A 57,671-nucleotide genomic window follows, 5' to 3' on the forward strand; every position below is an offset into this window, starting at 1 on the left:
CATCGCCAGGAACATCGTCAGAATCTCGCCGACGTTGGACGCCAGCAGGTAACGGATGAATTTGCGGATATTCTCATAGATGCTCCGGCCTTCTTCGATGGCCGACACGATCGTCGCAAAGTTGTCGTCGCTTAATACAAGCGCGGAAGCTTCCTTCGAGACATCCGTGCCGGTAATGCCCATTGCGATGCCGATATCGGCCGCTTTAATTGCCGGTGCATCGTTAACGCCGTCGCCAGTCATGGCAACCACATGCCCTTTTCTCTGCAGGGATTTGACGATCCGGAGCTTATGCTCCGGCGATACGCGGGCGTAGACATAGATGTTGTCGACATGCTTGTCGAGCTGATCGTCCGTCATATTTTCCAGCTGGCTGCCGCTCAGCGCTACGCCGCCGCGCGGCATGATGCCAAGCTGGTGAGCGATCGCTTCCGCGGTCAACTGATGATCGCCCGTAATCATTACCGTCTTGATGCCCGCTCTGCGGCAGGTCGCGATCGCATCGCGCACCTCGCGGCGCGGCGGGTCGATCATGCCGGTCAGGCCGACAAATACAAGCTGGCATTCCACATCGCTTTCCGTCTCCGTCGCTTCGCCGCTGCGGATATCCCGGTAAGCGAGGCCAAGCACGCGCAGCGCGTTTTGCGCCATTTCTTCTGCGGCATCCGCGCATTTTTTCTTGAGCGTGGCGGTAAACGGCACTACCTTGCCGTCCCATAACACGTAGCTGCAATGGTCCATCAGCATATCGGAAGCGCCTTTCGTATACACAACCTTGCCACCCTGATGCGAGACGAGAACGCTCATCCGCTTCCGTTCGGAATCAAACGGAAATTCCTTTTCCCTCTTATATAAGCCTTCCAGCGATTTGGCAGACATCCCCAGCTTGGCAGCGAGAACGGTAAGGGCTCCTTCCGTCGGATCGCCCTTCAGCACCCATTCCTCTTGCGGCTCCTTGCTTTTCCTTTTCTTCGAATCCTGCTGCTCCGCCTGCGTAATGGTCGCGTTATTGCAAAGCGCCGAAATCTGCAGGAGACGCTTGAGGGCAATATCGTGCTTCGCGTCCACCATGGAGCCATCCTCGAAAGCAGCTCCAACCGGCTCATAACCTTCGCCCGTCACCTGAAGATGCCGTCCGCCCAGCCAAACGTTCGTAACGGTCATTTTATTTTGCGTAAGCGTGCCGGTCTTGTCGGAGCATATAACCGAAGCGCAGCCTAACGTTTCCACGGAAGGCAGCTTTCGGACAATCGCCTTCCGTTTGATCATCCGCTGTACGCCAAGGGCAAGCGCAATCGTAACGATGGCCGGGAGTCCTTCCGGAATAGCCGCTACCGCAAGGCTGACACCGGCCAGGAACATGCCGTAGGCAGGCTGTCCATGCAGAATGCCGGCAACAACGACCATAATCGTAAGCCCGATCGCAACGGCGATTAATATTTTGCCTAGCTGCTCCAGTCTGTGCTGAAGTGGGGTTTCCATTGATTCGGTCTGTTGAATGAGTCCCGCGATTTTACCCATTTCCGTTTCCATGCCCGTCCGGACAACAACCCCTTTGGCTGTTCCGCGCGTAAGCATGGTCCCCATAAAGCCCAAATTCCGTTGGTCGCCCAGCGGCAGGTCCTCTTCATGAATAGCGGCGGCATGCTTGCCGACCGGCACCGATTCGCCCGTCAGGGCAGATTCCTCGGCATAGCAGCTGTTCGCTTCAATCAGCCGGATATCGGCCGGAATGCGGTCGCCGCTTTCGAGCAGTATAACATCCCCGTTAACCAGCTCTTTGGCTGCAATCATCAACTGTTGTCCGCCCCGAATCACTTTTGCCGTAGGCGCGGACAATTCCTTGAGGGCACTCAGCGACTTTTCCGCACGGAATTCCTGAATGAAGCCGAGTACCGCGTTAATCGCGATAATGGCCACAATCGTCACGGCATCCAAATATTCGCCCAAGAGCCCCGATATGAGAGTAGCGCCCATTAGCACAAGCACCATGAAATCTTTGAATTGATTCAGGAAAAGCACGACCGGGGAAATACGCTCGCCCTCCGCCAGCTCGTTTCGCCCGTTCTTCGACAGCCTGTCTTCTGCTTCCGATGCAGACAGCCCTTGCGCAAGCGAGCTGCCCAGCTTATTCGCCAGTTCGCCCGCTTCCATTTGGTGCCATTTCAATTGTTCCATTGTACGACTCCCTCCCGTATATGCCGAGCGCTCTCGGACAGCCTCTCAAGCCTAAATGTATTCGGACAAACTGCAAAATATCCCACTTAAAGACTTAAGTTTTTGGTTTAACTATGGCATGATAGAGAAAGACATTGATAAAGGAGACTTAAACCCTCATGGCCTTAGACGGCATTGTTATTCACGCAGTAGTTGAAGAGCTTCAGCGCTGCATAGGCGCCCGCATTCATAAAATTCACCAGCCGACGGACAATGATCTCGTATTCAGCATCCGCGGCGCAGGCGCGCAGGGCAAGCTGCTCTTGTCCGCCAATCCAACGTATCCGCGCGTTCACTGGACGAATGCTTCGTACGTTAACCCGCTGGAAGCACCGATGTTCTGCATGCTGATGCGCAAATATTGCGAAGGCGCAACCATTGAAGCAGTCAAACAAATCGGACGCGAACGGATTATCCATATCGACGTCCGGCACCGCGATGAGCTTGGCGATGTTTCGCTCAAGACAATCGTTATAGAAATAATGGGACGGCACAGCAACATTATTTTGCTGGATCCCGCAACCGGGACGATTCATGACGGCATCCATCACGTGACGCCTGCCATCAGTACATTCCGGATTGTTATGCCCGGCAGCAAATATACCGCCCCGCCCGATCAAGGAAAGACCGATCCCCTTGCGATTGCAAGCGAACAGGATTTTCTGGCCGCATTCGGGCAGCATGCGGATGACGGCAATGAAAGCCTGCCGCCCCAGCGGCAGCTTGTTCAGGCGTTTAGCGGACTAAGTCCTCTGCTCGCCAAAGAGATCGTATTCCGCGCGGAGAACGGAAGCAGCAGCCTATGGAACAGCTTCCAGGCGCTTATGAGCGATGTCCGGGCACATGTCTACGCGCCAACCATAGCCGTGGATGCCAATGGCAAATCCTACTTCTCCATAACTCCGCTGACCCATGTGCAGGGCTCTTCCGAGCTTTTTGCTACAATCAGCGAATGCCTCGAAGCCTTCTATGGCGATAAAGCGGAACGGGATACGGTCAAGCAGCGGGCTTTGGACCTCATCCGGTTCGTCCAGAACGAGAAGGTCAAGAACGAGAAGAAGATAGAAAAGCTGAAGGAAACGGTCGAGGAAGCACAGGATGCCGATAAATACCGCGTGTTAGGCGAGCTGCTCACTGCCTACATGCATCAGATCAACCGCGGGGACACATCCGTCGAGCTCATCAACTTCTATGACGAAGAGCAGGCAACGGTCACGATTGAGCTGGATCCGCAGCTTACGCCGTCGGACAACGCGCAGCGGTATTTCCGCAAATATACGAAGCAGAAGAACAGCATAGCCGTCGTTGAAGAGCAAATGGCGATCGCCCAAGGCGAGATATCCTATATGGAAACGCTGCTGCAGCAATTGGATAATGCTTCGCTCGCCGATATCGAAGAGATCAGGGATGAGCTGGTCGAGCAAGGTTATCTTCGCAGCAGAGAGAAGCGCGGACCGAAACGGAAAAAGCCGGCGCGTCCGACCTTGATTTGCTACACTTCCTCCGAAGGCGTAAGCATCTATGTCGGCAAGAACAATACGCAGAACGAATACTTAACGAATCGGCTCGCTTCCCCTTCGGATGTATGGCTGCATACGAAGGATATTCCGGGGTCCCATGTGGTCATCCGCGGAGGCGACTTTGGGGATGCCACCCTGGAGGAAGCAGCTATGTTATCCGGGTATTACAGTCAAGCGAGGGAATCCAGCCTGATCCCCGTGGATTACACGTTTATCCGCCATGTCCGCAAGCCAAGCGGCTCGAAACCGGGTTTTGTCATCTATGACCATCAGAAGACCCTGTTTATTACTCCCGATGAGCAGCGGATCAAAGCCATGCCATCGCGCAGCGTGAATTAAGCAAAAAGCAGTCCGTCCTCCATCCGAGGCGGGCTGCTTTTTCGTTTTTTGCTCGATCTATCCTAAATTAGAAAACTTTAACGAGCCTTAAACCCTTCGCTAACCTTCTCTGGAATAATGGCCCAATCCTTTGAATCGGGAAACCTTAAATTACCTAATCATACTTAAATATATAAATACAGATGAAAGATGAATGTTTATTATTGTTTTTCTTTCTATTATTGCAATTATAATTATACATATTAGCAATTTTTGTTTTAAAGGTGAAATAAGGGTTTATAAAAGAATATTTATTTTAGTTCTTTTCAATGGAATTGGTAACTTTTATTAGCTGACTACCCCCTTAAAGAGTCATTAGTATTAAAAGTGCCAAACAAAACTTGTGCTGGCAGACTACACGCTTTCTTGCACAAAAAAACCATTAGGAGGATACATACATGACTAAAAAAACGATTTTCAAAAAAGGGATTATCACTTTGGCAGGCGTTATCGCTTTAACCGGTGCCGTACAAGCCCCCGCGCTTGGAGTAACCACTCCTAAAGCGGCAGCAGCAACCTCTACCCAAAGCACGCAGCTTAGCAAACTGATTACGAAAGGCAAAACCCAGCTTGGCGTGAAATGGCGCAGCGGCGTGCAGAAACCCGGTTACGGTTTTGACTGCTCCAACTTTACTTCCTGGGTATACAGCAGCACGCTCGGAATCAAGTTTTCCAGCTCTTCTCGCTCGCAGCGTTACAGCAGCAGCATCGGCAAGCAAGTTATCATTGATTCCAAAAATAAATACAAGAACCTGAAGGTCGGAGACCTGCTGTTCTTTAAAAACTCGGCTGACCGTGGCGACGGATCTTTAAACCGCTCAACAAGCGGCGGCGGCGGCCATGTCGGCATTTATGCGGGCGTGGTTAACGGCAAGCATTACATCCTCCAAGCCGGCGGCGGACGCGCCAAAGTCACTTACGAGCCAATGGAAGGCACATGGTTTGCGTCTTCGCTGGTCTATGCTAAGAGAATCGTTAACTAACGGCAAAAACATAAAAAATAGCGGTGAAGGGATCTCTCCCTTGCACCGCTATTTTTCTTGAAAAGCTATCTATTCTTGCGAAGCTGTTCCAGCACCGCGGCGTCAACGGTTCTGCTGCCGATCTCGCCATGGAACACCTCGCCTTGACGCTCCCCGTGGAAATCCGAGCCGCCGGTTATAATAAGCCCGTGTTTCCTCGCCAGCTCCGCGTAACGCCGTTCTTCCTCCGGCCCATGGTCGGAATGGTACACTTCGATTCCCTGAACGCCCTTCCCGATCAGCTGCTCGACCAGATCATCCCTGCCATACAAGCCAGGATGCGCGATTACGCTTGTCCCTCCCGCTTCGCGTATCCATTCGATTGCTTCAAACGGATGAATACGCGGAGGATTCACGTATGCGGTGCCGTCTTCCCCCAGATACCGGTCAAATGCCTCTGCCATCGTGGCAACCGCACCTTTTCGGATCAAAAGCTCCGCAATATGCGGACGGCCAATCGTTTTCCCTTTGCCTTTATCGCTTCCGGCCAACGCCTGCTCGGCAGCAATTTGCTCGACTTCTCTCATCGTAACCGGAATCCCGAGCTGGACTAACCTCTCTATAATCATCTCATTCCGCGTGCCGCGCGTTGCCCGAAGCCCGGCAAGCCGCTCCTGCCAGAGAGCATTATGCCAGTCCGGATAATAAGCGAGCATATGAATATCGCGACCGTCGGCAACCGTGCTCAGTTCAACGCCGGGCACGACGGCAATCTCGAGCTTCCGCCCTTCCTCGAGCGCTTCCTCAACTCCTGCCATCGTATCGTGATCGGTGATCGCAACAGCCGCCAGCCCCGCCGCCTTCGCGCGGGCAACAACGGCCGCAGGGGCCATCGTTCCGTCAGAGGCGGTCGTGTGATTGTGCAAGTCCGCTTTTCCTACAACCATTGCTGCAAATCCTTCTCTCTTAAAAAAGTGAGGAACGTAACTGCCGATATCGGCAGAAGAGTCGACTTCAAATAAATCGAGTAGAACTGCCGTTTGAACCGGGTATCTTCAATCGGAACCACATGCAAAAGCCCAAGCGCCACCTCGTGCTTTACCGAAGATTCGGAGACAAACGAGACGCCGAGACCGGCTTCTACCGCCGACTTCACTGCTCCCGTACTGCCCAGTTCCATCACAATCTTCAGATCCGCCGGATCGATTTTTTTCCGTTTAAGCTGGTCCTCCATGACTAACCGTGTACCGGAGCCTTGCTCACGCACCACAAACGGATAATCGGCCACTTCGTCAAGCAGAACCGTCTGCCGCTTAGACAGCGGATGATCTTTCGGAACAATCAGCTTGAGCTCGTCGCTCATGACGGCCTCCATCTGCATATCCGGGTGATTGACCGGGGCTTCGATCAATCCAAAGGTCAATTGATGATGGATAATCTCTTCAATGATTTGAGCGGTATTCATCACCTTCATGCTGATCGATATTTCCGGAAACGTCTGCCCGAACGGACCAAGCAGGCGCGGCAAAATGTATTCTCCAATCGTGAGGCTGGCGCCAAGCTGGAGTCGTCCCTTGAGCTGCTTGGTAAACGCCGACATCGCTTGATCCGTATCGCGGATCAGCTCGATGCTTCTCCGGGCGTAAGGCATCAGCGCTTTCCCCGCTTCCGTCAAGTCGATTCGCTTGGTAGACCGCTGCAGCAGCTTTGTCCCGAAATAGTCCTCCAGCGACTGCACCTGCATCGTCACGGCCGGCTGAGTCATATGCAGCGACTGGGCGGCAGCAGAGAAGCTGCCCCGTTCCGCTACCGTATAAAAAATGTGCAATTGATGAAAATTAAGCGCCATCTGTCCGACCATCCTCTCTTCTTAGCGGTTATTATACTACAAATGCGCGCAAAAAAGCGCAGCACCCTTCGATTGGATGCTGCGCCCGGCGTTTCTTCGATTATTTCCTTTTTCGGCTGTTTTTCACCAAGGTCATTCTTCTGGAGTGACGAAGCCATGAATAGTATGATTTCAAATCCCGCAATTCGATCGTCTCCGACATGCGTCCCAAAAAGGTGACTACAATCATCTTGTGAAGCGGGTTGCCAAGCAGATCAATGTCCGTTTCCGATGGGGCAAATTCAGCAACAAACACCAGATCGTCGTCAATCAGGTAAACATCCTCTTCATTCCGGTAATAAGGCTCAACTCGTCCTTGCTTCAGGCATTCCCATAAGAATTCGGCAATATCCTCGTAGCCCGTCTTCTCACTTTCAACCCGATCCACCCACCGGCTCCTGGCATGGTTAGTAATAACGATGTCCGCCACTTTCTTATCGCCCAATTCGATATAAAAAGTCTCATAAGTGCTCCATCTTCTAGTCGTTTTGTCCTTCATCGTTCACCACACCTCCGTCTTAGGAACCAGGTCTTTTTTACCACTTTTATGTATAAGGATATTTTAACCATGATTGTCCGAGATTTCAACAATAAAATAAACTCAGCCCATAAATGTAATTATTTGTAAAACTTAATAAAAGAAAGAAGATCGCCGTACATTGGTCTCTCTGTGTACCAGCGATCTTCCCGCAATTTTATTTAATTATTATTAACTTCCATACTTGAATTTCATAAATGTTTATGGCTTATGAAATTCAAGTTCTACATGCTGTAGAATCTGGTCTTATCCTCGGCATCTTTTGTATATTCTGTCTTTAATTCGTTGCGGTAAGATCGTTCAACCTTGCGCACGAACGGCAGACGGCTTATTGTCTTTGCCGCTTCCTCCGCGCGCTCTGCGTTCATATAGATCACGACATAATGCATCTTGCGCGACATATAATGAACGGTTCCGTACTTCTCCAGCGTTCTGGCCGCTTTCAGATCGCTCACCCATATGATATAACCTGTCCGTTCCGGTAACAACATCCATTCCCTCCGTCGAGTCGAATCAAGCAAAGGCTTATCCGCAGCCGCCGCTTCCGCAGCTGCAGGAGCCGCCGCCACCGCAGCCGCCCGTTTTCCCTTCATTGCTCGGCACCTTAATCGTATCGGATACCGATTCGGCGATCATGCGGGATACGTCATACAGCATCGTATCTACGAGCTGCTCAGCCGTCTTGAACCGTTTCACCGCTTCAATCTGGTCCAGCTCCCGCTCGATTTCCTTCACTTTATCCTTGGCTGCGTGATAATCCGGATGAAATCTGCCGAACCGCTCGCATTCCGAGAACAGCTCTTTCGCTTTGGCGAATTGCTTGGTCAGCACCTTCACCTGCTCATCCTTCTGTACAGCTTCTTTCCAATATAGATAATCGGCTACCTCGGCCGATTGGTTAATAAAGTCGCCCAGCTCGTAAGCGCACATCAACAGCGACGCCATATCCAGCGAAGAAACGCCGCTTGCACCATCGTAGGGCAGAACTGTGGTTGTTGGCATTTGTTCACCCTCTTTTCTTTTACACTTGCTTGAAATCTATCATATCATAATCATTCAATGAATAGATACAATTTTACACAAATCCACTCACTCCCGGCGCAACCAGCTTCATCCCTTCCCACATTTCCGGAGACAAGCATACTTCGCGGTGCGTCTCGGCTTCGCGCAGCAAGCCGGTGACGGTCCAGTTGCTTCCGCTTCTCTCCAGTCTGGCTGGCACAAAAGCCACAACGCTTTCGTTCATCCTTAATTGGACCGGAGCCTGCCAGCTCAAAGCCCTCTCCAGAATTTCCAGGCACGTGGAGTGATGATAAGATCTCAACTGCCGCATCCAGTTTATAGGTACCCGTTCAAGCTCGGGAAGAAACCGTTCTATTCTGAAATCCTCATGATTCATAAGCTCGCATCCCGCAAATGCACGACCGGAAGAACGGAGCGCGACCCCGCTTTCTTCCGATCGGGGTTCAAGCGGCAATTCGGGATACGCGTCTGACGGCTGCTTAACAACCGCTGCCGTTTGTTTTCCCCAATCCGCCAAGCTGGTTTCGAGCAATGGCGGGATAGGGATTCCTCCTGATGCCGATTGCAAAAAGTTTATAACCGAAGCTAAACTCCGTCCGTGAGTCATTGCCCGTTCTATTGAGCTTCGAGTTAATTGCCATACGGACAGCAGTTCGTCGCTCTTCCTATCCGCCACAAGCTCCAGCTCCCACCTGACCCTGTAAGAACAGCCTGGAGGAACAAGCAAATCGCCGTTAGGTTCTATCATAATGGGCTCATACCTTGCCTGCGGACGCTGCCCGTAATCGAGGGAGGACGGCATCATCTGCCACCGGAGCATCCTCTGGTCTCCGGCACGTGCGAATTCCATCCATCCGAAGCCGCGCAGCAGATTCAAACAGGCACTTCGGCTCTCTTCCCACTCCATGCCTTTTATATCAAGCAGCGGGAGCTGGGCTGCAATAGCCGCTTCCGAATACCAGGCCCCCGGTTCAAGCCGGATCAACAACGCCATGACATGCCACATCGCAGGCTTTTTCTTCAGAAGCTCATCCAGGCACCAGTGAAATAATAAAACCTCCCGCTTAAGCTCCTCCTCCGAGAACCAAGCAGCCAGCGTGTCTTCCTGCCACTTTAGCTGCTTTTCTTCAGCTGCCAACAGGCCTAATTGCCCGGTAAGCTTCAGCACAAAATTTACGGCAGGATTATAAGTATCCGTATCCTCCTGCTGCCAGCCGGCCTGAAGAAGATCCTCATCCGTAATGGAAACGGCCAGCGTAAGTCTCGCGATTGTTTTCTTCGGCAGAATTCCCTTTGACGTCAAACCTAAACCGCTTCGGGCCAGCTCCGCCCAAACCGCCAGCAGCTGTCTCCCAAGCGGTTTAAGGGCTGTTTCCTCCTGCCGCTGCTCCCAGATTTCGCTTGATCTATTCGCTGCGGGCAGTGGAGCAAGCGGAAACAAATAGGGATGCCACTGCATAAAACAATCGCTTGGCATCGCATACAGCCGCTCCCCCCAGCCTTGACGGAGCGCGAAAATAATTCCCGCATTTTGCAGCTGGATCATTCCGTAACGGAACTCGGCACCCGAGAACCGCTCCCGCAACGAAAAAAGCCGCTCCTCCGAAACGGGACCGGCTCCAAAGCAATTATAAAATGCCCGCAGGACGGCGGTGGTTGCTTCGTCCATCCGGTCCACCGCTTCTTCGATGGAAAGCCGGTCGATGACGGCTTCCTCCCAATGCAAACCGCGCTCCGATGCACCAGTCCATAAGGGAGACATCATATATTGCTGCTTCACGGGGCTTGTCAGTTTCTCCGACCACTGTTGTACAAACATGAAGAATAACCTCCCTACTGATGTTTTTCAAGCTCGTATTGGTAGCCTTGCTCAAGCAGGAACATCTGGCGCCTTGCGGCGTATTCCGTTTCGCTGGTGTCATCGGTCACAATGGTATAGAACCAGGCTTCATTCCGGCCTTCCTTCGGACGCAAAATGCGGCCGATCCGCTGCGCTTCCTCCTGCCTTGAGCCGTAGCTCCCGGAAATTTGAATGGCGACGGCCGCATCGGGAAGGTCAACCGCAAAATTCGCCACCTTGGATACCGCAAGAACGGGCACAACTCCCGACTTAAACTGTTCGTACAGGCTTTGGCGTTCATTTTGCGGCAATTCTCCCGTAATGACCGGCACCTCTAATGATTCCGCAATAGAATGAAGCTGATCGAGATACTGCCCGATGATGAGAGTTGGCGTCCCCTCGTGACGCTCCAGGAGCTGGCGGACAACCGGTACCTTGCCGGGATTCTCCGCTGCGAGACGCAGCCGCGAGCGCTTCTCGGCCGAATGGTACAGCTCGGATATGCCTTGATCCATCGGCACGCGGATTTCCGTGCATTTAACCGAGGCGATATGACCCTCCGCTTCGACCGTTTTCCATTGCAGCTCGAACTGCTTTGGCCCAATCAGAGAAAATACATCCTCTTCGCAGCCGTCTTCCCGGACCAACGTTGCCGTCAATCCAAGCCTTCTTGTCGCCTGGATATCGGCCGTCATGCGGAATACCGGTGCAGGCAATAAATGCACCTCGTCGTATATAATGAGCCCCCAGTCGCGTTCGGAGAACAGCTTCATGTGACGGAACGGATCTTTTTTCGACTTCCGGTGAGTCAGAATTTGATACGTTGCAATCGTTACGGGGCGGACCTCCTTAGAGGAGCCCGTATATTCTCCGACCTCCGCCGGCTGAAGGGTTGTCTTGTCCAGCAGTTCTTCCTTCCATTGCTGTACGCTGGTTGCGTTGGAGGTCAGAATAAGCGTAGCGCTGTTCAGCCTTGCCAATGCCGCGATTCCAACAATGGTTTTACCCGCTCCGCACGGCAGAACGATAACGCCGCTTCCCCCTTGAATCGTCCCTTCTTTATAAAAAAGATCAACTGCCTGCCGCTGATAGTCCCTAAGCTCGAAGGATCTGCCGCTCAGCGTTAACGGTCTAAGCGATACGGATAAAGCTTCACCCGTATGGTAGCCGGCCAAATCGATTACGGGGAACCCAAGCCGGATTAATTCCTGTTTAAGCTGGCCCCTGTACTCCGGATTTACTTCCCAGGAACCGCCGGTCCCGCGTTCCATCAAGCATTCCAGAATGATCGGATGCCCCGCGATCTCATCCAGCAAAGAATCGTCCCCGTATAACACGAGACAGTGCCCGCTTAATTCCAGCCGAAGCTTGCCGTACCGCTCCATTAGTGTGCGGATATTCGTCTCCAATACTCCGGGCAGGCCGTATCTGGCATATTTTCTTAGCGATTCGATAACCGTTGCCGCGTCCATGCCGGCAGAAGCCGCATTCCACAAGGATAAAGAGGACATTTTATATGTATGCCAATTTCCCGGACGCTTCACGAGCTCCGCGAACAAGATCAGCATCCTGCGCGCTTCCTCCGATAAAGGATGCTCGTAATCGAGCAGCACCGTCATATCCGACTGAATAATTAACGGTCCGTCCTGACGTTCCAACATAAGATCTCCCCCATTGTTCATAGCGGTAAGCATTCACCTCACAGTATGCAAAATTATCCACAATTTTATACGAAAAACGGGATTCCTCAAAGGCGTTCCGCCCCGGAAGAATCCCGTTATTTCATCTAATGCACATGCTCCGATATTTCGTTAAGGGCCGCGCCTGCCTCATGAATGAAGGCATCCCGGACAGCCAGATCGCCAATTGCGACAACGCCAACCAATTCACCGTTTTCTACGACAGGAAGACGGCGTATTTTATGCTTGGCCATCAGATCTGCCGCTTCATCCATGGTTGTGTCCGGCGCAATGGTCAGCAAATCGGTTGTCATGACTTTCTCGACGGCTGTGGAGCCGGAATGCTTATCCGCGTAACCGCGTACGACAAGATCCCGGTCCGTTACGGCGCCAATCAGCTTTGAGCCTTCTACTATAGGTATAAATCCGATATCATGCTTCTTCATTAAGACGGCAAGCTCATATACGTTATCCTGTAATGTTGCTGTAATACACGGCGACGACATAACCTCTTTGATCGTTTTATGCAAGGCGGACAAACCTCCTAATTGGATTATCATCCATTAGGATATCCAGCCAAAAGCGATGTCATCCTGCCGCAAAATCTTCCGCCATTTGAATAAGCAGCTGGGCGGAATGTACCATGGCACGCTCATCGATATCAAAGCGAGGATGATGATGGGCGTATACGACTCCCGTCTCCTCGTTCCCCGCCCCAACAAACATAAAGCATCCCGGTACCTTCTCCAGATAATACGAGAAATCCTCCGCGACCATCATCGCTTCCGAACGAAGGGTATTCTCGGCGCCAAACAGTTCGCCTGACACCCGGAAGAAACGTCCCGCTTCCTCCTCGTCGTTGACGACGGGCGGATACCCGATACGCATATGGTAGTCGTATTTCGCTCCATACATGCTGCAGGTATGGTTAATCAATTGCTCAAGCCTTTCATGCGTAAGCTTTCGGGATTCCTCGTCGAATGTGCGGACCGTCCCTTTCATCGCGCAGCGCTCCGCAATGACATTATTGGTTGTTCCGGCCTGAAAGGAGCCGATTGTAACGACCGCAGGCTTCAAAGGATCAACGTTGCGGCCAACTATGGATTGAACCGCCTGCACGAGAGCCGAACCGATTACGATGGTATCGATCGTCTTGTGAGGCATGCCGCCATGTCCGCCAAGGCCTACAATCTCTAAAGTGAACTCGTCTGCCGCTGCCATAAAAGGACCCGGTTTGGTTGCAGTCTGTCCATACGGAATCGGCGACCACAAGTGCACCCCGTATATGGCGTCTACGCCGTCCAAGGCCCCGTCTTCAATCATGCGGATCGCGCCGCCTGGTGTCTGCTCCTCAGCAGGCTGGAAAATCAACCGGCGCTCGCCTGCCAGCTCCGCCTTATGCTGTTGGTAGTAATTCGCTACGGCAAGCAATGCCGACGTATGCCCGTCATGCCCGCAGGCATGCATCACGCCGGGAACCTTGGACCGGTATTCGCATTCCTTCTCATCCTGAATCGGAAGCGCGTCAATATCGGCGCGCAGCGCGATAACCGGACCGGGCAGCTCCCCTTTTATCGTAACCAGCAGGCCATGCCCGCCAACGCCTTCGCGCACCTCGCAGCCAAAGGCCTTTAATTGCTCTGCAATCCACCGGGATGTATGTACCTCTTGAAAAGACAGCTCCGGATTCTGATGGAGATGTCTGCGCCACCGGACCATTTCCGGATAAAGACGCTGCAGCTGCTCTTTTATATAGCTACTAGTCTTCATTGGACACACCTCCTAAACGTTTGTTGAATGTAAACGCATAGCCGTTCACACTCGTTATGAAGCAAAACTTATTTCCATCTATTCTAACAGAACGGCGCGATGCGGCAAAGAGAAAGCATGACTATAGCGGAGAGTAAGTCTTGCGCTGACTGGGGAAACATACTATCATGGGAAAAGATGTACAAATAAAGTTTTGCACATTGTGCAAAACGGGCTTTACCAGCATAAACCTTACATTCCACAAGCAACTATAGGAGGAAATAACGATGATTATTGAAAACTCGGGTCTTAACGGCCTTCAAAGCGATCTGGCTCATCTGGACGAGTCTGCCGAGCAGCTTGGCTTTGTACGTTGGCAGTGGGAATACTATCGCGCTACATACGATCTGAAGCTTGAAGATCAAGCGACAAATTCGGAATACTTCCTGCGCGTCAACACTCGCGCCGTAGAAGGCAAGCTCGAAAATCCTAATGCCGTGCTTGCAATTGAACATGTATATATCGGAAAAGCTACATTCCCTCATGGTCTTGAATACGAATCTCCGGTTCCGCAGCCGATCATGACGATTGCGAATCAACGCCTCGAAAAGCTGAAACAGCTGCTTGCCTAATCTATGAAGAAGACACAGCAGAATGGCAGTCGTGGCAGACCGGACTTTCTGCTCCTTATTTTAACGCTGCTGCTGGTTGGATTCGGCCTTGTCATGGTGTTCAGCGCAAGCTCGAACATTACGCTGACTTCGTCGAAATTCCACAATGATGCGTTATATTTTACTAAGCGGCAGCTCATTTGGGCGGTTCTAGGCATCTTTGCCATGCTTTTCCTGATGAATCTCCGTTACCAGATTTTTAAAAAGGGATTTATCTTCCTATTCATTCCGGTCATAGTCATGCTGATGATTGTACCAACCATTGGCTCGCTGAACGGTGCAAGCAGCTGGTTCCGAATCGGAACCATGGGAATCCAGCCGACGGAGATGGCCAAGCTTGCCATGATCCTCTATATAGGGGCTCTTATTACCAAGAAGGGCGAAAAGTTCCGGGACTTTAAAAAAGGCCTGCTTCCGGTACTAATCATTGTAGGATTTATTTGCTTCCTTATTATGATGCAGCCGGATTTGGGTTCCTGTCTCGTTCTTGCTTCTTGTGCGGGGATAATGATCATTGCAGGCGGCGCCAATCTCAAGCAGGTTGCTGTTTCAGGCGGCGTAATCGGTATCTTCGCTATCCTTTTCGCAGCAATCGGCATGGCTACCAATCCAGATGGTTGGGCTTACCGGGTTGCCCGGTTTACGGCCTATTCCGATCCGCTGGCGGATCAGCAGGGCTCGGGGTTTCAACTGGTATCCTCCTTGCAGGCGCTTGGACACGGAGGTTTGACGGGAGCTGGCTTCGGGGAAAGCGTGCAAAAGCTGCATTACCTGGACTACCCTTATAATGACTTTATCTTTTCCGTCATTGCCGAGGAGCTGGGGTTTATCGGCGCAAGCCTGTTCCTCTTGTTTTACTTGCTTTTTCTCTGGCGGGCGCTTATCGTTGCTCTTCGCTGCCCCGATCACTACGGAACCATTGTAGGAGTAGGAATCGTTGGTTTGTTCGGCATTCAGGCCTTCGTTAATGTCGGCGGCGTAACCGGCGCGATCCCGCTGACCGGGGTGACGCTCCCCTTCGTCAGCTACGGGGGTTCCTCCCTGTTAGTCTGTCTGATGTGTATCGGAGTGCTTCTCAGCATCTCGCGGGAGGCCAACAAGCAGGACAAGCCGGAGCGAGCGAAACGTCATCATCACTAACCTAAAAAAAGGCTGAACCCGTTAAAGTAACGGTTCAGCCTTTTTTATGTAAGTTCCGCATACTATTTCAAGCGTTGCTGCGGTTCTTCCGGCGTTTCGTCTTCTTTGAAGGCAACTCCTTCAACTTTCACATTAACTTCAACCACATTAAGACCGGTCATATTCTCAACCGATTCTCTTACATTCAGCTGCAGCTGTCTGCAGACTTCCTGAATCGGAATGCCGTAATGAACGATAACGCGAAGATCGATTGCCGCTTCCAGCTGACCTACTTCGACGGATACACCTTTTTGCACGTTTTTACCGCTAAGGCGCTTCGCCAGTCCTTCGGAGATCCCGCCTGACATTCCGGCAATGCCTGGAGTCTCAAGCGCAGCGAGTCCTGCAATCGTTGCCACTACATCGTCTGAAATACGGATAATGCCTGTTTGAAGGTCCTCGTTCATGTTATTCCACTCCTCAATTTGCCATATACCATCATTGTAATGGATGGCTCAATTTGAAGCAAGGAAGGAAGTAGATCTATATTAGGCCCTATAGCATATTTTTTTGGAAAAGTTTACATGGTTGCCTTTTTTCGTTATGATTAATAATGTTTTTTAGACTTACATAATTGAAGAGGTGGATTTGGTGAGACAGAAACTGTTTTTCGGCGGATTAATTGTCATGTTCCTCCTGAGCGCAATCGGGCATTTCGCCCATTGGGACATGACGCTTCAATTTATCATTTCCGCTATCGCCGTCGTGTTTGTGGCGGGCTTTCTCGGCAAAGCGACGGAAAGTGTTGCGCATTACGCCGGACAAAGGCTTGGCGGGTTTCTAAATGCCACGTTTGGTAACGCGGCAGAGCTGATCATTGCGATCTTCCTCGTTAAAGAAGGCTTGTTCGATACCGTTAAAGCGAGTATTACCGGTTCCATCATCGGCAACCTGCTGCTCGTTCTTGGACTTAGTCTCCTTGCCGGCGGCATTAAATTCAAACAGCAATTTTTCAATAATCAATTGGCCGAGCATAACGCAACGCTGATGATTATGGCTGTTATCGGTTTGTTTGTACCGGCTGTCTTTGTTGGCGCGGAGCATTTCACGCTTAACAAGGACCATTTCCTCAGCATCACGGTTGCCTGCATTCTGATCGTTTCTTACCTGCTGTGGCTTGTGTTCTCGATGATTACCCATAAAGACGTTCTCGCGGATAACGTGATGAATGCCGATCATGGCGAGGAGCCGATGTGGTCGAAAGGCGTATCCGTTATTATGCTGGTTGTAGCGACGGTTATGGTCGCTTTCGTCAGCGAATGGCTCGTGCACACACTCGACAGCTTTACCGAGAAATTTGGCCTGTCCCAGCTGTTTGTCGGTGCGTTCGTTATCGCAATCATCGGTAATGCAGCCGAACATAGCGCAGCGGTTATGCTGGCACTTAAGAACAAAATCGGCGCAGCAGTCGAAATCGCCATCGGCAGCAGCTTGCAGATTGCGTTGTTTGTAGCTCCGGTGCTGATTCTGGTTAGTGCCTTTATGGGCAATACAATGGATATTATCTTCACACCAATCGAATTAACCGCCATCGGTGTTTCCGTCTTTATAGCGAAGTCTGTTTCCCGAGACGGTACGACCAACTGGTATGAAGGGTTCCTGCTGCTTATGGTTTATGTCATATTGGGCGTTGCCTTCTATCTAGTTTAAGAAAACAAAAAAAGAGTAGGCTCCAAATGGAGTCTACTCTTTATTATTTAACGCTTCATACAACTGGGCCAAGTTGCGCTCCAATCGGCTTAACATTTCTTTTCCGCTCTGCTCGGCTATCAATCCCGCGCGCACAGCAAAGTCAATCTCCCGCGAGAATCCATACATTTGCGTGTCCAAAACTTCCTCGTACAGCGGACATTGACGGGTCGTCAAGTTCTCCATCTGAACTTCGATAAGTTTTTCTATTTTACTCGCATCTTCCGTTAGGAGACGAAGCGCTTTCTCATGCAATTGAACCGTGACTTCCGGTGAAGACATCGTTTTCCCCCCTGTGCGTGTACCCGCCGTCGTCTATATCTTTTATATTAGACGAAAAAGAGCCAATACACAAGGACAAAACAAAAAAGCGCTTCTTCTTTTCAGAAGAAGAAACGCTTTGTTTGCGACCTTTCCGGTCCTATTCGCTAATTACCGTTACATTCAAGTTATGTTTTGCAAAAATTTCTGCCATTTTTGCTTTCGCTTCTTCCGCATCAGGACCATGAACATGAAGTTCGTAAGCGTGGCCGCCTACCAACGTCGTAAACAGTCCAAGAATGCTCTTAACATCGATATATTTGTTGTCGGCTTGCAGAACGATTGAAGAGCGGAATTGGCTAGCCGCTTGAGAAATTTCTACGATAGCTGCATTGTTGGACATGGGGAATCCCTCCAGTTAATTAGTAAAGCTTTCCTTGACATCATGATAACCCGAAATATAACATCCATCAAGAGAAAAGTTCAAAAACGCTTCATTTTCATTTATTTCAAATTTTCGGAATTTAGTCCTTCCAGCTCCGGCAGTACGAAAACGCCGTCTTTTCGGATTAATACATCATCGAAATAAATTTCTCCACCGCCGTATTCCGGACGTTGAATCAATACTAAATCCCAATGAATGGAAGAACGGTTGCCATTATCGGTCTCCTCATACGCTTGACCCGGCGTAAAGTGAAGGCTTCCCGCAATCTTTTCGTCGAACAAAATATCGTTCATCGGATGCAAAATATACGGATTAAAGCCGATTGCGAATTCGCCGATGTAACGCGCGCCTTCGTCGCTGTCCAGAATCTCGTTCAACTTCTTCGTATCATTGCTGGTTGCGTTAACAATCTTGCCATTCTCGAACGTAAACGAGATATTCTGGAACGTTGTTCCGGAATAGACGCTTGGCGAATTGTACGTAATTACGCCGTTAACTGAATCCCGGACAGGCGCGGAGAATACCTCGCCGTCAGGAATATTCCGCTGGCCGGAGCATTTTTTCGCGCCGATATCTTTGATGGAGAACGTTAAGTCCGTACCCGGCGAAACGATCCGCACTTTGTCCGTACGGGACATCAATGCCTGAAGCGGATCCTGCGCGCGGTCCATTTTCGCGTAATCCAGGTTGCATACATCAAAATAGAAATCCTCAAACGCTTCCGTGCTCATGTTAGCCAGCTGCGCCATCGATGGAGTCGGGTAACGGAGAACAACCCACTTCGTCCGCTTAACGCGCTCCTCCATATGTACGGGATGTGTGTATAATTGCTCGTATAGACGCATTTTTTCCTTTGGCACATCAGACAATTCATTTACGTTCGAGCCCGACCGCACGCCGATATAGCCTTGCATTTGCTCCATGCGCTCAAGGTCATGCTTCGCCCAAAGCTCGATTTGCTCCTTGGTTGCATGCGTCAGCATCGTCCGCAGGACAGAGCGGTCGCTCAGCTCCACAAACGGTCTTCCGCCACGCTTTGTTACTTCTTCGATAAGGCATTTGCCCAGCTCCAGCTCAAGGCCAATCAAATCGATCAGTACGTTGTCGCCGGGCTGTACATTAATCGAGTAGCCGGCAAGGTTGGCCGCCAGCTTTTGTAATCTTGCATCACGCATCTTTATTCAAACCTCCATTACTTATGAGCACTGTTTTGTGAAAAACAGCCTTCGAACATATTAGCATGTTGCTTGCTTATTGAACAGTTCCTGTTCCTGTTCCGTTAAAGGGACTAAAGGTAACGCTGGTATCGCGCTTTTCCTGTTTGTCTTGTCCGGAGAGCGAATAATGAAGAACGGAATGCTCCTCCAACTTAGTCGGTACAAGACTATTTCTGTCGATCAACACCGTGTATTGAGCTTTTACCTGAAGGGATTTCAACATTTTGTCCATCTGCTTTCGGGATTCGTTAAATTCTTTCAGCCAGGCTTGTTTATACTGCCCTTCTTCCAGCGGTTCCTTGGCAGCCAGCGCGTTCATCTCATCCTGAAGCTGCTCTTTCCAGAGCTTGTTGGCATCCTGATCGTTCAGCTCGATATGCAAGGCAACTTGGTTGGCTGTTGTGGCCGCGTCGACAAAGTCTACTTTCTTATGGGCGTTTTTCACTTTGTTCAGAACCTCAATCGGGCTCCACTCCAGATCCTCGCCGTCATCGCCTTGAGCATGCAGCTTGGTATGCTCTTCGATATGTCCTTGAAAGGTCCGGGGCGCGTAAGCCCATCCTTCCGCCGAGTAGATGGTTGTCTGGCCGGAGAAGGCATACTGATCCTTGCCCGCAAGACCGGCAATCGACATGTTTAACCATTCCTCGGGCGGACGGCTTGAGGTTGAGCATCCGGTCAATGCTAGTACAAACGCTGCAAGCAGCGTGCTAATAAACGTATGTTTTAGGAGCTTCAATTAACACAACACCTTTCATTCAATCGTTCCATATAACCTTATCGTCCCCTGAACGGACAGCGCCTTATTCGGATCGTTTCCAAAAAGAAAAGGACACCTCTGGAGGTGTCCTTCGTAACAATCAGTTGGCTTGTCCGATATAAATCCGGTTCCTGCCATTGTTTTTTGCTTCATAAAGCGCCATATCCGCTCTGTAGAATAGGGATTCCACGCTGATTTTCTCGTTCTCAAACGTCCATTCGGAGACACCGCAGGATACCGTCACAACCGGCTGAGTTTCTGCTTCCACATGGGTTCGGATCCGTTCCGCAATTCTGTAAGCCTGTTCCGAACGGATACCCGGCAAATAAACCGCCAATTCCTCCCCGCCCCATCTTGCGGCAATGTCGCCCTGCCGGATCGAGCTGCGGATGATGCTGCTTACCTGTACCAGAATCTGATCGCCAACCTGATGGCCGAACGTGTCGTTGATTTGCTTGAAATGGTCGATATCGACGAGGATCAATGCACCGAGCGGATCTTTCCTCTGACGGCTTTGAATCTGCTCATTGAGATAATGGCGGGCGTGCAGGCCCGTCAAATTATCCGTAATCACCATTCTCCGGACTTCGGCATGAAGCGATGCATTCGTAATGGCCAGCCCTATATGCGTCGACATGACCTGCAGAAGCTTGTAATTGTCATAGGAAAAGAAATTCGCGCTTTTATGGGCAACCATTATAACGCCGACAACTTCCGAATCGACAAGAATCGGCGTAGCAATTAGCGAGCGTGCTCCCGTATTGTCCATAAGCTTGGAATTGACGACTCTCGTGTGCCAATAATCCGAAATGATAAGCGGCTCTTTCGTCCGATGCACGATGCCGCAGAACCCGTATTCGGGAGAGAAATGCTCGCTAGACATGGCAGGGATATTGCTCGCCATAACGACAAACTGATTTTTCTCTTTGTTAAGCTGAAGAACGCAGCAATAATCGGCGTCAAAGACGCTTAGAAGCTCTGATGAAGCAAATTTGAAAATTTCCTTCAGCTTCAGCGATTGGTTCAGCCTCTTCGTAAGCTCGTTAATCAATCTTAATTCATTAATAAGAAGGTTCGACTGCTCGTATAGCTTCGCGTTCTCAAACGCTGTGCCGGCCGTATCGGCCAGCAAAACAAAAGCCGGCAGGTCCGCATCATCCCAGCTGCTCGCGTTAACCGTCAAGCATAAAACGCCGTAAGCAGCCTGCTTGCCCGTCATGGGTACCGCAAGACGTTTAGTCCCATCCCGGTCCTGCTCGGTCACGAGCTTGCCTTCCAGAAACGACTTGGCTACCAGGTCATGCGCCGCATTTTTAAATACAAGGGGTTTGACTCGGGAATCCCCGTTGACATGATCCTGCGATAAATACAATTGCGCAATTGAATTCGGATATAACTGCTCCAAACTGCTTAACATTTCGGACAATACCGAAGTGACGTCGAATTGGTCATACAGCCTTTTGGCCGCCAAAAACAAGGCATCGCGCCTGCTCGCTTCCTTGTCCGTCCGCTTTTGCTGCAATAGCAGATCTTTGATGTAGAGCTGCTCAAACCTGCGGTAAAAGCATGTCCGGAAATGAAGCGCGCTAAGCTGCGCGATGGACTTGGCCTGAGCTCCGTCAAGAAAATCTGTTACATAAACCAAGACGCAAAAAGGACGACGATCCGATCGAGTGAGTACGGGAACGGCCACGGCCTCCAACTTCCGCTCATCTTCTGTCGCAGATTCTGATGATGTCATGGAATCGGCAGCAGCCTGCCGCGCGGCGGCAATTGCCTCCGCCTGACGATATATCTCCATGGTTCCCGCGGAACCAATCACATTGCTGTTCAAATCTAACAATACGAACTGCCCGCCTACCGGCATCGCTTGCTCATCGGAATCCTTGCGCCAGCAAGCAAAGCTCTCCTGCAGCAACGGCAGCAAGTACGGTTCATCCGCAGCTTGAATATCTTCATTCTCAAACCATATTGTTCGCATATCCTCTTCAATCCGATGAGCTGCCGCGGCAGTTTCATCTAACGCCTGTGGATTATTATATAAATCCGCCATCGGCAACACCCAGCCCTTCCCTCTATATAAAGGAGACGAGTCTATCAAGCTATTATTTCAATTTATAATATACTTTATTTTTGAGAATTTTGCACTACTCAAAATTCCATCTTTTAGGTCTTTTGAACCGCGTCCGCTGCCGTTGATGGGAAGTGCTGGCGCCTTGACAAAGGCAAGCAATTTCATATATTATCTATAAATGAATGCATGGGCGTACGGTTTTGTGTCACCCTCAGAAATACGTTCGCTGATATACCAGCGGCTGAACTGTTTATCAGGCTTCGAAGATTTCGAGCATAGAGCGTATTCGGCGAAACACAACCCCATCCTCAAAAATACAATTTTGAAGGAGTTACACAACTCATGTCCCGTTATACAGGTCCTAAATTTAAATTAAGCCGCCGTCTTGGTATTTCCTTGAGCGGTACTGGCAAAGAATTGAAACGTCCATTCCCTCCAGGCCAACACGGTCCTAACCAACGCAAAAAGCTTAGCGGTTATGGCGTTCAATTGCAAGAAAAACAAAAACTGCGTCACATGTACGGCTTGAACGAGAAGCAATTCCGCAACTTGTTCGACAAAGCGGCTAAACTGAAAGGTATCTCCGGTGAAAACTTCATGGTCCTTCTCGAAAGCCGCCTGGACAACCTCGTGTTCCGTCTTGGTTTCGCTAACTCCCGTGCAGGCGCACGTCAGTTGGTATCCCACGGTCACGTAACGGTTAACGGCAAAAAAGTCGACATCGCTTCCTTCACAGTATCGACTGGCGACGTAATCGGTCTGCGCGAGCGCAGCCGTGGTCTGAAATCGATCAAAGAAGCGATCGAAGGCCGTCATCACCTGCCGAACTACCTGGAATTCAACGATACAGCTGTTGAAGGCAAATACGTTCGTCTTCCAGAACGCGCTGAGCTTTCCCAAGAGATCGACGAAAAACAAATCGTCGAGTTCTACAGCCGTTAATCGCTTGACTCGGAAACCCCGGGAGCTTATGCTCTCCGGGGTTTTTACCGTTTACTTCATAGGTTAAACCTATAAAGAGAATAGATATTATATATTTCACTTATATGGCTAAAGGAGGTAAAACTAAAGTATAACCTATCGGAGGCGATGAAACATGATCAATCAAGGCACGCAGGCATGGAATCCCGGGACGTACGATACGCAGCTCGGGTTTGTATCAAAGCTCGGCAAAGGCATTCTGGATTGGCTGGATCCGCAGCCAGGAGAACATATTCTGGATCTGGGCTGCGGTACAGGCGATCTCGCCGTTGAAATCGCCGGATCGGGCGTGAAGGTAACCGGAATGGATCAGTCGGAAGCCATGATTGCATCCGCAAGAAGCAAATATCCGGATATTACCTTCATCGTTGGAGACGGTGAGCAATTCCGCTTCGAGGCTCCGTTTGATGCCGTTTTCTCGAACGCGGCTCTGCACTGGATGACAAATGCCCGCGGTGTTATCGAATCCGTTCGGGATTCCTTAAGGGGCGGAGGAAGGTTTGTTGCCGAATTTGGCGGCAAGGGCAATGTAGATGTTTTTGTCCAGGCCTTTTACGAGGTGATGCCGCGATACGGGATAGATCCGGCTGAACGGAACCCTTGGTATTTCCCTTCGATTGGCGAATATGCAAGCCTGCTCGAACAAAATGGATTCGAGGTAACAATTGCCGAGCATTTCGACCGCCCTACTCCTTTGCCTGAAGGAGAAAAAGGGGTAATGCATTGGCTGGACGGATTCGGGGATGCTTTCTTCAAAGGCCTCGATAACGCCGATAGAGAGTCTGCCAAGCAAGAGGTATACGAGGCAGCCAAACAGAAGCTGCAGGTCGTCAGTGGCGTTTATCAAGCTGATTACAGACGTATCCGTATATCTGCCGTGAAATTATAGGAAAACCTATTCTATAACGGCAAAAGAAATCCCGGAGAGGCTCTAATTGTCCTCTCCGGGATTTTTAGGTTTCGTTATGCTTTTTTCTCCACAGGCTCGGCAGGCTGCGGGATTTGCACAGGCGCCTCGGCAGCAGCTGCCACAGGCTGAGCTAGTGTACCGGATACCCGGGACGTTAAGTTTTTCATCAGGGAGTTGACATCAATTCCGGATACGTTTTTCAGCATCTCCGGTGCTGTCGCCATTAAGCCGGTTACGTAATTGCTTAAGCGGGCAGCCCCTTCGCCATGACCGGTATCTACAACCGTCAGCTTGTCGATGCCTTTAATCGGCTCTGCCACTTTGCCCGCAAGCTCAGGCAGCATTTTTACGATGATATCGAGAACCGCAGCTTCGCCAAAGCTTTCGAACGCTTGTGCAAGCTTTTCCTTCGCTTCCGCCTCGGCAAGACCGCGAAGACGGATAACCTCGGCTTCGGCCGTACCTTTCGCGCGTTCCGCGTCGGCGATCGCAAGACCGTCCAGACGCTTCTGCTCGGCAAGCGCCTTCGCTTCCGATTCGATGCGGTATTGCACCGCATCCGCTTCGCGGAGCTTTTTGGTTTTATCCGCTTCGGCCGCTTGTTCGACCGCATAACGGTCGGCTTCGGCTTTTTTCTTCACTTCCGCATCATACTGCTTCTCGCGGCGCAAAATTTCTTTCGCTTCCAGGTCAATCTCGCGTTCCTTCCGGACGAGCTCAACCTTCATCTGCTCTTCTACCACGCTCTGCTTCGCGCGCGCTTCCTGAATCGAATAAGCTTGATCCGCTTCCGCTTTCGCCATATCCTGCTCGCGTTTGAATGAAGCCACCTTCAGTTCTTTCTCTTTGGCAGCTTCGGCGATATTAGTATCGCGCAGAAGCTCGGCCTTTTGTCCTTCTTCCTCGGCAATCGCCTTCTTAATCCTGGAGTCTCTCACCGCCTCCGCTTCCGCGATATCCGCATCGCGTTTTACGGCAGCGATACGCGGTTTACCAAGGGCATCGAGATATCCATGCTTATCCCGCAAATCCTTGATCGTGAAGGAAACGATCTGCAGGCCCATCTTTTTCAAATCCTTGGCTGCGACGCCCTGCACCTCTTGCGCGAATTTATCGCGGTTCCGGTAAACCTCTTCTACCGTCATCGTACCGAGAATAGCCCGGAGATGACCTTCCAGCACCTCTTGCGCCTCGCTCTTCAAAGCTTCGGTTGGCTTGCCCATGAACTGCTCGGCTGCCGTCGCCACATCCTCAACGATACCGCCGATTTTGATAATCGCGACACCATCCGCCATTACAGGTACGCCTTGTTCCGTGTATACTTCCGGAGTAGAGACGTCCAGCTTGTGGGAGAGCAGCGACAGAAACTCTGCCTTCTGGAAGATCGGAAGGATAAAGGCGCCTCCGCCGCGGACGATTTTAATTTTACGGCCGGTTTCATCCGCGCTTACGTTGCGGCTTCCCAAGAAGGAACCCGTTACGATCATCGCTTCGTCTGGGCTTACGGTACGGTAGCGCGCCCAAAAGGCAATACCGAGGATAACAAATACGGCAACTACAATTGAAGGAATAATAAGATACTCTGGCATGAACTTTCTCCTCTCAGTCTAGCACTTTTTAGTAGGGGTCAAGCTTGGAGACGTACAACGTATTATCTTTTACTTCCACAACAACAACCCGGGAACCGCCTGGTATGTCATCACCGTCGAAGCTGGCGGCAATCTGGTTGGTATATCCCGCGCCAGCTTTGACAAGCACTTCGCCGTAGCCCTTGGATGGGATGGCCGTAATCACTTCGGCGATCTTGCCGCTTAGGTCCTTTTCCGAGAGCGCAATCGAATTTTCGCTTTCGCTCATCGGCTTTACATACAGGAAATAGCCGCTGCCGCCAATAACCACGCCTCCCGCAAGAGCAAGAATAAATACGGCTGCGAGCCCAAGCGCCGTGTAATGCGCAAGCAGCAGCCCTGCACCGCCAAATGCGGTAATTCCGCCAACCAAGGTTGTCGGATTAAGCCATGGATGACCGTCCAGCGACAAAAAATCAAGAATGCCGCCTAGCGCGTGACCGATCAAATCCCCAAGCAGAGCGCTAATGATGGCATATAAAGCTCCGCCAATGAGACATCCCCAAAATACCGCCTCCAACTTCCTCCTCCTCTCACAGCAACCATATGCTGTTAATTCATACGCGTATCCCCCCGCTTTTGTTTCGGAAAAATGGGAGATTTCTAATCGCAGGCTTCATTTTTTTAATTTTTTCAAGCATTTGCAGTAAAACTATTCTAATTACGCATACAACTTTTTCTGGCTTTCAACGTCTATATAGACGGCAAATGCTGCTTAAGGCATCCGTCGGCGAAAGCACACTGCCGAAATTAAACATTTGGGCAATATAACAATACGTGAAGCATACATCGTTGCGATTTGACATCATTCGCCGGCATCTCCATGTCAACCAACGCAGTTCAGCTTTACTACCACAGGGCTACAGGGAAGTCAATCATGCTAGTGCTCCAAATAAACGTTCTGTGTTATAATAGGTTCTGGTCATTTAGAGGGGGAATTTGTACATATGCAAGAAGAAGATCGCAAATCGCCGCCCCGCAGGAGCGGATGGCGTACTTTCGGAATCATATCATTGATGACTGTCAAATGGCTCATTTATTTCGGCATTTTTATCGGTTTATTAACCGGCGGGGCTTTAACCGGCTATGTCGCCTCGCTTGTCAAAGACGAAGCGGTGCGTCCTCGCACATTAATTGAGGAGAAAGTAAACGAAAATTCGATTACGGGATATGTGTATTTCAATGACGACACGCTGGTCGGACAGCTCCGGACCGAGGAGGACCGGACGCCAATCGAATACGACGATCTGCCTCAGCAGGTTATCGATGCCGTGCTTGCCATTGAGGATAACAACTTCATGCATCACAAAGGCGTCGATATCAACGGTCTTGGACGGGCAGTGAAACAGAAGCTATTAAATGAAGAAACGCAAACCGGCGGCAGTACGCTGACGCAGCAGCTGGCTAGGCGCGTATTCCTCAGCTTGGACAAGACGGACAGCCGTAAAGTAAAAGAGATGTTTCTTGCACTCCGCATGGAGCGTTATCTGACCAAAGGCGAGATTCTCGCCGCTTATTTGAACAAGGTCCCGTTCGGCAACGGTTCTAGCGGCTATAATCTATACGGTATTAAATCGGCAGCCCGGGGGCTGTTCAATATCACCGACCTTAATCAATTAAATATTGCTCAGGCTGCTTATCTGGCCGGCCTGCCGCAGCGCCCTTCGGCCTATACCGCGTTCACGAGCAAAGGACAATTCGATGAGGAAGGCTTCCAGCTTGCAATTGAACGCCAAGGCACCGTACTCTCGCAGATGCTGAAATTCGGACGGATTACGAAGCAGCAATACGATGAAGCAAAAGCTTTTGATATCCGCTCCTCCCTCGCACCTCCATCGGAAAAGGCATATACGACTTATCCTTACCTGATGCTGGAGGCGGAACGTCAGGCTGCTGAAATCCTGGTTCTTCAGGAGAATCCGAAGCTTACCCAGTCGGACCTGAAGAAGAAAGAAAACTCCGCGCTTGTAGAAGATGCCCGACAGCGTCTGCTCAACGGCGGTTATCATGTCTATACTACGATTGACAAAGAGATCTACAAGATCATGCACGATATCGCGGCAAATCCTAAGAATTTCTCCGCCTTCAGCAAGGAGAAGGGTCTCGAGCAGACTGCAGCTGTTATGATCGATCATAAGACTGGCGCCATTCTAAGTATGCTGGAAGGCCGCGACTTCTACGAGGAGCAAATGAACTTTGCCACTCAGATGACGCGTCAGCCAGGTTCGGCGATGAAGACGATCGCCGCCTATCTGCCAGCTATTGATAAGGGACTCATTCAACCTGCAAGTATTGTTGATGATGCTCCCGTGGTACTGAAGGATGGACAAAAAGGCTTCCATATCCCGAAAAACTCGACGAACAGATACCTTGGGCTTGTGACGGCGCGCGAAGCACTTAATCGCTCGCTCAACCTGCCGGCTATCAAGATCTTCCTTGACGATGTTACGATCAAAGGCGCATGGAGCTTCGCGCGCAATCTTGGCATTACGACCTTGCAGCCGCAGGACGACAATGCGCAGACCGGCGTAATTGGCGGTCTCAGCATCGGGGTTTCGGTTGAAGAGCTGACGAATGCGTATGGCGCGATTCCGAATAAAGGCGTCTTTAACGATGCTTACATGATTTCTAAAATTACCGATTCGCAAGGAAAAGCGGTTTACGAGCATAAAGCTGCTCCAAAGCAAGTATTCTCGCCGCAAACGGCATTCCTGGTTACCGACATGCTGAAGACGGTCGTATCGAGCGGCCAAGGTACCGCTCATTCGTTAACTTCCGACTTCAAGCAATACGGTAAAATTCCGATCGCAGGCAAAACCGGTACGACGCAAAGCTACGGTGACGTATGGTTTATGGGCTTCACCCCGGATGTTACCCTTGGCGTTTGGGCAGGTTACGAAGAGCAAATTCATACGTTATCCGACCCTGGCAAGAAGCGGGCACGCTCGATCTGGGCGCTTATGATGAATGAGATTACAAAAGCTAAGCCCGAGCTCTTCCCGACGAAGGAATTCGAACGTCCTTCCGGCCTTGTGAAAGCTACGGTATCCAGCGCAAGCGGCAAGCTTCCAAGCCAGCTGACGAAGGAATCCGGCATGCTTGTCACGGACTGGTTCAATCAGAAGTATTTGCCGAAGGAAACCGATGACGCTTTGGTGAAAATGGCATATATTCCGTTCAACGGCGTCAACTATGTTCCTAATCCGGCTACACCAAAAGACATGGTGCGCGAACGAATCGTTATTAAGCGGAAGAAACCGCTGGATGAATTAATGGATGAAATCAGGGCGGCGCAAGAGAAGCTTCCGGCAAGCAGCAGAAAATCGCTTGAATCCTATTTACCTGCCGATGCGGATACCAATGCGCCATCCAAAGTGGATCCGCGGGTAGATGACGGCAATGCGCCAAATGCGCCAAGCAATGTGAAGCTGCAATCTATTGGATCCGGAGTCGTTATGCTGACCTTTACAGGCGGCACCGAGAAGGATATTGTAGGCTACCGGGTTTATCAATCCGTAAACGGACAGCCTGCCCAAAAGGTTGGGGATTCCATTCTCGTTGGCGATGAACTGAAAGCAAAAATGACGGTATCCGGCAATCAAGGCTACAGCTTCTATGTCACTGCGGTCGACGTAGCCGGCAAAGAATCTGCGGCAAGTCAAGTCGTTACATTCGGAAAAGGAGCTGTAGAGCTTCCTGGCCTTCCTGGTTTGCCTGGCGATAACACCAACACCGACAACGGCAGCAACACGGGTACCGAGCATCCGGATCTGGCTCCGCCTTCCTCACCAAGCGGCTTGGCTGCAGCACCAACTGATTTGAGCGTGCTGCTGACTTGGAACGCAAATGCGGATGCCGAATACGTTACGACTTATCATGTATACTTCAGCGCAAATAACGACGGTAAATACGTTGAGGTCGGAAAGACTCAAAAACCAAGCTTTGAATATGCTTCACCGCTTACGACCGGTACCTTCTACGTCATTGCGGAGAACGATACCGGCAAATCCCCTCCTTCGCAGCAAGTAAAGGTTGGGAAATAAATACTCCGCATTCGAATGTTCTTTCAACCGCTGTTGCTCGGGAACTCCTTGAACTTAACCTAATATGGTTGGATTTCCCGAGCAAAGGCGGGCGCTAACGCTTTTCCAGAATCATTCGAAATGCTCCGTATTAAGTAAGAAAAGAAAAAGAACAGAAAAAAGCGCCACGGATTAATCCGTGGCGCTTTTTATTATTCAACAATATTAGTCCTCGATAGTCGACAGGTCGCCTGTTGGGAGGTTAAGCTCCCAAGCTTTGAGGACGCGTCGCATGATTTTGCCGCTGCGTGTCTTCGGCAGCTTGTCTTTGAACTCGATTTCGCGTGGCGCGGCATGAGCGGACAATCCGACTTTTACGAATTGCGAAATCTCGGCCTTCAGCTCATCCGAAGCTGTATAGCCCTCACGAAGGGCGATAAACGCTTTAATAATCTCGCCGCGCATGGGGTCCGGCTTGCCGATTACCCCCGCTTCTGCGACTGCTGGATGCTCTACAAGCTTGCTCTCTACTTCAAACGGGCCTACCCGCTCACCGGCTGTGTTGATGACATCATCAATACGGCCTTGGAACCAGAAGTAGCCGTCCTCATCCATATAAGCAGAGTCGCCGGAAATGTACCAGCCTTGAATACGGAAATATTCCTCGTATTTCGAAGGATTGTTCCAAATTTTCCGCATCATTGATGGCCATGGCGTCTGTACAGCCAGGTTACCCATGCGATATGGCGGAAGCTCGTTGCCTTGATCGTCGATAATCGCCGCTCTGACGCCTGGCAGCGGTTTACCCATCGAACCCGGCTTGATATCCATGGACGGATAGTTACAGATCAGCTGAGCGCCGGTTTCCGTCATCCACCATGTATCATGGATGCGTTGATTGTAGACCTTCATTCCCCAGCGCACAACCTCCGGGTTAAGCGGCTCGCCAACGCTGAGCACGTGACGCAGGCTCGACAGATCAAAGGAGCTTGACAGGTCGTCCCCTGCTCCCATCAGCATACGGAATGCGGTTGGGGCACTATACCATACCGTTACGCCGTACTTCTGGATCGTGCCATACCAGTCGCTTGGACTGAAGCGTCCGCCACGGATCACGTTTGTCGCTCCGTTCAGCCATGGCGCAAAGACGCCGTAAGAGGTTCCCGTAACCCAGCCCGGGTCAGCCGTACACCAGTAAATATCGCCTTCTTTCAGATCCAGTACGATTTTACCGGTGTAGTAATGCTGAATCATGGCGTTCTGTACGTGGAAGACCCCTTTTGGCTTGCCGGTAGAACCGGATGTGTAGTGGAGAATAAGGCCATCTTCGCGATCAAGCCATTCGATCTCGGCGTCTTCCGAAGCTTGGGTCATCTCCGCACTGAAGTCGACGATAACATCGTCAGCCGCTACATTGTCGCCAAAGACAAAAATATGTTTCAGGTTAGGCAGCTCGTCGCGTTTAATTCGCGGAAGAAGAGCCGGCGTCGTAATAATCGCCGTTGCTTCGCTGTCCTGCAAGCGGTCTTTGACTGCCGTCTCCATAAAAGCTTCGAATAGCGGGCCTACAACGGCACCTACCTTCAGGACGCCTAATAGGCCAAAATACAATTCCGGCGTGCGCGGCATAAAGATAAATACCCGTTCTCCCTTGCCGATGCCGTATTTCCGCAATACATTCGCGAAACGGTTCGACTGCTTGCTCATTTGTTCATACGTATAAGATTCATCGCGCGCGCTGTCGCTGTAGTAAAGAGCGATATTCGCGCCTTTACCGGATTCCACATGACGGTCAATGGCTTCGTACGCCATGTTTACTTTCCCTGTTTCATGCCAGCTGAATTGGCTTTCAATCTCTTCCCATTTGAAATCATTCGATGCTTGCTCGTAATTCTTAAGATTCGGATTTGTTGCCACTGCTGGAATTCGTTCTTGATGCAAGTTGATCATTCTATCACTCTCCCATCAAATCTGTTAAACATTAACCGCAAAGAATACGCTTTCAATTGCTAGCCGGATCTTGCAGGCAAACAAGCCGTCCATCAATCGCATCTTTCCCGGTTACTCAACCGCCACAACAATTATAGCATAATGACTTTCCATTCGACTATGCTTTTCATTTTCCCCGATGTTTGCTATAACCTTAAATATAAGGGAGCTCACGGCCTCGGAAAGGAGATACCGTTATTGGAGCATCGCAAAATGTATCAACGGCAGCAGATAGAATTGCAGGACGGCCGAATCTGCATCATTGAAGGTCCCGTCCCTCCGGAGTCCTTGCAGACACTCGCCATGCATGCCGATCTGGACGCGTTCAGGCGGCCCAAGGATCAGCATGAAGCACTGGTGGAGATTGCAGGTCTTGAAGAAGGACGCATTATTTTAGCCCGCGTAGACGAGCTGATAGTCGGCTATGTCACCTTTCATTACCCGGACGAGCTGGAACGCTGGTACGAAGCCGGCATGCCGGATTTAGTTGAACTCGGAGCCATTGAAGTAGCGGATCAATACCGATCCTACGGGCTCGGCAAAAAAATGATTCAATTGGCTTTCGCAGACGGACAGCTTGAAAATATGATCGTCTTTACCACCGAGTATTACTGGCATTGGGATTTGGAAGGGACAAAGCTGAGCGTATGGGAGTACCGGGGAATTATGGAGAAGCTGATGAAATCCGTCGGCATGGTCTGGTACGCAACCGATGATCCGGAGATTTGCTCGCATCCCGCAAACTGCTTGATGGTACGCATCGGCAAAGAAGTACCACAGGAATCCGAAGAGCAGTTCGACCGAATCCGCTTCAGGCAGCGTTTCATGTATTAGCGTGTTTTTATTTGGGAGGTTAAGAAGTGACTAACGCAATATTCGTTCATCATTCTGACAGTACCCGTTATCAATTTGGAGAGCAGCATCCGTTTAGCCCTTTTCGTATTGCTCTAACGCTTGATTTGCTGCATGCCGCGGGAGCACTCCAACAGGATCAAATGAACTCCCCTTCCGCGACGGCAGACGAGGAGCTGCTTGCGCTCGTTCACCGGGCGGATTACATCAATACCGTTCAGCAGCTAAGCTTGGAGAGCCCTGCCCAAGAAGCGGCCGCGGCTGCCGGAAAATACGGACTTGATACGGAGGACACACCCTTTTTTCCCGGAATGCACAACGCTGCGGCGACCATAACTGCCGGCTCCGTTCACGCTGCTGAACTCGTCATGAGCGGCCAAGCTGTTCATGCTTATCATATGGCCGGCGGCCTGCATCACGCCTTTCCTGACCGCGGTGCGGGGTTCTGCGTCTATAACGACGCTGCTGTTGCTATTCAATACATACGCCAAACCTATGGCGCGCGCGTCTTGTATATCGATACGGATGTCCATCACGGGGACGGCGTGCAATGGAGCTTTTACCATGATCCCGATGTCTGCACCTACTCCATTCATGAAACCGGCAAATTCCTTTTCCCCGGAACCGGATTTGTCCATGAGAAAGGAGCAGACACCGGTTACGGAGCCTGCTACAATATACCGATGGAGCCTTATACGGAGGACGACTCTTGGCTGGAATGCTTTCGCAGCTCGGTAACAAAAATCGCCGAAGCCTTCAAGCCCGATATTATCGTAAGCCAACATGGCTGTGACGCACATGCGTATGACCCTTTATCGCATATTCATTGCAGCATGAGAATCTATCAGGAAATGCCAATGATCATCCACGAGCTTGCCCACAAGCATACGGAGGGTCGCTGGGTTGCTCTAGGCGGCGGCGGTTACGACTGGTGGAGGGTTGTCCCCAGAGCCTGGTCGCTTGTCTGGCTGACGATGACGGATCATCCGATCGTAGACCGGCTAATCTGTCATGAAGACGTTCCGCTGCCACAAGCCTGGCTGGATAAATGGTCCGCCTCAAGCCCTGATCCCCTTCCCGCAAGTTGGCTGGATGATAGAAGTCAGCTCCTGCCTATTCCGCGGAGAGCAGAAATTGAGAGCAAAAACCGCCAGACCGTAGCCATCGCCATTCAAGATCTATGAGAAACCAACGTATCTGAAAATAAAAAAACGCCCGTACCTTTAGGTACGGACGTTTTTTTGCGTTAAATATGCTGAATCATGTCATCTATAATCGCATAAGAATTGTTGGCTGCCGTTACCGTAAACTCCGCGTAATTCACATGCGCTGAACCGTCAGCTTTATCCGACATCGAGCGGATAACAACAAACGGTACTTCATTCAAATCGCAAACATGCGCGACCGAAGCGCCTTCCATCTCCGCACATGCGCCCTGCATGTTCTCATACAGCTCGCGAACCGTATCCCGGCTTGCGATGAACTGATCGCCGGACAATACTTTACCGATCAAGCTACGCCCTTCAAACAGACGCTCGCTTGCTTCCGATGCAAGCTTCACGAGCCGTTCATCGGCCGTGAACTCCGAACGCTCCTGATAAGGAATAACCCCTTTGGCGAATCCAAGAGGCGTTACGTCCATATCATGCTGTACGCAGCTGGATGAAACGACGATATCGCCGATATTGAGACGCGGATCAAGCGCCCCTGCTACACCGGTGAACAAGACGCTGTCAACACCCAGATCAATCAGAATCTGCGTGCAGACAGCCGCGTTAACTTTCCCTACACCGGATTTGCAGAACACAACCGTCTTCCCATGAAGCTGGCCTTCGTAATAGGTAATGCCAGCTTTCGTTACGCTGTTTGTTACATGAACATTTTGATGCAACAGCTCGATCTCTTCGACCATTGCGCCAATAATACCGATTTTATTAAAAGCCATTATGCTTGCAAACCTCCAACGGATTGCCGAACAACGATTTCATGCGGCAAAACCACTTTCGCGTGTTCAACAACTTCCTTCTTCATCAGCTTCGTGAGCAGACGCATCGATACCGCGCCAATATCATACATCGGCTGGGCAACGGCGGTCAGCTGCGGACGAACCATCGAAGCCATACGCGTATTGTCAACACTGATTACCGAGACATCGTCAGGCACTTTCAGACCGGAGTCTTGAATGCAGTGAATGGCGCCAATAGCCATTTCATCCGTAGCTGCAAACACGGCGGTAGGACGCACCGACAGATCAATGAAATATTTCATGGCTTCAACACCCGATTCGTAACGGTAATTACCCGTGCGAACCAGCGTTTCATCGTATGGAATTCCCGAGTCTTCAAGCGCACGCTTGTACCCTTGGAAACGGGCATAACCATTGGCCGGATCCTGCAGCGTACCGCTGATCATCGCAATACGTTTGTGGCCTTCCTGAACCAGCTTGCGCACGGCGTCGTAAGCCGCTTCTTCATGGTTAATGTCAACAGACGGAATTTGACCGTTCTCATCCGTTGTTGCGCAAAGGACGATTGGCACATTCGCCGTCTTGAACGCCTGCATATGCTCTTCCGTCACAGCGCCGCCCATAAAGAGCAGCCCGTCCACTTGCTTTTCCAAAAGCGTGTTGATTACGCGGATCTCTTTATCCTTCTTCTTGTCCGCGTTGCACAAAATAATATTATAATGGTACATATTCGCAATATCTTCAATACCACGCGCAACCTCGGCGAAATTCGCATTCGAAATATCCGGAATGACAACGCCGACCGTCGTCGTTTTCTTGCTGGCCAAGCCCCGAGCAACCGCATTTGGACGGTACCCGAGTCGTTCAATAGCCTCGTACACCTTTTTGCGCGTTGCCGGCTTCACGTTCGGATTGTTGTTCACAACCCGAGAAACCGTAGCCATCGATACTCCTGCTTCTCTTGCTACATCATAAATGGTAACCGTCACGGTACTTCTCTCCAATATCTCAAATTTTATTTACGTTCGCTGCATATTAACGTAATCATACGACAAAATATTACTTTTCGCAATGTTAGCGCATGTCTGGCGTCAATCTGTGCTTCATCATGCAGCGAATGGAGAGTGATATTCCCGTATGGCTTATGTATGCATGGACCGTCTGCTAAGTTGAGATAGCCTTTTGTTAATATCAGCAATCCATTCCTCATCATGAAGCGATTGCGCAATCAGATGCAGGTCGAGCAGATTGTTGATGCGCTCTTGCGTCAGCCGTTCGATATGATACGGATCCGGCTGGTTTTTGTCTTCACTCGCTTCTACGAGCAGGTCTGCCCATTCGTTGCATTCATTAAACAAAAATGTTTGCTTCGGCGGCTCCTGACCCAGCTTTGCGATGAGTCCGGTCAGATCCGGCTTCACATCGGGAAGTACTTCGCTGCGGCTGCATACCGAGCATGAATAGATCGGAACATTGTCGATTTCGACTTTCCCCGAATAAATCACTGTACGCAGTTTCATCTTCATGATGTCACCGCAATGACACCTTTTCTGCACTTTAGTCCACTCCCTTTACGCGCTTCTCTTCCGTTCCTGTTTTCTATTTCGAGATGCGTAAAGGATTCGACCTTTTCTGCATAAAATCCTGCTTATCCGCACTATGTAATTTTTACTATGGAGCGACTTTCCGCCAGCGCTTCTTCAAGAATGGAATCGATACCAGAATGACCCAAATGGCCGCCCCGATCATATCGTTCCGAATATCCATCACATCGGGCATCCTGCCGCCAACAAAGGATTGATGGTATTCATCCGTCACTCCGTAAAGACCGCACCCGATAATTATCGACAGCTTGAAGAGGAGACGGTCGCCCTTTTGTCCAAGTCCGTAATCGAAAGAGGCAGCCAATATAAAGTAAGCGATGAAATGCCCCCAGTCGAAGCTTGCCATATGCGGGAAAAACTTACGGAAGAACGGCAGCATCGTATTCATCTCATCGCCCGTGCGGGAGGAAAATGCGAATATAACCGCCATCCAAATCACGGCCGGCACAAAACGGAGGATCCGGCGTCTGTTCGTTTGATTCATGTGTTCTCCTTCGTTACAATGAATATGAAATAATAAATACGGGAGGAAATCAATCATGTCACTACATAATAAAACGGTTATTTGTCTGCTTGACGACGAGTTCGAGGATCTCGAGCTTTGGTATCCGGTATACCGAGTCCGCGAAGCCGGAGCCACCGTCCTGTATGCCGGCCCGGAAAAGGGCAAGAAGCATATCGGTAAATACGGCGTCCCCGCTGTCGCCGATCTCTCCTTCGACGAAGTAAACAGCGCCGATATTGCCGGCCTGCTCGTTCCCGGCGGCTGGGCGCCGGACAAGCTGCGCCGTTATCCAAAGGTGCTCAAGCTTGTTCAGGAGCTTGATGCGGCCGGCAAGCCGATTGGCCAAATCTGTCATGCCGGCTGGGTTCTCATCTCCGCCAAAATCCTGCAAGGACGCAAAGTCACATCCACGCCGGGCATTCGCGACGATATGGAAAACGCCGGCGCCGAATGGTTCGACGAAGCGGTTGTGGTAGACGGAAATCTAATCTCCGCACGCCGTCCGCCGGATTTGCCTCCTTATGCAAAGGCTTTTGTTGACGCCTTGGAGCAGCAGGCCTAGCCGAAAGCGGCACTAAGACAAAAGGAGCCCTCCGCTAAATCGCGGAGGCTGCCCCTTTCCCGTCAACGGAATCCATAAATTGCTTCAGCTTCTGATGAATGTCCGCGCTTATGCGGCATTCCAGCAGCTGCGGCAGCAGCAAGCGGCTGTCTTCCTGCGTTGTGCAGAGCAGCCGCTCTTTCACTTGCAGAATGGAATGGGAGGACATACTGATTTCATCCACGTCAAGCCCCAGCCAGATCGGCAGCGCACGCAGGTCCCCTGCAAGCTCGCCGCATACTCCAACCTTGATTCCGTTCCGCTTGGCCGCTTCAACTGTCTGCTTCAGCATGCGAAGCACCGCAGGGTGAAACGGTTCATACAGATAACTGATCTCCTCATTCATCCGGTCGACCGCTAGCGTGAATTGAACAAGATCATTTGTTCCGATGCTGAAGAAATCAACCTCCTGCGCAAGCAAATCCGAAAGCATAACGGCAGCCGGCACTTCAACCATAATGCCCACCTGGATGCCCGGATCGTAAGCGATCCCTTCCCTCTCCAGCTCCTGCTTGGCTTCCGCCAGCACCTGGTTAGCCGCTCTTACTTCCTCTACCGACGAAATCAGCGGATACATCACCTTCACTTGCCCATAGCTGCTCGCGCGCAAAATCGCTCTCAGCTGCGTCTTGAACAAGTCCTTGCGATCAAGCGAGATTCGGATAGCCCGGTAACCAAGGAACGGATTGTCCTCTTCCGGAATATTGAAGTAATCAAGCTGCTTATCTCCGCCAATATCCAGCGTCCGGATAATAAGCGGTTCGCCTGCCAGCTTTTCGGCGACGCTTTTGTAAACCTCGAACTGCTCCTCTTCCTTAGGGAAACGGTTCCGGTCCATGTACAGAAACTCCGTGCGGAACAATCCAACGCCATGCGCGCCGCTCGACAACGCGACTTCCAGCTCCTTCAGGGAGCTGATATTGGCCGCCAGACCAAGCACCTTGCCGTCCGGTGTCACCGACTGGTGCCCGGCAATGCCGCTCAGACGATGTCTCGCTTCCGCCTGCCTGGTTTGAAGCTCGGAGTAATGCTGGATTAACGAGTCATCCGGTTCAATGAACAGCAGTCCTTCCGTACCGTCGATAATAAGGGATTGACCGGTCTGGATCGGCTCCTCCAGCTTGGCTTCTACCCCTACGACTAGCGGTACGCCAAGAGCGCGGGCCATAATGGCGGAATGAGAGGTCGAGCTTCCGGCAAGCGTCACAATGCCAAGCACGTTGTTCGGGTTGATATGGGCCAGCTGGGAAGGCGAAAGCTCCCGCGCAATCAGAATAAAAGGCTGGGTATCCGATGGGAGAGTAATCTCCGGAGCACCAAGCAAATGCTTGAGCAGGCGGTTTCCTACATCCTTGATATCGAGGGCGCGTTCCTTCATGTACTCGTCATCCAGCAGATCAAACATCGTGACGAAATGATCAATGGCTTCCTTCACCGCAACTTCCGCCGCTTTATACTGACGCTGAATGATCCCCTGAATCTCGTTCATAAACACCGGATCGTCCAAAATCGCGAGATGCGCATCGAAAATTTGCGTTTCGTCGGAACCAACCACTTCTCTGAGCTCATCCTTGATCTGTTCGATCTCATGCTTGGATGTACGTATCCCCTCGTAGACTCGCTCGAATTCACGGGCGAAATCCGCTACATCCACTCGCTGCTCGGGAAATTCCCACTCCCAGTTCGGCAGCACAAAAGACTTCCCGATCGCAATGCCGGCCGAAGCTCCTATTCCTTGTATCATGGTTTTTCCCCTCCACCATTTCTCTCTTTAAGGACAACGGATAAAACCGAAGACTGCCCCTTCTTCACTGCTTTAAAAGGCGCGAAGCGCCAGGAATGAACAAGATCCGAATTGGTAATAACCATCGGCGTAGCAAGAGATTTGCTTTCCTTGCGTACGCGCTGCAGATCAAAGCGCACGAGCATGTCGCCCGGCATAACCTCCTGCCCCTCCTCGACAACCGCTTTGAAATACGATTTTCCGGTGAGCTTGGAAGTGTCGATACCGATATGAAGCAGAACCTCAAGCCCTTCCTGCGTGCGAATGCCTACGGCATGCATCGTTGGGTACACGATCATTACCGTGCCTTTAACAGGCGATACAAGCTCGCCTTTCTCGGGAATAAAGGCAACGCCTTGTCCAACCAGCTTGCCTGCAAATATCGGATCGGGAACATCCTCGAGCGGAATCATGCGTCCTTGCACAGGCGAGCTGAACAGCACCTGCTCCTGGTCGCGTTGAATCGCTTTTAGCATCTCTGCCCGGATTAATTCCGAGTACGTACCGAATACGACCTGGACGTTACCTCCGCCGAGTCTAAGCACCCCTGCCGCCCCCAGATTTCTCAAGGCATTGTTATCGAGCAGCTTCTCGTTGGAAACTTTAAGGCGAAGCCTTGTAATACAGGACTCCATCTGCACAATGTTGTCCTTGCCGCCGATTGCCTGCAGGATAAGGGGAGCTCGGTAAGGAATGTCGCCCGCCCATTCGTCGAGCTGCGAGCCTTCCTCGCGGCCCGGGGTAGGAATCCGGAACCGGTTGATTGCCCAGCGGAACACCAAGTAATACACAAGTCCAACTACAATCCCGATCGGGATCAGCAGCCAGCCTCTTGTAGCCAGATGTTCGTTAATAATGTAGTCGATAACGCCGCCGGAGAAAGAGAATCCGTGCCGGATACCCAATTCATAGGTGACCCACATAATAATGCCCGACAAGATCGCATGCACCACAAACAAATAAGGCGCAACAAACAAAAAGGCAAACTCGACAGGCTCCGTGACTCCCGTCAGAAAAGAGGCCAGAGACGCATAAAGGAACGTCTTCCGGATCTTTGGCTTCAAATCTTCCCTGGCCTCGTGAATGATGGCGAACGCGATAGCCGGTAAAGCAAACATGACGATCGGATACATGCCGGCCATAAATGCCCCGGCAGTCGGGTCGCCTGCGAAAAACCGCGGCAAATCGCCGTATACCATCGATCCGTCCGCCGTCTCATAGCCCCCCACCTGGAACCAGAACACATGGCTGAGCAGGTGATGAAGACCAAACACAACTAGAATCCGGTACAAGAATCCGAACAAAAACACGCCAAACCCGCCGCCGGAAGCGACGATATCTCCGAGTCCCTCCAGCATGCGCTGAATTAACGGCGCAACGCCGATCATGGCCATGGACAAGATAACGGTTACAACACTGACGAATAAAGGCACAAACCGCGGCCCGCCGAAAAACTGTATATACTCCGGTAATCGCAGGTTCTTAAAACGTTCGTAACTGAAGCCGGAAATCATACCGATAATGGACCCTACAAACACGGTTGGTTCGATTTGCGGATCGGCCGTTCCGGTGACGCCAACATAAATTACCATCCCCGCAAGCGCAGCCATACCGGCTGCCAGCGCGTTGCCCGTTAAACCCAGCGATACGCCTAGGGCAAAGATATAGGGAAGAAACGTGAAAATCGCATGGCCTGCAGCCTGCAAATAGTCCGCGGTATCGGGAATTCCAAGAAGATCCCATGGCAGCTGGCTTAGAAATAAAAAGATTGCCGCAGCGGGAAGTACGATCATAGGCAGCATAAAAGCCCGTCCAAGCTGCTGAAACCTTCCTAGAAAATTCACTTTTTCACCTCCTAAAAAGAATTATTGCGTTTTGTGCGATAATTCTTGCTTCGTAAGCATTCGCTTAAAGAATTATTGCGTTTTTTGCGATAATTCTTGCTTCGTAAGCATGTACTTACGCGTTTGCGATAATTTTTCTTGCCTGATCCTTTTCTCTATAACGATGGTAAGGCGTTCAGGCTTTTTTGTCAAAGCAAAGACGGGCCTTGATGGCCCGCCAATGTAAGGTATAACTTAAAAGGCACTGTTTAGGTTGTCTGCTTCCCATGGGGCAGAAGAATCGAATCCTCCACCTTGATGCAGCGGTCCATAATGACCTGAAGTCCACCTTCGGATGCAATTCTCGCCGTTTCGTCATTCGCGATGCCAAGCTGCAGCCAAAGTGTCTTCGCGCCGATAGCCACGGCTTCTTCCGCAATCGGAGGCGTATGCTCGGGACGGCGGAAGACGTTCACGATATCAACCGGCTCCGGAATATCTTTGAGAGAAGCGTAACTCTTCTCGCCCAGAATGGTCTCGGCAGCGGGATTTACCGGAATGATGCGGTAGCCCTTCTTTTGCATCGCCTGCGATACCATGTAGGATACGCGGTCCGGCTTGTCGGACAATCCCACGACGGCAATGGTGTTGCTCGCTTGCAGAATTTCCTTGATTTCATCTCGGGTCGGATTTTCAAATGCCATAATCAGCGCCTCGCTTTCATCCTTTTTCCTTTATTCTACCCATTCTACGTTTGCGCCTAACGCTTTCAAATGATCAAAATAAATCGGATAAGACTTGGCAACATGATGCGCGTCGCGGATCCTGATTGGATTTTTGGCGCGCAGGCCAACAACGGTGAGCGCCATAATAACGCGGTGGTCATAATGGGCATTAATCTCTACGCCGCCTTCAACGCCTTCCGGACGGCCGTGAACGATAATCTCGGCTTGGCGTTCTTCTACATTAGCGCCTGCTTTGCGCAGCTCGTTCAAGTAGTCCGTAATCCGGTCGCATTCTTTGTAACGCAGATTCTCAACGTCGTAGAAGCGCGAAGTGCCTTCGGCAAAGACCGCCGCGGCAACCATCGCGAGAACCGCATCCGTTGCTTTATCGCCATCGAACTCAACCGCTTTAAGCTTGCCGTTGCCTTTAACGTGAACGATGCCGTTCTCGTGCGTAAGAGGTACTTCCATCATGCGCAGCACGTCAACGACCGCGCGTTCGCCTTGCTTGCTGTTCTCAGCCAGACGGTGAACGATGACATCCGAATTCGTTACCGCAGCCGCAGCAAGAATCGCCGCCGAACCCGGGTAGTCGCCTTGAACGACATATTTCTTCGCTTCGTATTTCTGGTTGCCCGGTACGCGATAATGCATGAGATCTTCGCTGGCGTGAATCACGATGCCTGCCTGCTCAAGCACTTCAAGCGTCTGTCCCACAACAACCTTCGATTTCAGATCATGCAGCACTTCGATCTCGCTGTCTTCCGGGAGAAGCGGAGTAAGGAACAGGAGCGCGCTCAGGAATTGCGAGCTGACGTTGCCGGATACTTGAATTTTGCCGCCTTTTGGCGCTCCGCCCTGGATGCGGATTGGCAGCTTGCCTTCATTATGTTCAATCTTTACGCCCATTTGGCCAAGCGCATCGATCAGATCGTTATGCGGGCGTTTGCCCAAGGAATCCGGATAACGGTTAATGAAAGTAACATCCGGGCACAGCGAAGCAATGGCCATCAGAAAACGCAGTACCGCGCCGGCATTGCCAACATCCAGTTGATCTACCGCTTTCGGATTTTTGCCAAAGCCCGTGATGACGATTTTCTCGTCGTCCTCTTCCACGATTGCACCCAAATCGCGGATGCAACGGCGCATCGCGTCGCTGTCTTCACTGTGAGCCGGGTAATAGATGGTGCTAGTACCATCGGCAAGAGCAGCGACTAGCAGGTAGCGAGTCGTATAGTTTTTAGAGGAAAGCGCTTGAATTTCCCCTTGGAGTGTTGGAGTAGGTGTAACAATTACGTCCATTATGCAGCAATTCTCCTTTTAATTAGAGTGGTTCGTTATTTCTCCCGCAATGCCTTCAATATCGCCTCGGCCGCTTCATGCGGCGTTAATGACGTCGTATCCAATCGGAGATGAGCGAAATCGTAAGCATTCTTGCGCTGCTCCATAATCCGGTGAACGTTGGCTGCAATATCGCCCTGCAGCAACGGACGCGACGTATCGGATTTCACCCGATCGATAATATGCTCCGCATTTGCCGTAAGCGCAACGACGAAACCATGCTTCAGCATGGCTTCCCGGTTCTGTTCCATCAGCACGCAGCCGCCGCCTGTCGCAATAACGGAGCTTTCCTCCGCTTCCAATAACGATGCCAGCACTTTGCTCTCGATGTCGCGGAAGCCCGCTTCGCCAAGAGTCTCGAACAGACTCGAGATCGTTCCTTCGCGCTCTACAATCACTTCGTCCGAATCGTAACGGGACCAGCCAAGTTGCTCTGCAAGCAATCGGCTGACGGTGGATTTGCCCGTTCCCATAAAGCCTACCAATACAATTTTGCTTGTGCGTTGCTTCAATGCAAGAACTCCCCTGTCTTCTTTTCCCCTGCATACATGCTTTTCCACAACATCATATCATTTTTTATCAGGTATAGGGTATAAAAATGTTGCATATGCCGTATGGATGATAATGATGCATATTTCATAAATAGGAGTGAAAAGGCATGACCACTGAATCGAATTTGCCTGACAGCCGCCTGACCAACGAAAGAATTGACCGAATCCTGAGTCCCGATCATCCGTTATGCCGCGAAGACGTGGTCTGGATGCTTGAATATATTAAAAAAAAGGTGGCTGACGGGGACCCTGCACTCAGGGACCTTTCGCAGCCACGCTTATTGAAAAACTTTCATTATTTCGCCGAAGCCTCCATGCTGCTGATCCGCCGCAAGCATTACTCCGAACAGGAGGCTACCCGCCTGCGGAATTGCCTCATCGAAGCTTCATACGGGCTAAAATAATCAAACCGGATTAGGAATTCATCCAGTTGTAGTGGAACGTACCTTCTTTGTCCAGACGTTTGAAGGTATGCGCACCGAAGTAGTCGCGTTGCGCTTGCAAAAGGTTTGCAGGCAGACGCTCAGAACGGTAGCTGTCGAAGTACGACAATGCGCTTGCGAATGCTGGCACCGGTACGCCGTTAGCTACAGCTGTGCCAACCACTTCGCGCCATGCGCCTTGGTACGAATCAACGACACCTTGGAAGTAAGGGTCAAGAAGCAGATTGCTCAGGTTAGGATCGCGGTCATAAGCGTCCATGATGTTTTGCAGGAAGCGCGCACGAATGATGCAGCCGGCACGGAAGATCTTTGCGATGTCGCCATAGCGAAGGTTCCATTCATATTCTTCGGAAGCTGCGCGCATTTGCGCGAAGCCTTGCGCGTACGAGCAAATTTTCGAAGCGAAGAGCGCTTTGCGAACGGATTCGATGAATGCTACTTTGTCGCCTTCGAAAGGTTTTTTCTCAGGACCGTTCAGTACTTTGCTAGCTGCGATGCGCTCGTCTTTCATAGCGGACAGGAAGCGGGTAAATACGGATTCCGTGATGATCGACAGTGGCACGCCAAGGTCGAGGGAGCTTTGGCTTGTCCATTTGCCGGTACCTTTTTGGCCAGCGGAGTCAAGGATAACGTCAACCATAGGCTTGCCAGTCTCAGGATCGTATTTGGAGAAGATGTCAGCCGTGATCTCGATCAGGTAGGAGTCGAGTTCGCCTTTGTTCCACTCCGTGAAGATGCTGTGAAGCTCTTCAGCGTTCAGGTCCAACGTGTTTTTCAGCAGGTCGTAAGCTTCGCAGATGAGCTGCATGTCGCCGTACTCAATGCCGTTGTGAACCATTTTTACATAGTGGCCCGCACCGTCCGGACCGATATATGTGCAGCAAGCGTCGTCGCCGACTTTTGCCGAAATAGCTGTAAGGATAGGCTCAACCAGCTTGTAAGCCGATTCTTGGCCGCCTGGCATGATCGAAGGACCTTTCAGGGCGCCTTCTTCACCGCCGGATACGCCAGTACCGATGAAGCGGATGCCTTGCTCTTCAAGAGCTTTGCTGCGCCGAACCGTGTCAGGGAAATAAGCGTTGCCGCCATCGATGATGATGTCGCCTTTGTCCAGATGCGGAACAAGAGCGTCGATTGTTGCGTCAGTACCTGCGCCGGCTTGTACCATGATCAGGATTTTGCGAGGAGATTCGAGCGATTGCACGAACTCTTCAACTGTGTATGCAGGAACAAGGTTCTTGCCTGCGGATTCTTTGATCAATTCATCTGTTTTCTCACGGGAACGGTTGTACACCGATACAGTGAAACCTCTGCTCTCAATGTTCAGGGCAAGGTTTTTACCCATAACGGCGAGGCCGATAACGCCAATTTGCTGTTTAGCCATTTGGTTCTTCCATCCTTTTCTTTATAATATGGTGGTCTTCAATAGTCTTATATTACTCCTTTTGCAAGGAGATGAAAACCATTTGCGCGGAATTTGTCGGCATTCGTCCATTAGTTTTCCTGACCGCTTTAGAAAGTTTACCTTATATTGCGGAGAAATGCTAACCAGAAAATGAGAATTCCGGACAGACAAAAAAACGAATCAATCAAATGATTCGCCAGGAACCATCCGTTGATTCGTTTTTGGGAAAAAAAATTATCTATGAGATCTCAAAGCTCCAGCTGCAGCATTTCCGAACGTAGCAGTACCAGCTTTTCCTTCGACTCGGCGACGGCTTCCTCGTTGTTCTCCTGGAGTGCGTCGAACAGAACCGTCAGCTCATAATCCAGTTCATAGCGCAGCACCGCCGCGCGTTCCTCGGCACGCTTGGATTGGAAAGCCTTAATCATTTCCTCTATAGTTACGAATGGCTTCTTTTGATAAATAATCCGATGTTCCATTCCGGACACCTCCACAAGTCGTATTATTTCACCAAACATGATGTTCTCAATGACGATCTGACGATCTTTGATCCGCTTGACTATCGCATGTCCGCGCGTGTCATTAATAAGCTTTTCAAGCAACTCCGACAGCTTCTCGTCCTTAATGGTGTAATCCCCGACGATCTTGTAACGGTTCTTCATCCGCTGAAACCTTAACTTCACGAGCTTACGACCTGTTCGAATTGAAATGAGGAACTGCCCCTCCGTCTCGCTCCAATACAAGGAGTACCCTTCCTGAATGAGATCACGGATGAGGTTCTGGATTTGCCGGCGGTCAAAACGCAGCTCCAAATTGCAATATTCGACTTCGTAGCTCTTATTCACGGCAATCCCTCCTTTCAAGCATTTGACGAAATAGTCTGACAATTTGGTCTTACTTCTATCTTATACTCCATCTTATGATCTGGCAACTTGGATTATTGACTAATTTTAAAGGATTGGCCGTCCAAATCGAAAAAAGGGCAGTCAAGCCGTCCAAAATCGGATGCTTGACCGCCTCTTCTCGCTCATTATGAACCGAAATAGTCCCTTACAAGCTTCAACGCTTCCTCGGTTGATACCTGCAGGTCCTCTCCTCCGATCCTATATCTCAGTTCTACCACCCCGTCGGCCGCTTGTCTTCCGACAACGATCCGGACCGGAACGCCGATCAGATCGGAGTCCTTGAACTTCACGCCCGGGCGCTCGTCGCGGTCATCCAGGAGCACATCAAAACCCGCGGCACCAAGCTCCTCGTACAGCTTGCCTGCAATGTCCATTTGCATCGCGTCCTTGGCGGATACAGGCACGACATGGACCTGATAAGGCGCCAGCTCAAGCGGCCAGCGAATTCCCTGCTCATCATGATGCTGTTCCACAACCGCGGACATGACGCGGGATATTCCGATTCCGTAGCATCCCATGATGATCGACCTCTCCGATCCCGCAGCGTCAAGGTAATTCGCCTGCATGACTTCGCTGTACTTGGTCCCGAGCTTGAATACTTGCCCCACCTCAATCCCCCGGAACATTCGCAGCTTCCCTTCGTCGCAATTCGGACATCCATCGCCCGGTACGGCATTGCGCACGTCGCCTAGCCGGGTCATCTCAAAATGCACGCCGGGACGGACATGCTTCCAGTGGTAATCCGATTCATTCGCGCCTGCTATGGCCGAACCGATATCGGCGGCGGAATAATCAACGATAACCGGAATGCTTAATCCGATTGGTCCGGCAAAGCCGATTGCCGCGCCAGTCAATCTCTCCGTCGTTCCTTGGTCGGCGAGCTCCAGCATATCTGCCTGCAGCAAGGCTGCAAGCTTGATTTCGTTGACTTCATGATCGCCCCTTACGATTACCGCGACAGGGTTGCCATTGGCAATGAACAGCAGCGTCTTTAGCATCTTATCCGCGGAAGCATCCAGCGCCTGAACAAGCTCATCGATTGTCCGGATGTTCGGAGTATGAATTTTCTCCGGCTCAGGGTAAGCATCGGATTCTTCGGTGCTTATAGCCGTTTCAGGTATCCTGTACCCGGCTTTCTCGAGATTAGCCGCATATTGACAGCGGTCGCAGACTGCGATTGTATCCTCGCCGATATCGGCAAGCGCCATAAATTCATGGGTGCCGCCTTCTCCGCCTATGGTCCCCGCATCCGCTTCCACCGGCCGGAAACGCAGACCGCAGCGGGAAAATATCCGGTGATAAGCGTCATACATCCTTTGATAGCTTTCATGAAGCCCTTCCCATTCTTTATCAAAAGAATAGGCATCCTTCATCAAAAATTCCCTGCCGCGAAGCAAGCCGTAACGCGGTCTCTTCTCATCCCGGAATTTAGTCTGGATCTGGTATAACGTAATCGGAAGCTGCCGGTAAGAATTTATTTCCCCGCGAACCAGATCCGTAATCACTTCCTCGTGAGTAGGACCCAGCGCGAACTCGCGGTCATGCCTGTCCTTCAGCCGGACCAGCTCGGGTCCGTATTTCTCGTAGCGGCCGGACTGCCGCCATAGATCGGCGGGCTGCATCGCGGGCATAAATACTTCCTGGCAGCCGGCATTATCCATCTCCTCCCGAATAATCTTCTCCAGCTTGCGCAATACGCGGCGGCCCGTTGGCAAATACGTATAAATTCCGGCAGCAAGCTGCCTGATCAGGCCTGCGCGCAGCATCAGCCGATGGCTGATTGCTTCCGCTTCGGAAGGCGCTTCACGCAAGGTTGGCATTAATAGTTGACTTTGACGCATAGTTCTCACTCCCGACGGTTGATAGAAAAACAAAAAAGAGCACATTCGCAAGGGACGAATGTGCTCGTGGTACCACCCTTTGTTAGCCGGGGCAGCAAACGCTGCCGGCTCTCTAAATTGATAACGGGATCCTCATCCCGGCAAAGTCCAAGCTGGAAGCGGCGGCCTTTGCAGCTCACAAGGCAGGATGAGTCTTAAGCGTTCATAGAAGCTTCGCAGCCGTGGGCTTCCTCTCTGAAATGAACAATTGCTTAACGCTCGACCTTGATCGAAGCTGTTGGAATATTTAGATAAATTTACAACAAGCGTTCTTCCGCGTCAAGATGGTCATGATGCGCGGATAAGAACAAATGTGCTATAATCAAGCTTAATTATCGGCTTTCATTACGAGGAGAGATCAAATAGATGACTACGACACCAACAACGAGCGCATTTACGGGCTTTGAGCAGAAGGATTTCGACACGTTTCTGATCGAAGGACTGGAGCAGCGCATGGCTGCCATCGAGGAACGGATTCGTCCGAAGTTCCGCTATCTGGGCGAAAAGCTTGCCGGAGACATTGCCGTGCAGGCAGGCGACGAAATGTTCCTGCATATTGCGAAGCATGCCCGCCGGACCGTAAATCCGCCCAAGGATACCTGGCTCGCCATCTGCAACAATAAACGCGGCTACAAAGCGCATCCGCATTTCCAGCTTGGCTTGTTCGACGACCATCTCTTCCTATGGTTTGCCCTTATTTACGAGGCGCCTAATAAGTCCAAAATCGCTTCCGTCTATCTGGACCATCTTGACGAAGTCATCTCGGCTGTTCCTTCGGATTACGCGCTTTCGCTTGACCATATGAAGAAAGAGTCCACGTCGGTAAGCGAAATGAGCAAGCAAGACTGGGTCAACGCCCTTACCCGGCTTCGCGACGTGCAAAAAGCCGAGCTGCTGATCGGCCGCCATCTTCCTGCCGGCGACCCGCTTCTTCACGATGGGGATGCGCTGTACAAGCTTGCTCAGGATACCTATGAAACGTTGATGCCTTTGTATCGTTTGGCTGCTTCTGTTTAAAAAACTTCGGTTACAATTTGCACACTGCGCATGAAATGTTCTTCCGATCGCCATTGCTCGTGGATTCCTTCGATTAGACTGTACAAGGGTGGAATCCACTCACAAAAGCGAACGCTACGCTTCTACAGAATCATTTCATGCTTCGTTTGCCCGTAACCTGAACAACAAAAGCAGAAGAAAAAGATAAAAAGGCTGGGGAAGAACAGAAAAGCTGTGCGGAAGAAACTCCGCACAGCTTTTTTGATTGGGGTTAGACCGCTGTAACCGTTTTGGCAGCCTGTGCTTTGGCACGGCGCTGCTTGCGGGAAGCGCGGAAGAAGAACAATTCGTACATGCAAGGAACAACGATCAGCGTCAGAAGCGTTGCCGCGGCAAGACCGCCAATCACGACGATCGCCAAGCTCTGCGATACGATGCTGCCCGATTCGCTGGCCCCGAATACGAGAGGCAGCATCGCGCAAATCGTTGCAACAGCCGTCATGATGATCGGACGCATCCGTGTAGTTGCCGCTTCTACAAGCGCATCTCGGATCGACATCGTTTCTTCGTTTTGCTTCACGCGGTCGATTAGAACGATGGCGTTCGTCACAACGATGCCTATTAGCATCAACGCGCCAAACATCGCGGTAAAGTCAGGCGTAACGCCGGAGATCAAGAGGCCTACGACTGCGCCAATCGCCGCAAGCGGCAGCGAGAACATAATGGCGAGCGGAGCGCGCAACGTTTTGAAGGTCAGCACCATAATCAAGTACACGATGCCGATCGAGATCAGCGCTGTCATCCCAATGTCCGCAAAATCGCTTGCTTGGTCAGCCGATGCGCCTCCAACCTTCAGTTCGACGCCATCCGTCAGCTTCAGCTTATCTGCGGCTTTCTTAATATCCGCACCTATAACAGAGAGCTTTTGAGGATCCGCATCAGCCGTAATCCGGACATAAACCTTGCCTTCCTTGTGGTAATACAAGCTTGGCTCTTCCGTGCGAACCAGCTTCGCCACGCTTGATACCGGAACCACGCCGGATTCCGTTGCAATCGTAAGATTCTTAAGAGCCGCTTCCGTATCCGGATTAACAACCGGCTGCACGACGACGGAGGTGTCGCGTCCGTCTACCTTGATGCTGCCTACCGGCACCGGATTCAGAATGCTCTGCAGCTGCATCGAAACTTCCTGGCCTTTCGCTTTTTCCGGGTCCACCTGGAACGTATAGACCGGCTTTTTCTCTTCCTGGTTGCTTTGTACTTTAAGCACGCCTTTAATCGGTTTGATCGCGGCAATCAGTTGATCCGCTGTCTGCGTCAGCTTCTCAGGATCATCGCCCGTGACGTCAACGAATACTTGCGATCCGCCGCCGCCCATCATCAGATCCGTGGCATTTACGGACAGCTCGGCATCGCTGAAATTCGTTTTTTGCTTCTTCACTTCATCCATGAATACTTCGGCGTCCACGCCTTTCTTCAGATCAACCATATACGTTACAAGCGTCGGCGAGGATACCGAACCGTATTGCGCGTTTTCGGAGCTGTTGCCAAGCTGCATAATCACCCATTCCACGCTCTTGCTGTCTTTCAGGAAACTTTCCAGCTGCGTGCCGCCCTGCTCAACCTTCTCGGAAGGCGTATCGCTTGGATACTGAAGGGAAATGTTCAGATTCTCCGCGCTGGAGGAGTCAAGCGCACCCTTCGGCATCATCGCGTAAGAACCAATGGAGCCTACGAACAGAACTAAAGCGATAAGCAGCGTGACCCATTTGTGCTGCAGATTCCAGCGGATAAACGATGCGAATTTCTCCGACCCTTTATGCGGCTTTTCCTTCGTTCCGCGAAGCAGAATCGCGCTAAGCAGCGGTACTACCGTTAATGCAACCAGCAGCGAGGACAAGAGAGAATACGCTACGGTAAGCGCGAATGGCAGCAGGAAGGCCTGCAGCGAACCGCGGAGCAGACCCATTGGCAGGAATACCGCCACGGTAACCAGTGTCGAAGACGTAATCGCGGTTGCGACTTCTTTTGTTGCGTCGGTAATAACGGTAACCGAGAACGGCTCCTTTTGCAGCCTGCGGTAAATGTTCTCGATAACGACGATACTGTCGTCCACAAGGCGTCCTACCGCTACGGCCACACCGCCAAGCGTAATGATATTCAGGGTTACGCCGGACAGGTCTAGCAAGTACAGCGTGATGCCAAGCGACAACGGGATTGATACGATCGTAACCAGCGTTGCGCGGAAATTGCGCATGAAGAGCAGAATGATAATCGTTGCAAACAATGCACCCATCAGCACTTCGCGAAGCATGCTGTTAACGGAGTGAGTAACGGATTCAGCCGTGCTGAGCAGAACAACCGCGTCAACGCCTTTTACATCCTTGTTCAGACGCTCGACCGTCTTCTCCACGTTTTTGCCCGTAGATACGGCATTGGCGTTAGCCGACTTCGATACCGTGAACAAAATCGCGTCCTTGCCGTTCATCCGGCTGATGCTCTCCTGCTCTTTCGCCTGCTCAACCTTTGCAACATCGGACAGCTTCACGCCAGGGGCAACCGGAAGATTGCGAAGCGTATCGACGCTTGTTACTTCGTCATATACATTAATGTTGCCGGCAGCGCCGTCTACATTGCGTTCGCCGATCGAAGCGGATACGCCGCGTCCTTGCAGCACGCTGAGCAGGGTTTGAACCGGAAGTCCCTTTTGCGCCAGCTTATCCGTATCGGGAGTAATGTGGATCGATGGCGTTGACTTGCCGTTAACGCTGATCTGGCCCGCTCCCTCGGACTTTTGCAGCTCCGTATTGACCAGCTTGATCTTGGCATCCTTCTCTTGCTCGCTAAGACCTTCGTCAAACGTAACAACGATCCAGGAGATCGGAATCATCGACGTATTAAACTGGACAACAAATGGCTTCATGACGCCTTGGGGAAGCTGAACCTGATCAACCGAACGCTCGATCTCGGCCTTCGCTTCCTTCATATTCGTATTGGAATCGAAATTTACGTTAACCTGGGCGTAACCGTTCCCCGAAGTCGAGAACATATCGGTCTTGCCTTTCGTGAACATAACCGCTTCTTCGAGCGGGTTCGTCACTTGCTGCTCCATCGATTTGGCGTCCATGCCAGGCCCGATTACGGTCACCATAACTTGCGGGTTATCCGCTTCCGGCAGGAACTCCATTGGCAGCTTCAAATAACTGATGACCCCAACCGTCAATGCCATAACGACGATCAGGATAACGGCCGCCTTGTTACGGAACGACCATTCGGTTAACTTGTTCATTACAACTACTCCTTCTCCCTATTCGGATTTCTCTTTTATGTGTTTTTGACATTTCTAAGCATACCTGCATTGAAAATAATGTAAAAACGTCTCCAGACGGTATTTTACTCTCGCCCCGGGTCGGAGCTGTTCTACGACTTAGGTCCAGTATCCAAAATGAGCAAGTACTCACTTTACAGCTGAGCGGACTGCTTTTATACTAAAAATGAGTATTCACTCATTCCATTCAAAGAGGTGTTTCTATTGACGAAATCAGCGGAAAAGCCTGCTATTGCCGTCTCCCGAATCACAAGAAAGTTCGGGGACCGGAAAGTATTGGATGATATTACGCTCACCGTGCCACGCGGGGAGCTGTTTGGACTTCTTGGTCCGTCAGGCTCCGGAAAAACGACCCTCATCAAGCTCATAACCGGCATCGACCTCGCCGACGACGGACAGGTTGAATTGTTCGGCGAGCCGATGCCCCAGCTCAAGATGCTGCAAACCTTCGGGTATATGGCGCAGTCCGATGCTCTCTATCAGGAGCTGACCGGCAAGGAAAACATGGTTTTTTACGGCTCCCTCTACGGGCTTTCCGGCAAAGCTCTCGCTTCCCGAATCCAGTCCGCCGCCGCGCTTGTGAATTTGACCGAACATCTGGATAAAGCGGTAACCGCTTATTCCGGCGGCATGAAACGCCGCTTGTCGCTTGCCATCGCGCTGCTGCATGAACCCCGGCTTCTCGTGCTTGACGAACCGACGGTTGGTATCGATCCCGTTCTCCGTCAAGCGATCTGGAATGAGCTGCGCGCCCTGACGCAGCAAGGCGTAACGATTATCGTCACCACTCACGTCATGGACGAAGCCGAGAAATGCGACCGCTTGGGACTCATCCGCGACGGTAAATTAATTGCGCTGGACACTCCCGAAGCTATTATAGAGCAAGCAGGAGTCCATACAATCGAAGAAGCGTTTATCGCCTTTGGCAGCCGGAAGGAGGCGCAAGCATGAGAATACGTGCGCTCGTTGTACGCATTATCCGCCAATTCGTCCGCGATAAACGGACTTTGGCTTTGTTGTTCCTCGCCCCTCTTCTCATTCTCAGCTTAACAAAGCTTGTATTCGACGGCAGAACCGTATCGCCAGAAATCGGATTGACGGGCCCGGCCAGCGCGTTTGCCGAGAAGCTTGAAGAGCAGAATGCAAGCATTACCATTTATAATTCCGTTAGCGAGGCCGAAGAGGCTTTGAAGAACGGGAAGCTTGATGCCGTCATTCAGATTAAAGAAGGCAAACCGGATATTACGTTAGAGGGAAGCGATCCGTCGGTAAGCCGCAGCACGCAGCTTGTCATGCAGAAAGCTCTGCAGAGCAATGTTCAGGAGCTTGCTCCTACGGTTCATTATCTGTACGGAGGACCGGACATGGCCTCATTCGATTCATTTGGTCCCGTACTCATCGGCTTCTTTTCCTTCTTCTTTGTTTTCCTGCTCGCGGGAGTATCCTTCCTTCGCGAACGCACTAGCGGAACGCTGGAAAGACTGCTGGCGACGCCAATCCGCAGATCGGAGATTGTGCTTGGCTACTTAGCCGGGTTTGGAATCTTCACGCTGCTCCAGGCTTCCCTGATCGCCTGGTTCTCCGTTCAAGTGCTTGGCATGTCGATGGCCGGCCATATCGTCAATATGCTGCTGATTAATCTTCTGCTGTCTTTGACCGCGTTAACGCTGGGCACGTTGCTGTCCTCGTTTGCGAGCAGCGAATTTCAGATCATCCAGTTCATTCCGATTATTATCGTGCCTCAGGCATTTTTCTCCGGGTTGTTTAATCTGGATGCCATGAATCCGGTCCTGCAGAAGCTCAGCTTCATCATGCCGTTGTACTACGGCGCGGATGCCATGCGGGGAATTATGATTCGAGGGGAAGGTATTGCCGATATCCAACTCGATATTTACGTGCTGGCGGGCTTGTCGATCCTGTTCGCCCTGCTCAACGTTGCGGCATTAAAGAAGCACCGCCGGATGTAGGCGCCCTTCTTTTTCTGCTATAATAACGGGAATGGGCAAAAAGGGAGTGTCTGGCATGAGCGAGCCGATTGAAGAATGGCTGGATGAGCTGAATAAGCTTAGCGAAGAGAAATCAATGACCGATAAGCAGCTGAAAATCGTCAAGGCTGCCTCCGAAATCTTTGCGGAAAAAGGCTTTGCCGGATCATCCACGAGCGAGATCGCACAACGTGCGGGTGTGGCGGAAGGTACGATTTTCCGGCATTACAAAACGAAAAAAGAATTGCTAGTCTCCATCGTGGCACCGGTGATGGCAAAGCTGGTCGCGCCGTTTGTGATGAGGGAGTTCTATAAGGTGCTGGACAGCAGATACGACAGCTACGACCAGATGCTTCGCGCGATTCTCGAGAACAGGCTGGCGTTTCTTGAGAAGCATATAAACGTACTGAAAATTTTTATTCAAGAGATCCCATTCCATCCGGAGCTGCAGGAGCAATTCGAGAAGCTAATTCTCGCGAAAGTATTCGAAAAGGTCACCCCCAACATCCTCAGGTTCCAGGAAGAAGGCACCCTTGTGAACTGGTCGCCTTATACAATCATTAGGCTTACGGTCTCCTCGCTCATTGGATATGCCGCCATACGAATGATTTACGGCAAACGGGAAGACAGCAGCTGGAATGATGAGCAGGAACGGGAAGCGACTATCGCTTTTATTATGAAGGGGTTAGCGCCGTAAACGTACGAAGCAAAAAGCCGAAGGCATCGCGGGTACCTCTCTCTTGCATGAGAGCGGCTTCCCGCGATGCCTTCGGCTTTTTAATGATGCTTGAATTGGTGATTATGCGGTAAATTCCACGTGCATAGACTTGTCGCCACCCCGCCTGCCGCAACCGTTATTAGAGATAGCAGAAACGTATCTTCAGGAAGCAGAATGGCCCCCGTTCCGATAATGATAAAATCCGTTAAAAAAATAATAACCCCAACGTTTAACGGTATATACCTGGACAAGAAATGGGCCAGAAGATCCGTCCCTCCCGTGGAAGTACCGTTCCTCAGCATGATACCGAGGCCTGTCCCAATGCAAAAGCCGCCAAGCACCGCCCGCGTAAACGGAGTCCATTCAATGTAATAGAGAAAGTGGAACCGGTAGGGGCTGAGCAAATCGATGACATAGCTGGATAACAGCAGGCCGTTCAGGCTCTGGTAGATCATACTCCGGCTTTGAAACCAGACCAGGGCAAAAATCGGGATACTGCATAGCAGCATGGTCAGACCCACTTGAATGTGAAGCAGATAATTGACGATAAGGGCGATCCCTATAAGCCCCCCGTCCAGAATCATCAACGGAATCAGAAAAAAATTAATCCCGACCGATATCAGCAGGCTCCCCAATATGATGGCCGCCCACCTGCGCCATGACAGAATCCCCATTCTACCTTTCACCTCTTTTTGCTCTACCTCATTTATATGCGGGCCTAGTACATGCCATTCTCTGGAAAAAACAAAAAAAGCCGGCCTCTCATATATTCATGAGAAGCCGGCTTTACGCCAGTCCTTATTCCTGTGCTGCGGTTGAACCCGCTGTGCCGTCCATTCTGCGGAACTGTACAAGCAGGATCAAAGCCAAGAGACACAGAATGCCGCCGGAAACGTATGGCAGGCGCAAATCGAGCGTAAACAAGAACGAACCAACAAGCGGTCCAAGAATACGTCCCAAGCTGTCCATCGAAGAGCTGAGGCCGGAGGCAACGCCTTGACCCACTTTCGTCTTCTGGGTAATTAACGAGGTTACGCATGGACGGATCAGCGAGTTGCCAATGCCGAATACGGCAAGCGACATCGTAGCCCACCACAAGGAATGGGCAGCAAGCAGCAGGAAGAAGCCAACTGCCGAAATAATCAAGCCAAGCGCGATGTATTGAGGCTCCTGCCCCCGCTTGATTCTCCGCCGAACGACACCGCCTTGCACAAGCGCGCCAACAAAGCCGCATACGAAGAACAGCATGCCCACCTGCACCGGCGTTACGTCAAAGCGCTGAATGCCGAAGAACTGCAGCGTTGCTTCCATGCCGGCAAGCGTAAAGGTAACGAAGAACGCAAGAACGTACAGAAACTTAAGCGGCCCGGTAAAAGCCGACCAGCGGGATTCCCGCTTCTCGCCCGAAGCTCTCCGCTTCTCGGGCGGCAACGATTCCTTCAGCTTGGTTATTGCGAAAAACAAAGTAATTAATGCCATTATCGATGCCGCGTAAAAAGGGGCTTCGAGCGAAACCTGACTAAGCAGACCGCCTACGCCTGGACCAATCGTAAAGCCGAAGCCAATCGACATTCCGACAAGCCCCATGCCTTTTGTACGCTGCTCCGGCGGCGTAATATCCGCTACGTAAGCGACAATAACCGAAGTGACCGCCCCAGAGAACAAGCCCCCGAGAATACGGGAAAGATACATCAAGGTTAAATTGTCGGAAGATAAGCCAAACAAGAAGAAACTGATTGCAAAACCGGTCACGCCAATGATAATAATCGGCCTCCGGCCAATCCGGTCGGATAAGCCTCCCCAATATGGAGAGAGTATGAACGATACGGCTGAGTAGAGCGCAAGCATTAAACCCGTATGATGCTCGGCGTTACCCGGGCTGACGGCTTTAATCATTTCAGGCATAACAGGAATAATAATCCCGAACCCGATGAAGGTGGTCATTAGAATAGCCATTACTATAAGAAGTCGTTTATCTCGCATTTTGTCTTCACCCCATCCCTTATCGTATCATATCAAGCTGGCCATAGTTATGAACAAATGGAGAACAATACTAGTCCAGCTTCGGAATGCCCGACTTCATCAATAAAATTGTTGCTTGCATTCCGACTTGTTTTTGCTATACTCAACTTTGTTTGTACATTAGACATTAGACGACAGTCGAAAGGCAGGGACGAAAGCGATGGATCATAACAAAACCCCGCTCTTCAGCGCACTCCGCCGCCATGCGGAGAACGATCCGGTACAATTTCATATTCCGGGGCATAAGAAAGGTCTCGGCAGCGATACTGAGTTTCGCGAATTTATCGGCGACAACGCCTTGTCGATCGATCTTATAAATATAGCTCCGCTTGATGACTTGCATCAGCCAACCGGCGTTATTGAAGAAGCGCAAAAACTTGCGGCAGATGCGTTTGGCGCGGATTACACGTATTTCTCCGTTCAAGGCACCAGCGGCGCGATTATTACGATGATTCTGACGGTCTGCAGCCCGGGCGACAAAATTATCGTCCCGCGCAACATTCATAAGTCCGTTATGGCCGCCATTATTTTCGCCGGCGCGCGTCCGGTATTTATCTCGCCCGCGCGCGATTCGAATCTCGGTATCGACCACGGCATTACGACCCGCTCGGTGAAACG

51 protein-coding genes (2 of these 51 running past the window's edge) are annotated in these 57,671 nt (G+C 51.0%); 17 read left to right on the forward strand and 34 right to left on the reverse strand.

Features of this window, described 5'->3' with window-relative positions; all coding sequences use genetic code 11:
- On the reverse strand, positions 1-2,178 hold the 5' portion of the coding sequence (locus ACR9FF_RS18475; RefSeq protein ID WP_435163599.1) for a calcium-translocating P-type ATPase, SERCA-type. Its footprint begins 597 nt before the window's first position; only the first 2,178 of its 2,775 coding nucleotides appear in the window; the start codon lies at positions 2,176-2,178; its stop codon lies beyond the left edge, outside the window.
- Positions 2,179-2,336: 158 nt separating this feature from the next.
- On the opposite strand from ACR9FF_RS18475, the gene ACR9FF_RS18480 reads away from it, so the two are divergent.
- Both ACR9FF_RS18480 and ACR9FF_RS18485 read left to right on the forward strand, forming a co-directional pair.
- Positions 2,337-4,076, forward strand: a complete 1,740-nt coding sequence (locus ACR9FF_RS18480) for an Rqc2 family fibronectin-binding protein (protein ID WP_435163601.1) — start codon at positions 2,337-2,339, stop codon at positions 4,074-4,076.
- Between the two features lie 437 nt (positions 4,077-4,513).
- The gene (locus ACR9FF_RS18485; protein WP_201001161.1) at positions 4,514-5,098 is read left to right on the forward strand and encodes a C40 family peptidase; all 585 of its coding nucleotides are present in this window, start codon (positions 4,514-4,516) and stop codon (positions 5,096-5,098) included.
- Between the two features lie 65 nt (positions 5,099-5,163).
- Here ACR9FF_RS18485 and ACR9FF_RS18490 read toward each other — a convergent pair whose 3' ends face one another.
- From ACR9FF_RS18490 to ACR9FF_RS18530, 9 genes are all read right to left on the reverse strand, one after another.
- The gene (locus tag ACR9FF_RS18490) at positions 5,164-6,024 is read right to left on the reverse strand and encodes a PHP domain-containing protein (protein ID WP_435163603.1); all 861 of its coding nucleotides are present in this window, start codon (positions 6,022-6,024) and stop codon (positions 5,164-5,166) included.
- Positions 6,015-6,926 (reverse strand): selenium metabolism-associated LysR family transcriptional regulator, encoded by a 912-nt coding sequence (locus tag ACR9FF_RS18495; RefSeq protein ID WP_127493461.1) that lies wholly within the window; start codon positions 6,924-6,926, stop codon positions 6,015-6,017. The genes ACR9FF_RS18490 and ACR9FF_RS18495 overlap by 10 nt, the downstream gene beginning before the upstream one ends.
- Before the next feature lie 100 nt (positions 6,927-7,026).
- The gene (locus ACR9FF_RS18500) at positions 7,027-7,464 is read right to left on the reverse strand and encodes a hypothetical protein (RefSeq protein WP_127493463.1); all 438 of its coding nucleotides are present in this window, start codon (positions 7,462-7,464) and stop codon (positions 7,027-7,029) included.
- A gap of 263 nt (positions 7,465-7,727) precedes the next feature.
- Entirely contained in the window at positions 7,728-7,991 is a 264-nt protein-coding gene (locus tag ACR9FF_RS18505; RefSeq protein ID WP_201002296.1) for a YlbG family protein, read from the reverse strand.
- 37 nt (positions 7,992-8,028) lie between these two features.
- On the reverse strand, positions 8,029-8,505 hold the full coding sequence (locus tag ACR9FF_RS18510; RefSeq protein WP_127493466.1) for a YlbF family regulator: 477 nt from the start codon (positions 8,503-8,505) through the stop codon (positions 8,029-8,031).
- 73 nt (positions 8,506-8,578) lie between these two features.
- Positions 8,579-10,345 (reverse strand): helicase-associated domain-containing protein, encoded by a 1,767-nt coding sequence (locus ACR9FF_RS18515; RefSeq protein WP_435163606.1) that lies wholly within the window; start codon positions 10,343-10,345, stop codon positions 8,579-8,581.
- Between the two features lie 14 nt (positions 10,346-10,359).
- The gene (locus tag ACR9FF_RS18520) at positions 10,360-12,027 is read right to left on the reverse strand and encodes a DNA repair helicase XPB (RefSeq protein WP_435163608.1); all 1,668 of its coding nucleotides are present in this window, start codon (positions 12,025-12,027) and stop codon (positions 10,360-10,362) included.
- 125 nt (positions 12,028-12,152) lie between these two features.
- Positions 12,153-12,575, reverse strand: coding sequence for a CBS domain-containing protein (locus ACR9FF_RS18525; protein WP_201001170.1), 423 nt, complete (start codon positions 12,573-12,575; stop codon positions 12,153-12,155).
- A gap of 58 nt (positions 12,576-12,633) precedes the next feature.
- The gene (locus ACR9FF_RS18530; protein ID WP_435163611.1) at positions 12,634-13,815 is read right to left on the reverse strand and encodes a M20 metallopeptidase family protein; all 1,182 of its coding nucleotides are present in this window, start codon (positions 13,813-13,815) and stop codon (positions 12,634-12,636) included.
- Positions 13,816-14,081: 266 nt separating this feature from the next.
- Here ACR9FF_RS18530 and ACR9FF_RS18535 point away from each other — a divergent pair, with 266 nt between their 5' ends.
- Both ACR9FF_RS18535 and ftsW read left to right on the forward strand, forming a co-directional pair.
- Positions 14,082-14,426 (forward strand): YugN family protein, encoded by a 345-nt coding sequence (locus ACR9FF_RS18535; RefSeq protein ID WP_201001172.1) that lies wholly within the window; start codon positions 14,082-14,084, stop codon positions 14,424-14,426.
- A gap of 3 nt (positions 14,427-14,429) precedes the next feature.
- Entirely contained in the window at positions 14,430-15,605 is a 1,176-nt protein-coding gene (gene ftsW, locus ACR9FF_RS18540; protein WP_201001173.1) for a putative lipid II flippase FtsW, read from the forward strand.
- A 62-nt stretch (positions 15,606-15,667) separates the two neighbouring features.
- Here ftsW and ACR9FF_RS18545 read toward each other — a convergent pair whose 3' ends face one another.
- Entirely contained in the window at positions 15,668-16,051 is a 384-nt protein-coding gene (locus tag ACR9FF_RS18545; RefSeq protein WP_317978508.1) for an Asp23/Gls24 family envelope stress response protein, read from the reverse strand.
- 184 nt (positions 16,052-16,235) lie between these two features.
- Between ACR9FF_RS18545 and cax the strand changes: the two genes are divergently transcribed.
- Positions 16,236-17,294 (forward strand): calcium/proton exchanger, encoded by a 1,059-nt coding sequence (cax, locus tag ACR9FF_RS18550; RefSeq protein WP_127493478.1) that lies wholly within the window; start codon positions 16,236-16,238, stop codon positions 17,292-17,294.
- A 33-nt stretch (positions 17,295-17,327) separates the two neighbouring features.
- Here the strand turns inward: cax and ACR9FF_RS18555 are convergent, their stop codons facing one another.
- From ACR9FF_RS18555 to ACR9FF_RS18575, 5 genes are all read right to left on the reverse strand, one after another.
- The gene (locus ACR9FF_RS18555) at positions 17,328-17,615 is read right to left on the reverse strand and encodes a YlaN family protein (RefSeq protein ID WP_127493480.1); all 288 of its coding nucleotides are present in this window, start codon (positions 17,613-17,615) and stop codon (positions 17,328-17,330) included.
- A gap of 139 nt (positions 17,616-17,754) precedes the next feature.
- Positions 17,755-17,997 carry an HPr family phosphocarrier protein gene (locus tag ACR9FF_RS18560; RefSeq protein ID WP_127493482.1) on the reverse strand — a complete coding sequence of 81 codons (243 nt, stop codon included), beginning with the start codon at positions 17,995-17,997 and terminating at the stop codon, positions 17,755-17,757.
- A 101-nt stretch (positions 17,998-18,098) separates the two neighbouring features.
- Positions 18,099-19,214: an aminopeptidase gene (locus ACR9FF_RS18565; protein ID WP_201001176.1), complete on the reverse strand. Its 1,116-nt coding sequence runs from the start codon at positions 19,212-19,214 to the stop codon at positions 18,099-18,101.
- A 76-nt stretch (positions 19,215-19,290) separates the two neighbouring features.
- The gene (locus tag ACR9FF_RS18570; RefSeq protein ID WP_435163615.1) at positions 19,291-19,995 is read right to left on the reverse strand and encodes a hypothetical protein; all 705 of its coding nucleotides are present in this window, start codon (positions 19,993-19,995) and stop codon (positions 19,291-19,293) included.
- Positions 19,996-20,116: 121 nt separating this feature from the next.
- Positions 20,117-22,069, reverse strand: a complete 1,953-nt coding sequence (locus tag ACR9FF_RS18575; RefSeq protein WP_435163617.1) for a diguanylate cyclase — start codon at positions 22,067-22,069, stop codon at positions 20,117-20,119.
- 363 nt (positions 22,070-22,432) lie between these two features.
- Here ACR9FF_RS18575 and rpsD point away from each other — a divergent pair, with 363 nt between their 5' ends.
- Positions 22,433-23,032 (forward strand): 30S ribosomal protein S4, encoded by a 600-nt coding sequence (gene rpsD / locus ACR9FF_RS18580; RefSeq protein ID WP_127493491.1) that lies wholly within the window; start codon positions 22,433-22,435, stop codon positions 23,030-23,032.
- A 154-nt stretch (positions 23,033-23,186) separates the two neighbouring features.
- Entirely contained in the window at positions 23,187-23,960 is a 774-nt protein-coding gene (locus ACR9FF_RS18585; RefSeq protein WP_435163620.1) for a class I SAM-dependent methyltransferase, read from the forward strand.
- Positions 23,961-24,034: 74 nt separating this feature from the next.
- Here ACR9FF_RS18585 and ACR9FF_RS18590 read toward each other — a convergent pair whose 3' ends face one another.
- Together ACR9FF_RS18590 and ACR9FF_RS18595 are read right to left on the reverse strand one after the other, a co-directional pair.
- Complete coding sequence (locus ACR9FF_RS18590; protein WP_317978504.1) at positions 24,035-25,570, reverse strand: flotillin family protein; 1,536 nt, start codon at positions 25,568-25,570, stop codon at positions 24,035-24,037.
- 28 nt (positions 25,571-25,598) lie between these two features.
- Positions 25,599-26,129 (reverse strand): protease, encoded by a 531-nt coding sequence (locus ACR9FF_RS18595; RefSeq protein ID WP_435163622.1) that lies wholly within the window; start codon positions 26,127-26,129, stop codon positions 25,599-25,601.
- Between the two features lie 427 nt (positions 26,130-26,556).
- On the opposite strand from ACR9FF_RS18595, the gene ACR9FF_RS18600 reads away from it, so the two are divergent.
- Positions 26,557-29,652 (forward strand): transglycosylase domain-containing protein, encoded by a 3,096-nt coding sequence (locus tag ACR9FF_RS18600; protein ID WP_435163624.1) that lies wholly within the window; start codon positions 26,557-26,559, stop codon positions 29,650-29,652.
- A gap of 204 nt (positions 29,653-29,856) precedes the next feature.
- Here ACR9FF_RS18600 and acsA read toward each other — a convergent pair whose 3' ends face one another.
- Positions 29,857-31,581, reverse strand: coding sequence for an acetate--CoA ligase (gene acsA / locus ACR9FF_RS18605; RefSeq protein WP_435163626.1), 1,725 nt, complete (start codon positions 31,579-31,581; stop codon positions 29,857-29,859).
- 237 nt (positions 31,582-31,818) lie between these two features.
- Here acsA and ACR9FF_RS18610 point away from each other — a divergent pair, with 237 nt between their 5' ends.
- Positions 31,819-32,454, forward strand: a complete 636-nt coding sequence (locus tag ACR9FF_RS18610) for a GNAT family N-acetyltransferase (RefSeq protein WP_435163628.1) — start codon at positions 31,819-31,821, stop codon at positions 32,452-32,454.
- A gap of 26 nt (positions 32,455-32,480) precedes the next feature.
- Positions 32,481-33,656 carry an acetoin utilization protein AcuC gene (locus ACR9FF_RS18615; protein ID WP_435163630.1) on the forward strand — a complete coding sequence of 392 codons (1,176 nt, stop codon included), beginning with the start codon at positions 32,481-32,483 and terminating at the stop codon, positions 33,654-33,656.
- Between the two features lie 62 nt (positions 33,657-33,718).
- Here the strand turns inward: ACR9FF_RS18615 and ACR9FF_RS18620 are convergent, their stop codons facing one another.
- The 4 genes from ACR9FF_RS18620 to ACR9FF_RS18635 form a co-directional block, all read right to left on the reverse strand.
- On the reverse strand, positions 33,719-34,417 hold the full coding sequence (locus tag ACR9FF_RS18620) for a 5'-methylthioadenosine/adenosylhomocysteine nucleosidase (protein WP_248757710.1): 699 nt from the start codon (positions 34,415-34,417) through the stop codon (positions 33,719-33,721).
- On the reverse strand, positions 34,417-35,427 hold the full coding sequence (ccpA, locus tag ACR9FF_RS18625) for a catabolite control protein A (protein WP_127493511.1): 1,011 nt from the start codon (positions 35,425-35,427) through the stop codon (positions 34,417-34,419). Before ccpA ends, ACR9FF_RS18620 begins: the two co-directional genes overlap by 1 nt.
- A 153-nt stretch (positions 35,428-35,580) precedes the next feature.
- Positions 35,581-35,994 carry a hypothetical protein gene (locus ACR9FF_RS18630; protein ID WP_015845371.1) on the reverse strand — a complete coding sequence of 138 codons (414 nt, stop codon included), beginning with the start codon at positions 35,992-35,994 and terminating at the stop codon, positions 35,581-35,583.
- 115 nt (positions 35,995-36,109) lie between these two features.
- The gene (locus ACR9FF_RS18635; protein ID WP_127493513.1) at positions 36,110-36,526 is read right to left on the reverse strand and encodes a VanZ family protein; all 417 of its coding nucleotides are present in this window, start codon (positions 36,524-36,526) and stop codon (positions 36,110-36,112) included.
- A 55-nt stretch (positions 36,527-36,581) separates the two neighbouring features.
- Between ACR9FF_RS18635 and ACR9FF_RS18640 the strand changes: the two genes are divergently transcribed.
- Positions 36,582-37,109, forward strand: a complete 528-nt coding sequence (locus tag ACR9FF_RS18640) for a type 1 glutamine amidotransferase domain-containing protein (RefSeq protein ID WP_127493515.1) — start codon at positions 36,582-36,584, stop codon at positions 37,107-37,109.
- Positions 37,110-37,143: 34 nt separating this feature from the next.
- Here ACR9FF_RS18640 and ptsP read toward each other — a convergent pair whose 3' ends face one another.
- From ptsP to ACR9FF_RS18665, 5 genes are all read right to left on the reverse strand, one after another.
- On the reverse strand, positions 37,144-38,892 hold the full coding sequence (ptsP, locus tag ACR9FF_RS18645; protein WP_127493517.1) for a phosphoenolpyruvate--protein phosphotransferase: 1,749 nt from the start codon (positions 38,890-38,892) through the stop codon (positions 37,144-37,146).
- On the reverse strand, positions 38,889-40,775 hold the full coding sequence (locus ACR9FF_RS18650) for a glucose PTS transporter subunit IIA (protein ID WP_201001220.1): 1,887 nt from the start codon (positions 40,773-40,775) through the stop codon (positions 38,889-38,891). The genes ptsP and ACR9FF_RS18650 overlap by 4 nt, the downstream gene beginning before the upstream one ends.
- Positions 40,776-41,023: 248 nt before the next feature.
- Complete coding sequence (locus ACR9FF_RS18655; RefSeq protein ID WP_127493521.1) at positions 41,024-41,458, reverse strand: CoA-binding protein; 435 nt, start codon at positions 41,456-41,458, stop codon at positions 41,024-41,026.
- A 30-nt stretch (positions 41,459-41,488) separates the two neighbouring features.
- Positions 41,489-42,781, reverse strand: a complete 1,293-nt coding sequence (gene aroA / locus ACR9FF_RS18660) for a 3-phosphoshikimate 1-carboxyvinyltransferase (RefSeq protein ID WP_127493523.1) — start codon at positions 42,779-42,781, stop codon at positions 41,489-41,491.
- Positions 42,782-42,816: 35 nt separating this feature from the next.
- Positions 42,817-43,332, reverse strand: coding sequence for a shikimate kinase (locus ACR9FF_RS18665; protein WP_127493525.1), 516 nt, complete (start codon positions 43,330-43,332; stop codon positions 42,817-42,819).
- Positions 43,333-43,478: 146 nt separating this feature from the next.
- On the opposite strand from ACR9FF_RS18665, the gene ACR9FF_RS18670 reads away from it, so the two are divergent.
- Positions 43,479-43,775 (forward strand): hypothetical protein, encoded by a 297-nt coding sequence (locus tag ACR9FF_RS18670; protein ID WP_127493527.1) that lies wholly within the window; start codon positions 43,479-43,481, stop codon positions 43,773-43,775.
- Positions 43,776-43,785: 10 nt separating this feature from the next.
- Here the strand turns inward: ACR9FF_RS18670 and gndA are convergent, their stop codons facing one another.
- From gndA to ACR9FF_RS18685, 3 genes are all read right to left on the reverse strand, one after another.
- The gene (gene gndA / locus ACR9FF_RS18675) at positions 43,786-45,198 is read right to left on the reverse strand and encodes an NADP-dependent phosphogluconate dehydrogenase (protein WP_201001224.1); all 1,413 of its coding nucleotides are present in this window, start codon (positions 45,196-45,198) and stop codon (positions 43,786-43,788) included.
- A 269-nt stretch (positions 45,199-45,467) separates the two neighbouring features.
- The gene (locus ACR9FF_RS18680) at positions 45,468-46,064 is read right to left on the reverse strand and encodes a hypothetical protein (RefSeq protein WP_127493532.1); all 597 of its coding nucleotides are present in this window, start codon (positions 46,062-46,064) and stop codon (positions 45,468-45,470) included.
- 185 nt (positions 46,065-46,249) lie between these two features.
- Positions 46,250-47,965 (reverse strand): proline--tRNA ligase, encoded by a 1,716-nt coding sequence (locus ACR9FF_RS18685; protein WP_435163637.1) that lies wholly within the window; start codon positions 47,963-47,965, stop codon positions 46,250-46,252.
- Between the two features lie 405 nt (positions 47,966-48,370).
- On the opposite strand from ACR9FF_RS18685, the gene ACR9FF_RS18690 reads away from it, so the two are divergent.
- Positions 48,371-49,021, forward strand: coding sequence for a DUF1054 domain-containing protein (locus ACR9FF_RS18690; protein ID WP_435163639.1), 651 nt, complete (start codon positions 48,371-48,373; stop codon positions 49,019-49,021).
- A gap of 250 nt (positions 49,022-49,271) precedes the next feature.
- On the opposite strand, the gene ACR9FF_RS18695 is transcribed toward ACR9FF_RS18690, so the two are convergent.
- Positions 49,272-52,289 (reverse strand): efflux RND transporter permease subunit, encoded by a 3,018-nt coding sequence (locus tag ACR9FF_RS18695; RefSeq protein WP_435163641.1) that lies wholly within the window; start codon positions 52,287-52,289, stop codon positions 49,272-49,274.
- A gap of 243 nt (positions 52,290-52,532) precedes the next feature.
- Here ACR9FF_RS18695 and ACR9FF_RS18700 point away from each other — a divergent pair, with 243 nt between their 5' ends.
- From ACR9FF_RS18700 to ACR9FF_RS18710, 3 genes are read left to right on the forward strand one after another with little or no spacing between them, the layout of a single operon-like run.
- The gene (locus ACR9FF_RS18700; protein ID WP_435163643.1) at positions 52,533-53,279 is read left to right on the forward strand and encodes an ABC transporter ATP-binding protein; all 747 of its coding nucleotides are present in this window, start codon (positions 52,533-52,535) and stop codon (positions 53,277-53,279) included.
- Entirely contained in the window at positions 53,276-54,295 is a 1,020-nt protein-coding gene (locus tag ACR9FF_RS18705) for an ABC transporter permease (protein WP_435163645.1), read from the forward strand. The genes ACR9FF_RS18700 and ACR9FF_RS18705 overlap by 4 nt, the downstream gene beginning before the upstream one ends.
- 55 nt (positions 54,296-54,350) lie before the next feature.
- Positions 54,351-55,010, forward strand: coding sequence for a TetR/AcrR family transcriptional regulator (locus ACR9FF_RS18710; RefSeq protein WP_435163647.1), 660 nt, complete (start codon positions 54,351-54,353; stop codon positions 55,008-55,010).
- Positions 55,011-55,090: 80 nt separating this feature from the next.
- On the opposite strand, the gene ACR9FF_RS18715 is transcribed toward ACR9FF_RS18710, so the two are convergent.
- Together ACR9FF_RS18715 and ACR9FF_RS18720 are read right to left on the reverse strand one after the other, a co-directional pair.
- Positions 55,091-55,705: a YitT family protein gene (locus ACR9FF_RS18715; RefSeq protein ID WP_127493546.1), complete on the reverse strand. Its 615-nt coding sequence runs from the start codon at positions 55,703-55,705 to the stop codon at positions 55,091-55,093.
- A gap of 124 nt (positions 55,706-55,829) precedes the next feature.
- Positions 55,830-57,014: an MFS transporter gene (locus ACR9FF_RS18720; RefSeq protein ID WP_435163649.1), complete on the reverse strand. Its 1,185-nt coding sequence runs from the start codon at positions 57,012-57,014 to the stop codon at positions 55,830-55,832.
- Between the two features lie 199 nt (positions 57,015-57,213).
- Between ACR9FF_RS18720 and ACR9FF_RS18725 the strand changes: the two genes are divergently transcribed.
- Positions 57,214-57,671, forward strand: the beginning of a protein-coding gene (locus ACR9FF_RS18725; RefSeq protein ID WP_127493551.1) for an aminotransferase class I/II-fold pyridoxal phosphate-dependent enzyme. It continues 1,012 nt past the right edge of the window; 458 of the gene's 1,470 nt are visible here — the first part of the coding sequence; the start codon lies at positions 57,214-57,216; its stop codon lies off the right edge, out of view.

The organism is Paenibacillus glycanilyticus (genome assembly GCF_051200795.1).
Classification (GTDB): domain Bacteria; phylum Bacillota; class Bacilli; order Paenibacillales; family Paenibacillaceae; genus Pristimantibacillus; species Pristimantibacillus glycanilyticus.

What these genes read in the sequence shown, in the direction of transcription:
- ACR9FF_RS18480 (WP_435163601.1), top strand. Translation starts at nt 2,337, where the DNA reads ATGGCCTTAGACGGCATTGTTATTCACGCAGTAGTTGAAGAGCTTCAG.
- ACR9FF_RS18485 (WP_201001161.1), top strand. Translation starts at nt 4,514, where the DNA reads ATGACTAAAAAAACGATTTTCAAAAAAGGGATTATCACTTTGGCAGGC.
- ACR9FF_RS18490 (WP_435163603.1), bottom strand. Translation starts at nt 6,024, where the DNA reads ATGGTTGTAGGAAAAGCGGACTTGCACAATCACACGACCGCCTCTGAC.
- ACR9FF_RS18495 (WP_127493461.1), bottom strand. Translation starts at nt 6,926, where the DNA reads ATGGCGCTTAATTTTCATCAATTGCACATTTTTTATACGGTAGCGGAA.
- ACR9FF_RS18500 (WP_127493463.1), bottom strand. Translation starts at nt 7,464, where the DNA reads ATGAAGGACAAAACGACTAGAAGATGGAGCACTTATGAGACTTTTTAT.
- ACR9FF_RS18510 (WP_127493466.1), bottom strand. Translation starts at nt 8,505, where the DNA reads ATGCCAACAACCACAGTTCTGCCCTACGATGGTGCAAGCGGCGTTTCT.
- ACR9FF_RS18515 (WP_435163606.1), bottom strand. Translation starts at nt 10,345, where the DNA reads ATGTTTGTACAACAGTGGTCGGAGAAACTGACAAGCCCCGTGAAGCAG.
- ACR9FF_RS18520 (WP_435163608.1), bottom strand. Translation starts at nt 12,027, where the DNA reads ATGTTGGAACGTCAGGACGGACCGTTAATTATTCAGTCGGATATGACG.
- ACR9FF_RS18530 (WP_435163611.1), bottom strand. Translation starts at nt 13,815, where the DNA reads ATGAAGACTAGTAGCTATATAAAAGAGCAGCTGCAGCGTCTTTATCCG.
- ACR9FF_RS18535 (WP_201001172.1), top strand. Translation starts at nt 14,082, where the DNA reads ATGATTATTGAAAACTCGGGTCTTAACGGCCTTCAAAGCGATCTGGCT.
- ftsW (WP_201001173.1), top strand. Translation starts at nt 14,430, where the DNA reads ATGAAGAAGACACAGCAGAATGGCAGTCGTGGCAGACCGGACTTTCTG.
- ACR9FF_RS18545 (WP_317978508.1), bottom strand. Translation starts at nt 16,051, where the DNA reads ATGAACGAGGACCTTCAAACAGGCATTATCCGTATTTCAGACGATGTA.
- ACR9FF_RS18555 (WP_127493480.1), bottom strand. Translation starts at nt 17,615, where the DNA reads ATGTCTTCACCGGAAGTCACGGTTCAATTGCATGAGAAAGCGCTTCGT.
- ACR9FF_RS18560 (WP_127493482.1), bottom strand. Translation starts at nt 17,997, where the DNA reads ATGTCCAACAATGCAGCTATCGTAGAAATTTCTCAAGCGGCTAGCCAA.
- ACR9FF_RS18565 (WP_201001176.1), bottom strand. Translation starts at nt 19,214, where the DNA reads ATGCGTGATGCAAGATTACAAAAGCTGGCGGCCAACCTTGCCGGCTAC.
- ACR9FF_RS18575 (WP_435163617.1), bottom strand. Translation starts at nt 22,069, where the DNA reads ATGGCGGATTTATATAATAATCCACAGGCGTTAGATGAAACTGCCGCG.
- rpsD (WP_127493491.1), top strand. Translation starts at nt 22,433, where the DNA reads ATGTCCCGTTATACAGGTCCTAAATTTAAATTAAGCCGCCGTCTTGGT.
- ACR9FF_RS18585 (WP_435163620.1), top strand. Translation starts at nt 23,187, where the DNA reads ATGATCAATCAAGGCACGCAGGCATGGAATCCCGGGACGTACGATACG.
- ACR9FF_RS18590 (WP_317978504.1), bottom strand. Translation starts at nt 25,570, where the DNA reads ATGCCAGAGTATCTTATTATTCCTTCAATTGTAGTTGCCGTATTTGTT.
- ACR9FF_RS18600 (WP_435163624.1), top strand. Translation starts at nt 26,557, where the DNA reads ATGCAAGAAGAAGATCGCAAATCGCCGCCCCGCAGGAGCGGATGGCGT.
- acsA (WP_435163626.1), bottom strand. Translation starts at nt 31,581, where the DNA reads ATGATCAACTTGCATCAAGAACGAATTCCAGCAGTGGCAACAAATCCG.
- ACR9FF_RS18620 (WP_248757710.1), bottom strand. Translation starts at nt 34,417, where the DNA reads ATGGCTTTTAATAAAATCGGTATTATTGGCGCAATGGTCGAAGAGATC.
- ACR9FF_RS18635 (WP_127493513.1), bottom strand. Translation starts at nt 36,526, where the DNA reads ATGAATCAAACGAACAGACGCCGGATCCTCCGTTTTGTGCCGGCCGTG.
- ACR9FF_RS18640 (WP_127493515.1), top strand. Translation starts at nt 36,582, where the DNA reads ATGTCACTACATAATAAAACGGTTATTTGTCTGCTTGACGACGAGTTC.
- ptsP (WP_127493517.1), bottom strand. Translation starts at nt 38,892, where the DNA reads ATGATACAAGGAATAGGAGCTTCGGCCGGCATTGCGATCGGGAAGTCT.
- ACR9FF_RS18655 (WP_127493521.1), bottom strand. Translation starts at nt 41,458, where the DNA reads ATGGCATTTGAAAATCCGACCCGAGATGAAATCAAGGAAATTCTGCAA.
- aroA (WP_127493523.1), bottom strand. Translation starts at nt 42,781, where the DNA reads ATGGACGTAATTGTTACACCTACTCCAACACTCCAAGGGGAAATTCAA.
- ACR9FF_RS18670 (WP_127493527.1), top strand. Translation starts at nt 43,479, where the DNA reads ATGACCACTGAATCGAATTTGCCTGACAGCCGCCTGACCAACGAAAGA.
- gndA (WP_201001224.1), bottom strand. Translation starts at nt 45,198, where the DNA reads ATGGCTAAACAGCAAATTGGCGTTATCGGCCTCGCCGTTATGGGTAAA.
- ACR9FF_RS18685 (WP_435163637.1), bottom strand. Translation starts at nt 47,965, where the DNA reads ATGCGTCAAAGTCAACTATTAATGCCAACCTTGCGTGAAGCGCCTTCC.
- ACR9FF_RS18690 (WP_435163639.1), top strand. Translation starts at nt 48,371, where the DNA reads ATGACTACGACACCAACAACGAGCGCATTTACGGGCTTTGAGCAGAAG.
- ACR9FF_RS18695 (WP_435163641.1), bottom strand. Translation starts at nt 52,289, where the DNA reads ATGAACAAGTTAACCGAATGGTCGTTCCGTAACAAGGCGGCCGTTATC.
- ACR9FF_RS18705 (WP_435163645.1), top strand. Translation starts at nt 53,276, where the DNA reads ATGAGAATACGTGCGCTCGTTGTACGCATTATCCGCCAATTCGTCCGC.
- ACR9FF_RS18710 (WP_435163647.1), top strand. Translation starts at nt 54,351, where the DNA reads ATGAGCGAGCCGATTGAAGAATGGCTGGATGAGCTGAATAAGCTTAGC.
- ACR9FF_RS18715 (WP_127493546.1), bottom strand. Translation starts at nt 55,705, where the DNA reads ATGGGGATTCTGTCATGGCGCAGGTGGGCGGCCATCATATTGGGGAGC.
- ACR9FF_RS18720 (WP_435163649.1), bottom strand. Translation starts at nt 57,014, where the DNA reads ATGCGAGATAAACGACTTCTTATAGTAATGGCTATTCTAATGACCACC.